The organism is Jatrophihabitans sp. sgz311053, from assembly GCF_056135305.1.
In genome coordinates, this window is record NZ_JBWAXP010000002.1 from 223211 (window position 1) to 280107 (window position 56897).

At 67.7% G+C, this 56897-nt stretch carries 52 protein-coding genes, 1 tRNA gene, 1 other RNA gene and 2 pseudogenes (2 of these 56 running past the window's edge); 31 read left to right on the forward strand and 25 right to left on the reverse strand.

The genetic code is table 11. From position 1 onward, the window contains the following. Positions 1-347, forward strand: partial view of an amidohydrolase family protein gene (locus AC0NZQ_RS10050; RefSeq protein WP_474529682.1) — the 3' portion only. 517 nt of this gene lie to the left of the window's left edge; only the last 347 of its 864 coding nucleotides appear in the window; the start codon falls outside the window, past its left edge; its stop codon occupies positions 345-347. On the opposite strand, the gene AC0NZQ_RS10055 is transcribed toward AC0NZQ_RS10050, so the two are convergent. Further along, positions 333-758, reverse strand: coding sequence for a VOC family protein (locus tag AC0NZQ_RS10055; protein WP_474529683.1), 426 nt, complete (start codon positions 756-758; stop codon positions 333-335). The two genes, AC0NZQ_RS10050 and AC0NZQ_RS10055, sit on opposite strands and share 15 nt — an antisense overlap. Before the next feature lie 49 nt (positions 759-807). On the opposite strand from AC0NZQ_RS10055, the gene ssrA reads away from it, so the two are divergent. Beyond that, positions 808-1182: a transfer-messenger RNA gene (gene ssrA / locus AC0NZQ_RS10060) on the forward strand. A 104-nt stretch (positions 1183-1286) separates the two neighbouring features. Continuing rightward, entirely contained in the window at positions 1287-1955 is a 669-nt protein-coding gene (locus AC0NZQ_RS10065; RefSeq protein ID WP_474529684.1) for an ABC transporter, read from the forward strand. Between the two features lie 55 nt (positions 1956-2010). Here AC0NZQ_RS10065 and AC0NZQ_RS10070 read toward each other — a convergent pair whose 3' ends face one another. The 3 genes from AC0NZQ_RS10070 to AC0NZQ_RS10080 form a co-directional block, all read right to left on the reverse strand. Beyond that, positions 2011-2499 (reverse strand): YflT domain-containing protein, encoded by a 489-nt coding sequence (locus AC0NZQ_RS10070; protein WP_474529685.1) that lies wholly within the window; start codon positions 2497-2499, stop codon positions 2011-2013. A gap of 109 nt (positions 2500-2608) precedes the next feature. Next, a complete protein-coding gene (locus AC0NZQ_RS10075) occupies positions 2609-3160 on the reverse strand; it encodes a TetR/AcrR family transcriptional regulator (RefSeq protein ID WP_474529686.1) in 552 nt (183 codons plus the stop codon). Between the two features lie 8 nt (positions 3161-3168). Further along, positions 3169-4551: an aldehyde dehydrogenase family protein gene (locus AC0NZQ_RS10080; RefSeq protein ID WP_474529687.1), complete on the reverse strand. Its 1383-nt coding sequence runs from the start codon at positions 4549-4551 to the stop codon at positions 3169-3171. Positions 4552-4656: 105 nt separating this feature from the next. On the opposite strand from AC0NZQ_RS10080, the gene AC0NZQ_RS10085 reads away from it, so the two are divergent. Genes AC0NZQ_RS10085 through AC0NZQ_RS10100 form a run of 4 tightly spaced genes read left to right on the forward strand, consistent with a single transcriptional unit; the run spans position 4657 to position 8299 of the window. Next, a complete protein-coding gene (locus tag AC0NZQ_RS10085; RefSeq protein ID WP_474529688.1) occupies positions 4657-5871 on the forward strand; it encodes an NAD(P)/FAD-dependent oxidoreductase in 1215 nt (404 codons plus the stop codon). A gap of 2 nt (positions 5872-5873) precedes the next feature. Further along, complete coding sequence (locus tag AC0NZQ_RS10090) at positions 5874-7121, forward strand: cytochrome P450 (protein ID WP_474531363.1); 1248 nt, start codon at positions 5874-5876, stop codon at positions 7119-7121. A 3-nt stretch (positions 7122-7124) separates the two neighbouring features. Next, positions 7125-7535 (forward strand): SCP2 sterol-binding domain-containing protein, encoded by a 411-nt coding sequence (locus AC0NZQ_RS10095; protein WP_474529689.1) that lies wholly within the window; start codon positions 7125-7127, stop codon positions 7533-7535. Beyond that, the gene (locus tag AC0NZQ_RS10100; protein WP_474529690.1) at positions 7532-8299 is read left to right on the forward strand and encodes an enoyl-CoA hydratase/isomerase family protein; all 768 of its coding nucleotides are present in this window, start codon (positions 7532-7534) and stop codon (positions 8297-8299) included. Before AC0NZQ_RS10095 ends, AC0NZQ_RS10100 begins: the two co-directional genes overlap by 4 nt. Here AC0NZQ_RS10100 and mptB read toward each other — a convergent pair. Beyond that, positions 8197-9669 (reverse strand): polyprenol phosphomannose-dependent alpha 1,6 mannosyltransferase MptB, encoded by a 1473-nt coding sequence (mptB, locus tag AC0NZQ_RS10105; protein ID WP_474529691.1) that lies wholly within the window; start codon positions 9667-9669, stop codon positions 8197-8199. The two genes, AC0NZQ_RS10100 and mptB, sit on opposite strands and share 103 nt — an antisense overlap. An 84-nt stretch (positions 9670-9753) precedes the next feature. Here mptB and AC0NZQ_RS10110 point away from each other — a divergent pair, with 84 nt between their 5' ends. Then, positions 9754-10062 carry a helix-turn-helix domain-containing protein gene (locus tag AC0NZQ_RS10110; protein WP_474529692.1) on the forward strand — a complete coding sequence of 103 codons (309 nt, stop codon included), beginning with the start codon at positions 9754-9756 and terminating at the stop codon, positions 10060-10062. Here AC0NZQ_RS10110 and AC0NZQ_RS10115 read toward each other — a convergent pair. Both AC0NZQ_RS10115 and AC0NZQ_RS10120 read right to left on the reverse strand, forming a co-directional pair. Then, positions 10043-10654: a ClpP family protease gene (locus AC0NZQ_RS10115; RefSeq protein WP_474529693.1), complete on the reverse strand. Its 612-nt coding sequence runs from the start codon at positions 10652-10654 to the stop codon at positions 10043-10045. The two genes, AC0NZQ_RS10110 and AC0NZQ_RS10115, sit on opposite strands and share 20 nt — an antisense overlap. A 2-nt stretch (positions 10655-10656) precedes the next feature. Then, positions 10657-11268, reverse strand: coding sequence for a ClpP family protease (locus AC0NZQ_RS10120; protein WP_474529694.1), 612 nt, complete (start codon positions 11266-11268; stop codon positions 10657-10659). A 156-nt stretch (positions 11269-11424) separates the two neighbouring features. On the opposite strand from AC0NZQ_RS10120, the gene AC0NZQ_RS10125 reads away from it, so the two are divergent. Next, positions 11425-11907 (forward strand): SRPBCC family protein, encoded by a 483-nt coding sequence (locus tag AC0NZQ_RS10125; RefSeq protein ID WP_474529695.1) that lies wholly within the window; start codon positions 11425-11427, stop codon positions 11905-11907. Further along, a complete protein-coding gene (locus tag AC0NZQ_RS10130; RefSeq protein ID WP_474529696.1) occupies positions 11904-13067 on the forward strand; it encodes a CaiB/BaiF CoA transferase family protein in 1164 nt (387 codons plus the stop codon). The genes AC0NZQ_RS10125 and AC0NZQ_RS10130 overlap by 4 nt, the downstream gene beginning before the upstream one ends. Here the strand turns inward: AC0NZQ_RS10130 and AC0NZQ_RS10135 are convergent. Next, entirely contained in the window at positions 13064-13690 is a 627-nt protein-coding gene (locus AC0NZQ_RS10135; protein WP_474529697.1) for an alpha-ketoglutarate-dependent dioxygenase AlkB, read from the reverse strand. The two genes, AC0NZQ_RS10130 and AC0NZQ_RS10135, sit on opposite strands and share 4 nt — an antisense overlap. 82 nt (positions 13691-13772) lie before the next feature. Between AC0NZQ_RS10135 and AC0NZQ_RS10140 the strand changes: the two genes are divergently transcribed. Continuing rightward, positions 13773-14162: a hypothetical protein gene (locus AC0NZQ_RS10140; RefSeq protein ID WP_474529698.1), complete on the forward strand. Its 390-nt coding sequence runs from the start codon at positions 13773-13775 to the stop codon at positions 14160-14162. Then, entirely contained in the window at positions 14159-14560 is a 402-nt protein-coding gene (locus AC0NZQ_RS10145; protein WP_474529699.1) for a DUF3817 domain-containing protein, read from the forward strand. The genes AC0NZQ_RS10140 and AC0NZQ_RS10145 overlap by 4 nt, the downstream gene beginning before the upstream one ends. Here the strand turns inward: AC0NZQ_RS10145 and AC0NZQ_RS10150 are convergent. After that, the gene (locus AC0NZQ_RS10150) at positions 14548-15075 is read right to left on the reverse strand and encodes a sigma-70 family RNA polymerase sigma factor (protein WP_474529700.1); all 528 of its coding nucleotides are present in this window, start codon (positions 15073-15075) and stop codon (positions 14548-14550) included. The two genes, AC0NZQ_RS10145 and AC0NZQ_RS10150, sit on opposite strands and share 13 nt — an antisense overlap. Before the next feature lie 68 nt (positions 15076-15143). Here AC0NZQ_RS10150 and AC0NZQ_RS10155 point away from each other — a divergent pair. The 7 genes and pseudogenes from AC0NZQ_RS10155 to AC0NZQ_RS10185 all read left to right on the forward strand — a co-directional run. Next, a pseudogene (locus tag AC0NZQ_RS10155) lies at positions 15144-15206 on the forward strand (hypothetical protein); the annotation flags it as partial. Positions 15207-15287: 81 nt separating this feature from the next. Further along, positions 15288-15800, forward strand: coding sequence for a hypothetical protein (locus AC0NZQ_RS10160; RefSeq protein WP_474531448.1), 513 nt, complete (start codon positions 15288-15290; stop codon positions 15798-15800). Then, the gene (locus AC0NZQ_RS10165; protein ID WP_474529701.1) at positions 15800-17485 is read left to right on the forward strand and encodes a copper resistance CopC/CopD family protein; all 1686 of its coding nucleotides are present in this window, start codon (positions 15800-15802) and stop codon (positions 17483-17485) included. The genes AC0NZQ_RS10160 and AC0NZQ_RS10165 overlap by 1 nt, the downstream gene beginning before the upstream one ends. Before the next feature lie 55 nt (positions 17486-17540). Continuing rightward, positions 17541-18236, forward strand: a complete 696-nt coding sequence (locus AC0NZQ_RS10170) for a YcnI family copper-binding membrane protein (protein WP_474529702.1) — start codon at positions 17541-17543, stop codon at positions 18234-18236. Then, positions 18233-18733, forward strand: a complete 501-nt coding sequence (locus tag AC0NZQ_RS10175) for a copper chaperone PCu(A)C (RefSeq protein ID WP_474529703.1) — start codon at positions 18233-18235, stop codon at positions 18731-18733. Before AC0NZQ_RS10170 ends, AC0NZQ_RS10175 begins: the two co-directional genes overlap by 4 nt. Then, complete coding sequence (locus AC0NZQ_RS10180) at positions 18730-19380, forward strand: SCO family protein (RefSeq protein WP_474529704.1); 651 nt, start codon at positions 18730-18732, stop codon at positions 19378-19380. Before AC0NZQ_RS10175 ends, AC0NZQ_RS10180 begins: the two co-directional genes overlap by 4 nt. A 22-nt stretch (positions 19381-19402) precedes the next feature. Then, positions 19403-20731, forward strand: a complete 1329-nt coding sequence (locus AC0NZQ_RS10185; RefSeq protein WP_474529705.1) for a MauE/DoxX family redox-associated membrane protein — start codon at positions 19403-19405, stop codon at positions 20729-20731. Between the two features lie 82 nt (positions 20732-20813). On the opposite strand, the gene AC0NZQ_RS10190 is transcribed toward AC0NZQ_RS10185, so the two are convergent. After that, a complete protein-coding gene (locus AC0NZQ_RS10190; RefSeq protein ID WP_474529706.1) occupies positions 20814-21089 on the reverse strand; it encodes an HU family DNA-binding protein in 276 nt (91 codons plus the stop codon). Between the two features lie 184 nt (positions 21090-21273). On the opposite strand from AC0NZQ_RS10190, the gene AC0NZQ_RS10195 reads away from it, so the two are divergent. Continuing rightward, a tRNA-Ala gene (locus AC0NZQ_RS10195) sits at positions 21274-21349 on the forward strand. A gap of 661 nt (positions 21350-22010) precedes the next feature. Here the strand turns inward: AC0NZQ_RS10195 and AC0NZQ_RS10200 are convergent. Beyond that, a pseudogene (locus AC0NZQ_RS10200) lies at positions 22011-22517 on the reverse strand (recombinase family protein); the annotation flags it as partial. Position 22518: 1 nt separating this feature from the next. Here AC0NZQ_RS10200 and AC0NZQ_RS10205 point away from each other — a divergent pair. Beyond that, positions 22519-23679 (forward strand): IS3 family transposase, encoded by a 1161-nt coding sequence (locus AC0NZQ_RS10205; protein ID WP_474529707.1) that lies wholly within the window; start codon positions 22519-22521, stop codon positions 23677-23679. Positions 23680-24017: 338 nt separating this feature from the next. On the opposite strand, the gene AC0NZQ_RS10210 is transcribed toward AC0NZQ_RS10205, so the two are convergent. The 3 genes from AC0NZQ_RS10210 to AC0NZQ_RS10220 all read right to left on the reverse strand — a co-directional run bounded on the left by AC0NZQ_RS10210 (position 24018) and on the right by AC0NZQ_RS10220 (position 28505). Next, positions 24018-24587 carry a PIN domain-containing protein gene (locus AC0NZQ_RS10210; RefSeq protein WP_474529708.1) on the reverse strand — a complete coding sequence of 190 codons (570 nt, stop codon included), beginning with the start codon at positions 24585-24587 and terminating at the stop codon, positions 24018-24020. Positions 24588-24701: 114 nt separating this feature from the next. Further along, positions 24702-24833: a hypothetical protein gene (locus tag AC0NZQ_RS10215; protein ID WP_474529709.1), complete on the reverse strand. Its 132-nt coding sequence runs from the start codon at positions 24831-24833 to the stop codon at positions 24702-24704. Positions 24834-25370: 537 nt separating this feature from the next. Next, positions 25371-28505, reverse strand: coding sequence for a hypothetical protein (locus tag AC0NZQ_RS10220; RefSeq protein WP_474529710.1), 3135 nt, complete (start codon positions 28503-28505; stop codon positions 25371-25373). A 1265-nt stretch (positions 28506-29770) separates the two neighbouring features. Between AC0NZQ_RS10220 and AC0NZQ_RS10225 the strand changes: the two genes are divergently transcribed. Beyond that, positions 29771-35578 (forward strand): RHS repeat domain-containing protein, encoded by a 5808-nt coding sequence (locus tag AC0NZQ_RS10225; protein ID WP_474529711.1) that lies wholly within the window; start codon positions 29771-29773, stop codon positions 35576-35578. An 808-nt stretch (positions 35579-36386) separates the two neighbouring features. On the opposite strand, the gene AC0NZQ_RS10230 is transcribed toward AC0NZQ_RS10225, so the two are convergent. Both AC0NZQ_RS10230 and AC0NZQ_RS10235 read right to left on the reverse strand, forming a co-directional pair. Further along, on the reverse strand, positions 36387-36524 hold the full coding sequence (locus tag AC0NZQ_RS10230; RefSeq protein WP_474531364.1) for a hypothetical protein: 138 nt from the start codon (positions 36522-36524) through the stop codon (positions 36387-36389). Positions 36525-36530: 6 nt separating this feature from the next. Continuing rightward, a complete protein-coding gene (locus AC0NZQ_RS10235; protein ID WP_474529712.1) occupies positions 36531-37529 on the reverse strand; it encodes an IS481 family transposase in 999 nt (332 codons plus the stop codon). A 164-nt stretch (positions 37530-37693) separates the two neighbouring features. On the opposite strand from AC0NZQ_RS10235, the gene AC0NZQ_RS10240 reads away from it, so the two are divergent. Next, positions 37694-37834: a hypothetical protein gene (locus AC0NZQ_RS10240; RefSeq protein WP_474529713.1), complete on the forward strand. Its 141-nt coding sequence runs from the start codon at positions 37694-37696 to the stop codon at positions 37832-37834. Between the two features lie 214 nt (positions 37835-38048). Here AC0NZQ_RS10240 and AC0NZQ_RS10245 read toward each other — a convergent pair whose 3' ends face one another. From AC0NZQ_RS10245 to purU, 4 genes are all read right to left on the reverse strand, one after another. Then, on the reverse strand, positions 38049-38753 hold the full coding sequence (locus tag AC0NZQ_RS10245) for a DUF3800 domain-containing protein (protein WP_474529714.1): 705 nt from the start codon (positions 38751-38753) through the stop codon (positions 38049-38051). Positions 38754-39515: 762 nt separating this feature from the next. Then, positions 39516-39815 (reverse strand): hypothetical protein, encoded by a 300-nt coding sequence (locus AC0NZQ_RS10250; protein WP_474529715.1) that lies wholly within the window; start codon positions 39813-39815, stop codon positions 39516-39518. A 395-nt stretch (positions 39816-40210) separates the two neighbouring features. Beyond that, positions 40211-42169, reverse strand: coding sequence for a S53 family peptidase (locus AC0NZQ_RS10255; RefSeq protein WP_474529716.1), 1959 nt, complete (start codon positions 42167-42169; stop codon positions 40211-40213). 143 nt (positions 42170-42312) lie between these two features. Then, positions 42313-43188, reverse strand: a complete 876-nt coding sequence (gene purU / locus AC0NZQ_RS10260; protein WP_474529717.1) for a formyltetrahydrofolate deformylase — start codon at positions 43186-43188, stop codon at positions 42313-42315. Positions 43189-43323: 135 nt separating this feature from the next. Between purU and AC0NZQ_RS10265 the strand changes: the two genes are divergently transcribed. The 5 genes from AC0NZQ_RS10265 (at position 43324) to AC0NZQ_RS10285 (ending at position 49273) form a co-directional block, all read left to right on the forward strand. Next, positions 43324-44349, forward strand: coding sequence for a LacI family DNA-binding transcriptional regulator (locus AC0NZQ_RS10265; RefSeq protein WP_474529718.1), 1026 nt, complete (start codon positions 43324-43326; stop codon positions 44347-44349). Positions 44350-44499: 150 nt separating this feature from the next. Further along, entirely contained in the window at positions 44500-45798 is a 1299-nt protein-coding gene (locus AC0NZQ_RS10270) for an ABC transporter substrate-binding protein (protein ID WP_474529719.1), read from the forward strand. A gap of 78 nt (positions 45799-45876) precedes the next feature. Next, entirely contained in the window at positions 45877-46944 is a 1068-nt protein-coding gene (locus AC0NZQ_RS10275; protein WP_474529720.1) for a carbohydrate ABC transporter permease, read from the forward strand. Then, entirely contained in the window at positions 46941-47924 is a 984-nt protein-coding gene (locus AC0NZQ_RS10280) for a carbohydrate ABC transporter permease (RefSeq protein WP_474529721.1), read from the forward strand. The genes AC0NZQ_RS10275 and AC0NZQ_RS10280 overlap by 4 nt, the downstream gene beginning before the upstream one ends. Then, positions 47921-49273 (forward strand): GH1 family beta-glucosidase, encoded by a 1353-nt coding sequence (locus AC0NZQ_RS10285; protein ID WP_474529722.1) that lies wholly within the window; start codon positions 47921-47923, stop codon positions 49271-49273. The genes AC0NZQ_RS10280 and AC0NZQ_RS10285 overlap by 4 nt, the downstream gene beginning before the upstream one ends. Before the next feature lie 11 nt (positions 49274-49284). Here the strand turns inward: AC0NZQ_RS10285 and ggt are convergent, their stop codons facing one another. Continuing rightward, positions 49285-51102, reverse strand: a complete 1818-nt coding sequence (ggt, locus tag AC0NZQ_RS10290) for a gamma-glutamyltransferase (RefSeq protein ID WP_474531365.1) — start codon at positions 51100-51102, stop codon at positions 49285-49287. A gap of 149 nt (positions 51103-51251) precedes the next feature. Between ggt and AC0NZQ_RS10295 the strand changes: the two genes are divergently transcribed. Together AC0NZQ_RS10295 and AC0NZQ_RS10300 are read left to right on the forward strand one after the other, a co-directional pair. Next, positions 51252-52349 carry a nuclease-related domain-containing protein gene (locus AC0NZQ_RS10295; RefSeq protein ID WP_474529723.1) on the forward strand — a complete coding sequence of 366 codons (1098 nt, stop codon included), beginning with the start codon at positions 51252-51254 and terminating at the stop codon, positions 52347-52349. Positions 52350-52498: 149 nt separating this feature from the next. Beyond that, on the forward strand, positions 52499-53155 hold the full coding sequence (locus AC0NZQ_RS10300; protein ID WP_474529724.1) for a DUF4232 domain-containing protein: 657 nt from the start codon (positions 52499-52501) through the stop codon (positions 53153-53155). A 60-nt stretch (positions 53156-53215) separates the two neighbouring features. Here AC0NZQ_RS10300 and AC0NZQ_RS10305 read toward each other — a convergent pair whose 3' ends face one another. After that, positions 53216-54196 (reverse strand): aldo/keto reductase, encoded by a 981-nt coding sequence (locus AC0NZQ_RS10305; protein ID WP_474529725.1) that lies wholly within the window; start codon positions 54194-54196, stop codon positions 53216-53218. A gap of 47 nt (positions 54197-54243) precedes the next feature. Between AC0NZQ_RS10305 and AC0NZQ_RS10310 the strand changes: the two genes are divergently transcribed. Continuing rightward, positions 54244-55194 carry a DNA polymerase domain-containing protein gene (locus tag AC0NZQ_RS10310; protein WP_474529726.1) on the forward strand — a complete coding sequence of 317 codons (951 nt, stop codon included), beginning with the start codon at positions 54244-54246 and terminating at the stop codon, positions 55192-55194. On the opposite strand, the gene AC0NZQ_RS10315 is transcribed toward AC0NZQ_RS10310, so the two are convergent. The 3 genes in view from AC0NZQ_RS10315 to AC0NZQ_RS10325 are tightly spaced (at most 46 nt apart) and all read right to left on the reverse strand, a layout consistent with a single transcriptional unit that may run on beyond the window. Next, positions 55187-55936 carry a putative protein N(5)-glutamine methyltransferase gene (locus tag AC0NZQ_RS10315; RefSeq protein ID WP_474529727.1) on the reverse strand — a complete coding sequence of 250 codons (750 nt, stop codon included), beginning with the start codon at positions 55934-55936 and terminating at the stop codon, positions 55187-55189. The two genes, AC0NZQ_RS10310 and AC0NZQ_RS10315, sit on opposite strands and share 8 nt — an antisense overlap. Positions 55937-55982: 46 nt before the next feature. Beyond that, a complete protein-coding gene (locus AC0NZQ_RS10320; protein ID WP_474529728.1) occupies positions 55983-56240 on the reverse strand; it encodes a hypothetical protein in 258 nt (85 codons plus the stop codon). Next, positions 56237-56897, reverse strand: the 3' portion of a protein-coding gene (locus AC0NZQ_RS10325; protein ID WP_474529729.1) for an EndoU domain-containing protein. It continues 227 nt past the right edge of the window; only the last 661 of its 888 coding nucleotides appear in the window; its start codon lies beyond the right edge, outside the window — the gene reads right to left on this strand; the stop codon is at positions 56237-56239. Before AC0NZQ_RS10325 ends, AC0NZQ_RS10320 begins: the two co-directional genes overlap by 4 nt.

Consider the following 56897-nt stretch of genomic DNA (forward strand, 5'->3'; position numbering starts at 1 on the left):
GTCCCTTCGGCGACGTCCTTGCCCGCCACCCTCGGCTCACCGCGGTGATCGCCCACTGCGGGGCGCCGGAGTACGCCGAGCACCTGGACCTCGTCGAGCGGTACCCGAACGTGCACGTCGACACCACCATGGTGGGGACGGCGTACCTCGACGACATCGCCCCGCTGGACGCTCGTTCCGTCGCGCGGTTGGGCGAGATGGGGGACCGGGTGGTGCTCGGCAGCGACTTCCCGAACATCCCGTACGCCTACGGCGAGCAGTTGGCCGCGCTGGAGTCGTGGGGTCACGGCGACGACTGGCTGCGAGCCGTCTGCCGGACGAACGGCGCCCGGCTACTCGGTCTCTGACTCCTCCGACGGGCCGATGTTGACGAGCCAGCTCGTGCCGAACCTGTCGGTGCAGGCGCCGAAGTGGTCGCCCCACGGTGCCGGGCTGAGTTCCTCGTGGACGGTGGCGCCGACCTTGAGCTTCTCCCAGTAGCCGCGCAGCGCGTCCCCGGCGCGGCCGGAGAGCGAGAGGGAGACGTCCTCGCCATGCGTCGTCTCGTGGCCGGGCGGGCTGTCGGAGACCATGATGACGAAGCCGGCGTCGGTGGTGAGCTGCGCGTGCATGACCTTGTCACCGAATCCTTCGATGGGCATCCCGCCCTGGTCGAAGGTCATCAGGTCCACCGACCCGCCGAAGACGTCCCGGTAGAAGTCCACGACCTCGCGGGCGTCGCCGGGACGGTGCAGGTACGGGTTGAGCTGCTGCGTCACGAGATGTCTCCCTTGCCGTCGCCGGGTAGGCTTGCAGGGTTCCACACGAGGGGGTGAATGGTCTCGACTCCGGTCGTCGAGACAGGGGAAGCGGGCCGAGGACCGCATTGCTGACCTCGTTAAAAAAGCGATGCACAACAAAATAAGCGCCGATTCTCATCGCGCTGACTTCGCTCTCGCTGCCTAAGTAGCCGAGCAAGTCTGTCAGCCCGGGTTCGTCACCGACCCGGATCCTGGCATCAGCTAGGTGACTCACCGTCCGCCCCGGTCGCGGGGACGGACGGGAAAACTCACAGCGACTGGGCCTGTCACGACGTCTCGTGTGCGTGATCGTCGGGGCCGAGTAGAGGCAGAGCACACTGCGCCCGGAGAAGCCCTGTTGAAGCGGCGGAGGACGCGGGTTCGATTCCCGCCACCTCCACCTCGAGACACGTCGGCCCCGCTGCCTCGCAGCGGGGCCGACGTCGTGGGAGGCGATGGTCGCCGTCGGCGGTAACGTCACCATTCCACGACCTTCGGGGAGCCCGCATGCGCAGCCGTACGGATCTGTTCAACCTGCCCGCTCGCATTGCCGGGGCCGGGGCGGACGTCACGCTCGCGCTGGCCAACCTGCTCGGCCCGGACGGTCTCATCGGCAAGCTCGAGAAGATGGCGCGGGATCCCGAGAGTCCGCTGGGGCGCCTCAACGCGCTGGCCAAGGCGGCGGCGCCGAACCGGCCGCTGGGCCGCGCCATCGCCCCCGGCGGCATGCTCGACCGCGTCCTGGACGAGAACGGCCCGCTGGAGCGGATCATGCGCGAGGGCGGTCCGCTGGAGCGGCTGCTCGCCCCGGACGGCCCCTTCGAGCAGCTCGTCTCGCCCGAGGGTCCGCTGGAGCGTTTGGTCGCGCCGGGCGGCGCGCTGGACCGGATCACCCAACCCGGCGGGCTGCTGGACCGGCTGCTCGACGACGGCGGCGTCGTCGACCGCCTGCTCGAAGAGGGCGGCTTCGTCGACAAGCTCGTCGCACCCGGCGGGACGCTCGACCAGCTCGTGGCGCTCGGCCCGAAGATCGAGGCTCTCATCCCGCGGCTGGATCAGGTCACCGAGGCGGTGCCGCAGCTCAGCGCCTCCATCGACGTCATGGCCGACTCGGTGGGGCCGCTCGCCGACCTGGCCAATCGGTTCCCCGGCCGCCGCAAGAACTCCACCTCTTAAGCGTTTTTGGCGCCCGGCTTGGTATCCCAAGCCAGGGCGCCAAAACCGGAAGAAGCTACAGCGAGACGGCCTCGGTGCGACGCAGCGCCTCGCGAGCCTGCTCGGCGAAGCCGTCGCGGGCCACGATGTCGTAGCGACCGGCGACGAAGGTCCGGGTGGAGGCGAAGCTGCGCTTGCCCTTGAGTGCCGACTGGGTGGCGAAGGCAAGGCCCGCGCCCACCGCGGCACCGATGAGCATGGTCGACAGGATGGTGGCCGACGCCGCCGCCCCGGTACCGAAGAGGGAGAAGAGCAGGCCCACGAACAGGCCCATCCAGACACCCTGCGACGCGCCGGCCAGCGCGGCCCGCCCTCGGGTCAGCTTGCCGGCGACGCGCTCGACGATGCGGACGTCGGAGCCCACGATGTCCAGGTGCTCGACGGGGAAGCCGTTGCCGGCGAGCTTGGTGATGGTGGCCTGCGCCTGCTCGTAGTCGTCGTAGCCGGCCACCGTGTTCCACGCGAGGAACGCGGAGTCGTAACGGGGTGCCATCGGGCCGGTCATGATGATCGTCTCCTTGGGAGGTCGTCGTCGGCGTCCTGCCGACATCTCCTTTATCCCGGAGCGCACTGAGCTCGGCCTGTGTTCGACCCTGGCGAAAGCTGTGAAGAGGTCAACCGGCGACGGTGGCGTCCACGTGTCCCAGGACGATGGCCTCGTAGTCGTCCAGCAAACGGGAGAGATCCTTGAGGTCCAGCGGTGCCTGCAGCTGCTGCCAGCCGACCAGCATGCTGAGCCCCATCAGGGCCAGCCGGTCGGCCCGTCGGCCACGGCCGAGCAAGGGAGCGACGACGGCCCGGATGGCGGCGAGCCGGTCGGCGTCCACCCGGCTCTGGACCGCCGCGACCGCCTCGTTGACATGCGCCCAGGCGCGGATCGCCCGCTCGGCGTCGTGCGGCAGGTCCAGGGCCATCTTCTTGATCGTCCGCACCCGCGTCACGGGGTCGGACTCGGCCTCGACGGTCGTGGCGAGGCGCTGCGTCTTCTCGTGCTCCCAGTGCCGCAGCAGCTCGTCGACGAAGGCGTCCCAGTTGCCGAAGTAGTGGTAGAACGACCCGGTCGTGACCCCGATGCTGCGGCAGAGCAGACCGATCTTGAGCTCGCCGTGGCCGCGCGCGGCCAGCAGGTCGAGCGCGGCGCCGAAGTAGTCGTCGCGCGTGACCACGAGCCGCACTAGAACACCCGGCGCATCAGCGCTTCCTTGATCTTGGTGAACGGCGGGTACGCCAGCGACGGGTCGGGGCGGGTCGACTTGCGGAGCACGGCCTTGCGGTGGCTGAAGGTCTGGAAGCCCCAGGAGCCGTGGTACGCGCCGGTGCCGCTGACGCCGACGCCGCCGAAGGGCAGCTCGGGGACGAGCAGGTGGTACATCAGCTGGTTGATGACCATGCCGCCGCTGCTGATCTCGTTCAGCACGCGCTCCTCGTCCTCGCGCTTCTCGCTGAACAGGTAGCAGGCCAGCGGCTTGCTGCCCTGCTGCACGTGCGCGATCGCGTCGTCGAGGGAGTCGACCGTGACGATGGGCAGCACCGGGCCGAAGATCTCCTGCCGCATCACCTCGGAGTTGCCGTCGGGGTCGACGACGACGGTGAGCTCGGCCCGCTTGCCGGCGGCGTCGATGGTGCCGCCGCGGACGGTGGTCCCGCCCGCGCCCTCGACCAGGCCGGCGAGCCGGGCCGCGTGCCGCTCGCTCACCACGGGAAGGGTGCTGTCGTAGGACTGTGCGTCGATGGCCTTCGTCAGCTCGGCGACGAAGCGGTCCCGTACCGAGCGGTGGACGAGGACGTAGTCCGGGGCGATGCAGGTCTGGCCCGAGTTCAGCAGCTTGCCGAAGGCGACGCGGCGGGCCGCCACCGGGATGTTCGCGTCCGCGGTGATGATCGCGGGGCTCTTGCCGCCGAGCTCCAGCGTCACCGGGGTGAGGTGCTTGGCCGCGGCGGCCATGACGATCTTGCCGACCTCCGGGCTGCCGGTGAAGAGACAGTGGTCGAAGCCCTGGTCCAGCAGCTCGTGCGTCTCGTCGACGGCGCCCTCGACGACGGCGACGGCGTCGGTGTCCAGGTACTGCGGCAGCAGCCGGGCCATCGCCGCCGAGGACGCCGGTGCCAGCTCCGACGGCTTGACGACGACACAGTTGCCGGCGGCGAGCGCCGACAGCACGGGCACCAGGCCGAGGTAGAGGGGGTAGTTCCACGGCACGATCACCAGCACGACGCCGAGTGGTTCGTACTGGTACCAGGCCTTGCCCGGCTGCACGCCGAGCGGCACCGGCACGCGCGTCGGGCGCATCCAGCTGCGCAGGTGCTTGATGGCGTGCTTGGCCTCGGCGGTGACCGGGGCCAGGTCGGCCAGCCACGCCTCGACCCGCGGGCGGCCGAGGTCCATGCGCAGCGCCTCGACCAGCTCGGACTCCCGCTCGGCGATGAGGCGCTGCATGGCCTCGAGCTGCTTGATGCGCCATTCGATCGGCTTGGTGCGGCCGCTGCGGAAGGTGGCGCGCAGGTGCGCGACGGTGTCCGGGATACCGCGGGCGGCGACGCGTGACGTGGTGGTCATGGCGGTCACCGTACGCCCTACGGGCGAGGAACACAGGGCTTCAAACGTAGCGTGCTCTATGTTACGTTCCGGCCGCAGGTCGCCGTCCGTCGGAAGGAGGTGCAGGTGCCAGCCCACGTGGTCGTCGTCGGCGCCTCCCTGGCCGGTCTGCGCGCGGTCGAGGCGGCGCGGCGTGCCGATCCGTCGCTGCGCATCACCCTCGTCGGGGCCGAGCCGCACCTGCCCTACGACCGGCCGCCGCTGTCGAAGGAGCTGCTGGCGCCGGCGGCCCAGCGGGAGCAGACCACCTTCCGCACCGAGTCCGAGCTCGTTGACGATCTCGGCGTGGAGCTGCGCCTCGGCACGCCTGCGACGGCGCTGGACACCGCCGACCGCGTCGTCACGGTCGGCGACGAGCCAATCGGCTACGACCGCCTCGTCATCGCCACCGGGTCCCGGCCCCGCACCCTGCCGGGGACCGAGGGCCTGGCCGGTGTCCACACGCTGCGACGGATCGAGGACGCCCACGCGATCCGCGCCGCCCTGGACGCCGGCGCGCGGACCGTCGTCCTCGGCGGCGGCTTCATCGGCGCGGAGGTGGCCTCCGCCGCGCGGGCCCGCGGTATGGACGTCACCGTTGTCGAAGCCCAGCCGACGCCGCTGGTCCGGGCGGTGGGGGAGGCCGCCGGTGGCGTGCTGGCCGGACTGCATGCGCAACACGGCACCACCCTGCTGACGTCGGTGAGCGTCGCTGCCGTCGAGGGGGACGGCCGGGTCGAGCAGGTACGCCTCACCGACGGCACCCTGCTGCCCGCCGATCTCGTCGTGGTGGGCGTCGGGGCCGACCCCGTCACCGAGTGGCTCGGCGACAGCGGACTCACCATCGACGACGGGGTGGTCTGCGACGAGACGCTGCGTGCCGGCGCGGCGGAGTGGGCAGCCGGTGACGTCGCCCGCTGGTCGCATCCGACGCTCGGTACCGAGCTGCGGGTCGAGCACTGGACCAACGCCGCCGAACAGGGGACGCGGGCCGGACGCCACGCGGCCGACCCCGACGCGGCCGAGCCGTACGCGTCGGTGCCCTACTTCTGGTCGGACTGGTACAGCTCGCGCATCCAGTTCGCGGGGCAGCCGTCCGACGAGCTGCACCTGGTGTGGGGCGACCTCGCCGGCGATCACTGGCTCGCGCTCTACCGGCGCGGCGACCGCCTCGGCGGCGTCCTCGCCCGGAACGGACAGCGGGTCGTCATGCGCCTGCGTCGGCTCGTCGGCGGCGCCTGGCAGGACGCGCTCGATGCCGCTGCCGCTCTCCCGCCGCGAACCCCGGAACAGGAGTCGTGATCATGGACCGCGCCTACTCCGAGACCGACGTCTCGTCCACCGCCTTCTGGTCGAAGAGCGCAGCCGAGCGGGAACAACATTTTGCGCAGCTCCGCGCGAACGAGCCCATCAGCTGGCAGCGTCCCGCCGACGGCGGTCTCATGCCCGCCGAGGACGACGACGGCTTCTGGGCGGTCACCCGGCATGCCGACATCACCGAGGTGAGCCATCACCCCGAGCTCTTCTGCTCCGGGCAGGGCGTGCAGCTGGAGAACATCCCCGAGATGTTCCTGGAGGCCACCCAGTCGTTCCTGGCGATGGACGCGCCGCGGCACACCTCGCTGCGCAAGCTGGTGAGCTCGGCCTTCACGCCCAAGCGGGTCCGCACCATCGAGGAGCAGATCCGAAGCCAGGCGACGCGGATCGTCGACGACCTGCTCGCCACGGGTGACTGCGACTTCGTCCACGAGGTGTCGATGCGGCTGCCGATGTGGACGATCTACGAGATGGTGGGCCTGCCCGCCGAGGAGCAGGAGCCGGTGGCGCGAGCGGCGGATCTGCTGGTGTCGAGCAACGACGACACGGTCCGGGGCGAGCTGGACCCGCTCGAACTCGTCAACGACGCCACGCAGACCCTCATCGTTGCCGGACTGGATCTCGCGGAGAGCCGCCGCGTCGCGCCGCGGGACGACCTGATGACCGCACTCGTGCAGGCCGAGGTGGACGGCGAGACGCTCACCGACGAGGAGATCAGCGCCTTCTTCGTGCTGCTGTCGGTGGCCGGCAACGACACCACCCGCAACACCATCAGCCACACCATGCTGGCGCTGCAGCAGCACCCGGAGCAGCGGTCCTGGCTGCTGGAGGACTTCGACGGCCGTATCGGCACCGCCACCGACGAGTTCGTCCGTTGGGCCAGTCCGGTCCTCACCTTCAAGCGGGTGGCGGTCGCCGACACCGTCCTCGCCGGACAGCCGGTGGCGGCCGGTGAGAAGGTCGTCATGATGTACGCCTCCGGCAACCGGGACGAGACGGTCTTCGAGCGGCCCTGCGCCTTCGATCTGTCCCGCAAGCCGAACCGGCACGTCGGTTTCGGTGGTGGTGGTCCGCACTTCTGCATGGGCGCGAACCTGGCCAAGGCGCAGCTGCGCGCCATCGTCGGCGAGCTGCTGCAGCGGGTGCCCGGTCTGGAACTTGGCGAACCCAAGTACCTCGTCAGCAACTTCGTCCACGGCGTGAAGTCCATGCCGTGCCGCGTCAAGGGAGCCTGAGCCATGCCGTCGTTCACCACGCCGGACGACCTGCGCCGCTACGTCGGTGGCATCTTCGAGCGGGCACTGGCCGACGCCACGCTCGGGCCGAAGCTCGTCGCCACCGGCACCGTGCTGAAGGTGGTGACGACCGAGCCCGACGCGGTGCTGCTGCTGGACCTGCCGAACAGGACGGTGTCGCTCGGCAGCAACGACGACCCGGCCGACGCCACGATGCGGATGACCTCCGATGTCGCCAACCGCTTCTGGCAGGGCAAGATCAACATGCCGGTCGCCATGGCGCGCAAACAGGTCAGGGTCGACGGGAAGGTGGGCTCCCTGCTCAAACTGGTGCCCTCGACCAAGCAGCTCTTCCCCGCCTACGTCGAGCTGCTGCGGCAGGACGGTCGCGACGACCTGCTGGTGAGCTCGTGAGCGTGACCGCCGAGGTCCGGGACGGCGTCGCCGTCCTGCGGCTGGACAACGGCACGCGCCGCAACCCCATCGACCTGGCGATGGCCACCGCACTCGGCGACGCCGTCGAGGCGCTCGCCGACGACGTCGGCGCGGTGGTGCTGCTCGCCGCGGGTGACCACTTCTGCGTCGGCGGCGACGTCCGCGCCATGCACGCCGCCGCGAACCCCGGTGCCGCGGTACGGCAGCTCGCCGACGAGTTCCACCGCACGGTACGACGGCTGCCCGAGCTGCCGCCGGTGGTCGTCGGCGTCCGTGGCTGGGCCGCCGGGGCCGGGATGAGCCTGGTGCTGGCCTGCGACATCGTCGTCGCGGGCACCGGCGCCACGTTCCGTCCCGCCTACCCGGGCATCGGCGCGACACCGGACGGCGGGATGTCCTGGACCCTGCCCCGCATCGTCGGCGAGCGCCGGGCCCGCTCACTGCTGCTGCGCAACGCCGCCCTCACCGCTGACGAGGCGCTCGCCGTCGGCATCGTGGACGAGGTCGTCGCCGACGCCGAGGCGGACCAGCGTGCCCTCGACCTCGCCCGCACGCTCGCCGCCGGACCCCGCGACGCGCTGCGGCGGGGCAAGCGCCTCGTCGCCGCCGGCGCTACCCGGACGCTCGCCGAGCAGCTGGACTACGAGGCGGAGTCGATCTCCGAGTGCATCGCGGCGCCGGACGGGCGTGAGGGCGTCGCGGCCTTCGTCGAACGCCGATCGCCGTCCTTCGGCGGGGGCTGACCGACCCGCCGCCAGCCGATCACCACGCCGGCCAGGCTCAGCAGCAGGACACCGTAGGTGAGCGGGGCCGTCGCGCTCGCCGGGGCACCGGGGATCGACAGTCCCGCCTCGACCACGCTCAACCCGACCAGGATCACCAGCGCCCGGCCGCGGACGAACGGCAGCAGGCAGACCATCCCCCACAGCGCGTACCAGGGGTAGGTCACCGGCGCGAGGAACGCCACCGCCAGCAGTCCCCAGCCGAGCGAGACAGCGGGGTGGCGCCGCCGGAAGGTCAGCAGCAGGACGATCAGCACCGCCACCGCGGCCAGGGCGCCGAGGGCGGTGACCACCGTCTTCGCCGTGGGGGAGACGGCATTGGCGAGCGCGGCGAGGTGGCCCGTCACCGAGGAGGTCGGGTCCCCCTTGCCGGGCGTGCTCAGATTCCGCAGCCAGCCCCAGCCGTCCGGGACGGCCAGGCTCACCGCCACCACCGTCACGGCGGCGACGGCGGCGTCGAGCGGGATCGTCCGGCGGCCGCGGCCGGAGCGGGCATGCCAGCAGGCGATCGCGACCACCCCGAGGAAGGCCGGCGCCTTCACCAGGCCGGCCAGGCAGGCCAGGACCACCGCGAGCCACCAGCGGCTCCGCTGCCCGGCGAGCAGCGCGGCGACGAGCAGCGCGCACATCAGTGCCTCGACGTGTGCGCCGGAGAGCGCGTGCACCAGCACCACCGGATTGAGTCCGACCAGCACGAGCACCTGAGCTCGCCGGTCCCCGGCCAGCTGGACCGCGCACCAGGCCAGCGCCACCGTCGCCAGCACCGCCACCACCCGGAAGACGAGGATGGCCGTGACCGGAGTGCCTGCCGCCCCTGCCAGCCACTGGACCGCCGCGGTGAACGGACCGTACGGGCTGGGGGAGTCGCGCCAGCGCGGGTCGACGGCGGCGAGGGCGCGTGCCGCGTCGGCCCCCGGCACGCCGGCCAGCGACGACGGTCCGTCGCGATAGAGACTGCCGCCGTGGTGAGCCACCAGGCTCTGCGCGGCGTAGGCATAGACGTCCTTGCTCACCGCCGGCGGTCCGAGTGCCAGCGGCAGCGCCCACGACCCGCCGAGGAGCCAACCCTGCCGCTCACCCAGCACCCCGCGACGGACCAGCAACAACGCCGCCAACCACGAGACCGACAGCCCGGTGATCCCGACCCAGAGCAGCACGCCCCACAGCGAGGTGCGGCCGTCGACCCAGCCGCGGTCTGCGACCAGGCCGAACCACCGGGTGGGCGGGACGGAGGTCCCGGTGTACGCCCGTCCCGCCGCCACCGCGGTGAGCGCTGCCGCGACGAACCCGGCGACGCCGAGCAGCGGCACGGCGCGGCGGGACGTCGTCACGCTCGCCGATGCTACGGCCGCCGGCTGTTACGCCCTCGGCAGAACAGCGGCCCGGCGTCGCCGATCCGCGCCTAGGCTCCGGACATGAGCGCCACCGTGCTGCCACTGCCCCGCCGCCGCCCGTCGCGCGAGCCGCTGTGGCGCGAGGTCGTCGGGGACGTCCTGCGTACCGAGCGTCTCGCGCAGCGGCGCACCCTCAAGGACGTCGCGGAGTCCGCGCGTGTCTCGCTGGCCTACCTCTCCGAGATCGAGCGCGGCCGTAAGGAGGCCTCCTCGGAGGTTCTCGCCGCCACCACCGGCGCGCTCGGCATCGGTCTGGCCGATCTCGTCGACGCCGCCCGCACCCGGCTGGATCCGGCCTCGCCCGGCGAGGTCACGAACCTGGCCGCGTGAGCGAGCGGCTGGTCAGGACCTCGTCGGCCAAGCCGTAGGCCACCGTCTCGGCCGCGGTGAAGACGCGGTCCCGGTCGGTGTCGGCGCGCAGCGTGGCGGCGTCGTGCCCGGTGTGCCGGGCCAGCACCTCCTCGATCTGCTCGCGGATGCGCAGGATCTCCTTGGCCTGCAGGCTGAGGTCCGCGACGACGCCGCGGGTGCCACCCGTCGCGGGCTGGCCGAGCAGGATGCGGGAGTGCTCCAGCACGAAGCGGCGGCCGGGCGCCCCGGCGGCGAGCAGGACCGCCGCGGTCGAGGCGGCCTGACCGACGCACCAGGTCGAGACCGGCGCGCGGACGAAGGACATCGTGTCGTAGATGGCCATCAGCGAGGTGTACGAGCCGCCGGGGGAGTTGAGGTAGATCGAGATCTCGGCGTCCGGATTGGCCGACTCCAGGAAGAGCAGCTGCGCGATGACGACGTTGGCGACGCCGTCGTCGATCTCGGTGCCGAGGAAGATGATCCGATCCGAGAGCAGCCGGCTGTAGATGTCGGAGACGCGCTCGCCGGTGGTCGTCCGCTCGACGACGCTGGGGATCGTGTACTGGGCCATGGTCACAGCCCCATCGGGCGGCGCCGGCCCGCCGGGCGCACGTCGTCCAGCGCGGTGACGACCCGGTCGACCATGCCGTAGTCGCGAGCCTGCTCGGCGGTGAACCAGCGGTCCCGGTCGCCGTCGCGGGCGATGGTCTCCTCGCTCTGGCCGGTGTGCTCGGCGACGATCCGCTCGATGGTCCGCTTGGTGAACTCCAGGCTCTCGGCCTGGATGGCGACGTCGGCGGCGCTGCCGCCGATGCCGGCCGAGGGCTGGTGCATCATCACCCGCGCGTTCGGCAGCGCGAAGCGCTTGCCCTTCGTCCCGACCGTGAGCAGGAACTGGCCCATCGACGCGGCGAAGCCGGTGGCGATGGTGGCGACGTCGTTGGGGATGAGCGTCATCGTGTCGAAGATGGCCAGCCCGGCGTGGACCGAGCCGCCGGGGGAGTTGATGTAGAGGCTGATGTCGCTGCGGGCGTCCTCGGCCGAGAGCAGCAGCAGCTGCGCGCAGACCCGGTTGGCCGAGACCTCGTCCACCTGGGTGCCGAGGTAGACGATGCGCTGCAGCAGCAACCGTTCGGCCAAGGCGTCGTCGAAGGGTGTGGTGGCGGTGTCGGGTGGGGCGGTCATGCTCTCCTCCTCTGGTCGGTGATGAGCCCAGCCTGGGACGAGACCGTCCGGTGTGGGGACGATTGCGCCGAGGGCGGATCCGCCAGGGGCGTAAGCCGGCGCCCGCACCGGTAGCGTCCCGGCCGAACCCAGGGGGTCTGCATGCCACGTCGTCCGATGACGGTCTCCGAAGCCGTCGACATCGCCGTCGATCCGGCGACGGTCTACGCCCACGTCAGCGACCCCAGCCAGACCGGACGCTGGAGTCCGGAGAACACCGGCGCCACCCTCGAAGACGGCCCCGCCTCGCTGCCGGCCGGGACCCGCTTCGTCGGCCACAACAAGCGCTTCGGCGTGACGTGGTCGACCCGCTGCCGGGTCACCGTCGCCGAGCCCGAGCGGCGATTCCAGTTCGTCGTCGAGGCGATCGGGGTGCAGCGGCCGTGGCTGCGGGCGCACATCGCCACCTGGACCTACGACCTCGTCCCCGTCGACGGGGGTACCCGCGTCATCGAGACCTGGGACGACGACCGCAAGCGCTGGCCCGATCCGCTCGCCGCCGTCTTCGACCGCATCGTGACGCGGTCCAGCTTCCCGGACCACAACCGCCGCAACATCCGCACCACCCTGGACAACCTCAAGGCCGAGCTGGAGTCGTGACGCGCCCGCTCGACGGTGTCCTGGTCGCGGACTTCAGCCGAGTGCTGGCCGGACCGCTCGCCACCATGACCCTGGCCGACCTCGGTGCGACCGTGGTCAAGGTCGAGCGCCCCGGCACCGGGGACGAGACCCGCACGTGGGGTCCGCCCTGGACCCCGGAGGGAGCCTCGGCGTACTTCGAGTCGCTAAACCGGGGGAAGTACAGCCTGGCCCTGGACCTCACCGACGACGCCGACCTCGGCCTGGCCCGCGAGCTCGCCCGGCGGGCTGACGTGATCGTCCAGAACCACAGACCCGGTGGTCTGACGCGGTTCGGGCTGGACTACGAGCAGGTGGCCCGCACGAACCCGCGCGCCGTCTACTGCTCGATCAGCGGCTTCGGCGACGGACCCGGCCGCGACCGCCCGGGTTACGACTTCCTGGTGCAGGCCGTCGGCGGCCTGATGAGCGTCACCGGGCCGACCGACGGCGAGCCGCACAAGGTCGGCGCGCCGCTGGTCGACGTCCTCACCGGCAAGGACGCCGTCATCGGCATCCTCGCCGCCCTCGCCGTCCGTGAGCGGACCGGAACCGGGCAGCACCTGCGGGTGGAGCTTCTCTCCAGCCTGCTCGGCGGCCTGGTCAACCAGGCCGCGGGCTACCTCGCGACCGGGACCTCGCCCGGTCGCCTCGGCAACGCCCACCCGTCGATCGCCCCCTACCAGACGCTGCGCTGCGCGGACGTCCCGCTTGCCGTCGCCTGCGGCAACGACGGCCAGTTCACCCGGCTCGCCGCGGTGGTCGGTCGTCCCGAGCTGGCCGCCGACCCCCGCTTCGCCGGCAACGCCGACCGGGTCGCGCACCGGGTCGAGCTGGCGCGCGAACTCGAGGCCGCTCTCGCTGTCGACACCGCGGCGCAGTGGGAGCGGCGGCTCGCCGAGGTCGGTGTCCCCGCCGGTCTCGTCGGGACGGTCGGTGAGGCGGTCGAGCGGGCCCACGCCTACGACCTCGATCCGCTCGTGGAGTTCGGGCCGGGACGGGTGCCGCAGGTCCGGCACCCGGTGCGGTACTCGGCCACCGCCGCGACGACCTCCGCGCCGCCGCCGAGCGTGGGTGAGCACGACGGGGTCGTCCGTCGCTGGCTCGACGCCCCGGACGGCACCGACCTGCCGCCGCGCTAACGGACGCCGCGCGTCCGGAACTGGACGCTGATCCGCGGGCCGACCGGTCGGCTGGTCTTGGGGACGCAGTGCTCGGAGGTGCGCTGGCAGGACCCGCCCATGACGACCAGGTCGCCGTGGCCGAACTCGAAGCGGCGCGATGCCCCGCCGCCGGTGGGTCGGACGGCGAAGGCCCGGGGCGCGCCGAGCACGACGATCGCGACCATGGTGTCGTGGGTGCCGCCGCGGCCGATGCGATCACCGTGCCAGGCGACACTGTCCCGACCGTCGCGGTAGAGGCAGAGCCCGGCGGTGACGAAGCGCTCGCCAAGCTCCGGCTCGTAGTGACGGTCCAGCGCCGCCCTGGCCGTCACCAGGGCAGGGTCGGGGAGCTGCTCGTCCTCGGCGACGAAGTGCAGCAGCCTCGGCACGTCCACCACCCGGTCGTACATCGGTCGCCGCTCGGCGTGCCAGGCGACGCCGTCGCGGAGCCGATCGAAGAGGGTGTCGGCGCCGTCGACCCATCGGGGACGCAGATCCAGCCACGCGCCCTCACCGAGCTCGACCCGCTTCACGGTGTGACCGAGGCGGCCGAAGCCGACGTCCTCGCCGACGTCGAGCAGGGAGGCCTGGAACGCGGTCACCCCTGCGACGGTAGCAAACGTGCGTTCGAAAAACAGAGTGATGTCCGGGTCCGCGCACAGCCGGCTGTCGTACCGTGGAGGCGTGCATCGGTACCGCTTCGCCTTCCGGCCGGGCTGGCTGCTGCTGCACGTCGTCACCGTCGCGCTCGTCGTCACCATGGTCCTGCTCGGCCGGTGGCAGCTGGTGGTCTCGGAGTCGCGTCACTTCAACATCCGCAACTTCGGCTACGCGCTGCAGTGGTGGGCCTTCAGCCTCTTCACGCTGATCATGTGGATCAAGATCATGCGGGACCGGCTGCGGCACGACGGCGAGCTGCCCGAGGTGCCCGGCGCCACCGCGCCATCGACCGCCGAGGAGCCCGTCGCCTACCGGCGCTACGTTCCCCCCACGCCGGCGCCTGCCGAGGACGAGACGCTGGCGGAGTACAACGACTACCTGGCGCGGCTCAACGCGCGGAACGGACAGGCGTGAGCGACGCAGGCATTCTCGGGGTCAAGCAGCCGCGGGTCAGCGAGCGGACCGTGGCCGACGCGGCGGGAGCGCTGACCCGCTACCGGGTGATGGCCTTCGTCACCGGTGTGGTGCTGCTCGCCGGCACCATCGAGCTCATCGTGAAGTACGCCTTCGACGTCGACCCGCCGCTCTACGGCCTGCTCTGGATCGGTCACGGCTGGCTGTTCATGATCTACGTGATCATCACGGCGCTGCTCGGCTTCAAGCTGCGCTGGCCGCTGCTGCGCTACGCCCTCGTCATGCTCGCCGGCACCATCCCGACGCTCTCGTTCGTCGCCGAGCACTTCGTCACCCGGCAGACCCGGCGGGCGGCCACCACGCAGCCCGCGGCCCCCTCGGACGCTCAGCCGTTCTGAGTCTGCCGACCGTCGCCCAGGGCGGTCACCAGGTCGTCGCGCGCCCGCGCGACTCGCGAGCGGATCGTCCCCACCGGGCAGTCGCAGACGTCGGCCGCCTCGGCGTAGGAGAGTCCCAGCACCTGGGTAAGGACGAAGGCCTCGCGCCGCTGCGGCTCCAGCCCGCTGACCAGCGCCCGGACGGCCACCGACTCGGCCGGGTCGCTGCCGAGGCGTTCGGCGGGCTCGGGCAGCCGCCGCCGTCGCTGGGCCGAGCGGACGTGGTCCGCGCAGACGCGCCGGGCGATGGCGAGCAGCCAGGTCCGCGCCGAGGACCGACCGAGGAAGCGGTGCAGCGAGGCGAAGGCGCGGGCGTAGGTGTCCTGGGTGAGGTCGTCGGCGTGCTGCCGGTCGCCGAGGTGCGCGCAGAGCCGCCAGACGTCGGCCTGCGTCGCGCGGACGAGCTCGGCCGCTGCCGCGGCGTCACCGCGGCGGGCGCGCAGCGCCACCTCGGTGATCTCGTCGAACTCGTCCATGCGCTTCCACTTCGTGTGACCCGGGTCTCGCCGGGAACTTCGAGGACCGTCCGAGCGACTAGAGCCGCGTGAAGTGCGAACGGTTCCGCGAGGCGGCATCCGCGCGGCTGGACGGCGAGCCGCTCGGGATGTCGCCGTCCGCGCTGGACACGCACCTCGCATCCTGCGCCGATTGTGCCCGATGGAATGAAGTGGCCGGCCGGGCCACCCGGATGGCTCGGCTCGACCCCGCCCCGGTACCGGATCTGGCCGCCGCCATCACCAGCTCCGTCGCGCTGCCGGCGCGGCGCGTGCTGCACCACCGCCGGATGCTCCGGGCCGCGCTGCTCGTGGTCGGCGTGGTGCAGCTGGGGATCGGCATGCCGGCGCTGGTGGGCGACTCGCTGGGCATGGCGATGTCCGACCACGGGGCCCACGAGGGCGCGGCCTGGAACCTGGCCATCGGTGTCGCCTTCCTCGCCGCCGCCTCGGTGCCGCGCCGCGCCGCCGGACTCATCCCGCTGCTGGCCACCTTCACCCTCGTGCTCTCCGCGCTGTCGATCCACGACCTCGCCGCCGGGACGGTGACGCTCGCCCGGCTGGTCACCCATCTCGCCGTCCTGGTGGGACTGGCGCTGCTGCTCGGACTGGACCGCAACGAGCGCGCTCGGCCGCCGGGTCGCCGCAGCAGCTACGCCGACAGCGACGACGAGGACGGTCCCACCTCGTTGCGCACGGTGGCCTGATGCGGCGGCTCGTCGCCCTGCTCGGCCTGCTCGCCGCGCTCCTCGGCGCGACCCTGCTGCTGGCCGGCCCGGCGTCCGCGCACGCCACCGTCGTCTCGTCCGACCCCGCCGACGGCAGCCGGCTGAAGCAGGCGCCGCAGACGGTGAGCATCACCTTCGACGAGGGGGTGACCGTCGGCAGCGTCGGCTACCTGCACGTCACCGACCAGTCCGGTGCCCGCGTCGACACCGGCGGCACCACCCAACCCGGCGGCGACCAGAGCAAGATCCGGGTGCGGCTGCGCAGCGGACTGGGCGACAACACCTACACCGCGAGCTTCCGGGTCACCTCGGCCGACTCGCACCCGGTCGCCGGCACGGTCCGCTTCGTCGTCGGCAACGGCGCGCTGGTCCGGGGCAGTGTCGCCGCCTCCGGTGGCAACACCGCCAGCGAGTCGGCGCTGGACGTGGTGCGCTGGTTCTCCTACGCCGGGTTGGCGCTGCTGGGCGGCGTCTGGCTCATCCTCACCGTCTGGCCGGAGGGCCGCGACGACCGACGTGCCCGTCGGCTGGTCTGGGCGGGGTGGACCACCGTCGGCGTCGCGGGGGTGCTGGAGCTGCTGCTGCAGGGCCCCTACACCGCGGGCAGGGGACCGTTCGACCTCTTCGACCCCACGCTGATCGACAACACCCTGCACACCGACTTCGGACAGCTGCACAGCGCGCGGTTGCTGCTGCTCGGCCTGCTCGGCCTGCTCTTCGCACTCTCGCTCCGAGTGGACGCGCGCCCGGCGCCGTGGGAGGGCATCGCCGGGCTCGCCGGCATCGGCGTGGCGGCGACCTTCTCCGCCGCGGGTCATGCGGGGACGACCAGCCCTGTCACCGTCTCGATCCTCGTCGACATGCTGCACCTGCTGGCCATGTCGGCCTGGCTCGGCGCGCTCGTCATGCTGGTGGGCGCAATCCTGCCGCGGCGCGAGCCGGCCGAGCTGCGGCGCGTGCTGCCGACGGTCTCCCTGGTGTCCTTCACCAGCGTCGTGCTGCTGGCGCTCACCGGGACGTACAACGCCTGGCGCGGCATCGGCACCGTCGACGCCGTCTTCACCACCACCTACGGCCTGCTCGTGCTGGGCAAGATCGTGCTCTTCGGTGGCATCCTCGCGGTCGCGGCCGTCTCGCGTCGGGCCGTCCGGAGCCGCTGGACGGCGCCGCGGGTGGCGTACGCGAACACCGACACCGAGCTGGCCGGACCACCACCCGCCGACGATGTGGAGACCGAACGGCTGCGCCGGGGCGTGCTGGTCGAGGTCGTCATCGCGCTGGTGGTCCTGGGTCTCACCTCCGTGCTGGTCTCCAGCCCTCGTGGCAAGGAGGACCTCGCCGCGCAGTACCGCGAGCCGATCACGGTGTCGGCGCCGCTGGGCAGCGGCCGCACGGTGAGCGTCACCTCCGACCCCGGCACGCACGGCGACGTCAACCTCACCGTCGAGGTCTCCGGCGGCGCGCGGCTCTCCTCGGTGACGGCCGCCGCCACCCAGACCGCCAAGCGCATCGGGCCCGTCCCGGTGAAGCTCACCCGCGCCAGCTCGCTGGTCTACGACGGCACCGCCGCGCTGACCGTCGCCGGCCCCTGGCGCCTCGATCTCGTCGTCTCGACCTCCGAGTTCGACGCGGTGACCACCAGCGTCACCATCACCCTGCACTGAGAGGAACCTCGGAATGAACCGCACTCGCACAGCCGCACTTGCCACAGTGGTTGGCGTGTCAGCCGCCATGGTCGCCTTCGCCGGGCCGGCCAGTGCGCACGTTCGTGTCACCTCCGACGACGCCACGCAGGGTGGCTACGCCGTGATCACCTTCCGGGTGCCCAACGAAGAGGCGAACGCGAGCACGACGAAGCTGCAGGTGCAGCTGCCGACGGCGACGCCGCTGACCTTCGCCGCGACGCAGCCCATGCCGGGCTGGACCGCCGTCGAGACCAAGACCAAGCTCGCCAAGCCGGTGACGACCGACGACGGCGAGGTCACCGAGGCCGTCTCGCAGATCACCTGGACCGCCACCAGCTCCGCGGCGATCAAGCCCGGCGAGTTCCAGCTCTTCAACGTCCAGGTCGGGCCGCTGCCCAAGCAGGACAGCATCGCCTTCCCGGCCATCCAGACCTACAGCAACGGTGAGGTCGTGCGCTGGGTGGAGCAGCAGGCGCCGGGTTCGTCGGAGGAGCCGGACAAGCCCGCCCCGGTGCTGGAGCTCGCCGCCGCCGGCTCCGGCACCGATCACCACGGCGCGTCCAGCGGGTCGGCCTCCGACGGTCCGTCCGCCTCGGCGGTCGCCGCCAGCGACGACGACCACGACAGCGGGTCGAGCACCACCCCGACGATCCTGTCGATCATCGCGCTGGTGGTGGCGGTGGGTGCCCTCGGGCTGGCCGTCGTCGGACGGGCCCGGCGCGCGTCATGAGGCTGTCCTGGCCGGCCGTCGCCGGGGGGAGCCTCGTGCTCGCCCTCGGCGCGGCGGGGCTCGTCCGAGGGGCGATGCCGCAGCAGGCGGCGGCCGACCCGTCCGGCGGCGCCAACCCCATCACGGTGACCGGTGCGTACGTCCGGCCACCGCTGCCGCCGACCAAGGTGGCCGGCGCCTACTTCACGATCCGCAACAACACCGGCACCGCGGACCGGCTCGTGGACGTCGAGACCGGTGCCGGCGCCGAGGCCGTGCTGCACAAGACGGACGCCTCCGGCGCCATGTCGGCGACGAACTCGGCCACCATCCCGGCGCGTGGCACGCTGAAGCTGGACGTCGGCAAGGCCCACATCATGATCAGCCAGCTCTACGGCACGCTGCGTGCCGGCTCGCAGGTCAACATCTCGCTGCAGTTCGAGAACGCCGGACCCATCGACGTCGTCGCACCGGTCGTCCCGTACGGCCAGAACCCACCCACCGGAGCATCGAAGTGACCCGTCGTCCCCTGCTGCTGTTCGCCGTCCTCGCCGCCGCGCTGGGGCTCGTCCTCACCGGCTGCTCCTCCGGCGGTGGCTCGGCCACGCCGTCCGCCTCCGACCTCGGCGGTGCCAGCGGGAGCGGGGAGTTCCGGGGGCTCGGTCTGACGCCGCCGCAGCCGCGGCCCAGCTTCACCCTCACCGACACCGCCGGCAAGCCCTTCGCCTTCGGCACCGACACCGCGAAGAAGCCGACGCTGCTCTTCTTCGGCTACACCAACTGTCCGGACGTCTGCCCCACCACGATGAAGGACGTCCAGCTCGCGCTGCAGAAGGTGCCGGCCACGGTGGCCAAGCAGACCCGCGTCGTCTTCGTCACCACCGACGTCAAGCGGGACACCCCCGCCGTCCTCAAGCGCTGGCTGCAGAACTTCAGCTCCGGCATCAAGGGCGCGCAGGTCATCGGGCTCACCGGCACCCAGGCGCAGATCGACGCCGCGCAGGCCGCCGCCCATGTCACCGTCGCCGAGGACAACGGCCAGACGCACTCGTCGAAACTGCTGCTCTACGGCCCGGACGACTACGCCCGCGTCGCCTTCCTGCAGAGCACCGGGCTCGGTGCCCAGGTGCAGCACGATCTGCCGATAGTCGCCAAGGAGGGCTGAGCCGGTGGCACAATCTGCGTCCGTGAGATGGCAGATCGCGCGCCCCTGGCTCGGCACCGTCCTTCGACTCGGTCTCGGAGCCGTCTGGATCTGGGCCTCCCTGGACAAGCTGCAGTCCCCGCGGACGTTCGTCCAGGCCGTTCGCGCCTACGACGTCACGCCGGAGTGGCTGAGCAAGGCGATCGGGTACGGCCTGCCCGTCCTCGAGCTCTGCATCGGCGTGGCGCTGATCCTGGGCATCGCCACCCGGGCGGTCGCCATCGCGTCGGCCGCGCTCTTCCTGGTCTTCCTCATCGGCATCGTCCAGGCGGGGGCGCGCGGCATCCAGCTCGAATGCGGCTGCTTCGGCGGCGGCGGGACGACGGCGGGCGACACCACCTACCTGCTCGACATCCTGCGCGACCTCGGGTTGCTGGCCGTTGCTGTCTTCCTCGTGCTGTGGCCGCTGACGCGGCTGTCGCTGGACGAGTACATCTCCCGCAACGACCGGGTCGAGCCGCCGTCGGCCAAGCGGCTGCGGACCGAGCAGGGGCGCCGCAAGTACAACGCGCTGCTCGAGGCCCGCCGGCGCGAGGCGCGTAGCCGCGACCGCTGGATCGGCGCCTCGCTGGCCGGTGTCGTCGTCCTGGTCGCGCTGATCGGCATCGGGGTGCAGTCCGGTCGCGCCAAGGTCGAGGGCTCGCTCGTTGCCACCAACGCCTCCGTCGCCAACGGGATCGTCTACGGCAAGAAGGCCGCCGCCACAGTGGACGTCTACGAGGACTTTCAGTGTCCGATCTGCGCGCAGTACGAGCGCACCGTCGGCCCCACCATGCGCAAGCTGGTCCAGGAGAACAAGGCCCAGGTCAAGTACCACATGATCTCGCTGGCGAGCCTGAACACCGCCGACAACGGGCTCTACTCCTCGCGGGGCGCCAACGCCGGCTACTGCGCCTCGGATGTCTCCGTCGACTACTTCGTGAAGTACCACTCGTACTTCTACCGATCCGACGTCCAGCCGGCCGAAGGTGCGGGCGGCCTGACGGACAAGCAGATCGAGACCTTCGCCGGGAAGGTCGGTCAGAAGCTGACCTCCACGCAGCAGACGGACTTCGACTCCTGCGTGGAGACGCAGCGGCATAAGGCGCTCGTCGAGGCCATCACCGACCGGGCCAGCCAGGACGGCATCAACGGCACCCCGACCATCAAGGTCAACGGCAAGACCATCGACAACGACGCGGCCGCCCTGGTCAAGGCGGTCGAGGCCGCTGGCAAGAACGGTCCCGCGCCGAGCCCGTCGCCCTCATCGGGGACTCCTGCCGCGTCGTCCTCGCCGTCGGCGAAGCCCTCAGGCTCCGCCACGGCGCCGTAGCCGGCTCGCCCGCACTCGAAGGTCCAGAGCGCGACGAAGGCCCGCCCCCGCAAGGGGACGGGCCTTCGTGGCGTCGAGACGCTTACTTGTTGGCGGCGTCCTTGAGGGCGCTGCCCGCGGTGAGCTTGACCGTCTTGGCGGCGGGGATCTGGATGGTCTCCCCGGTGGACGGGTTGCGGCCCTCGCGAGCGGCGCGGTCGCCGACCGACAGCGCGAAGAAGCCAGGCACGCTGACCTTCTCGCCCTTGGCGGCGGCGCTCTCGAGCGTGGACTGGAGCGAGCGCAGAACGGCGTCGACCGTCTTCTGCTCCAGGTCGGCACCGTCGGCGACAGCTGCCACCAGTTCCTTGCGGTTCACGAGGTCTCCTCTGATTGTCGGTTGCGTTGCTGCCCCCAGTATCTACAACCCTCGAAAAATCCCCGTAATTGGGGGGTTCCGAGGGTTCGGCGTGTCGTTCATGGTGGTCCCCGCGTGCGGGGCCGCTGGACCGGTCGTGTAGCGTTGGCTCTCGTTCGCCGGACGGTGTCCAGCGGGCAGGCAAGGGGCTGTGGCGCAGCTGGTAGCGCACCACACTGGCAGTGTGGGGGTCAGGGGTTCGAGTCCCCTCAGCTCCACCAAAGTATCCGTATAAGAACTCTCGCCCTCGGCACTGCCGGGGGCGTTTTCATTGCCGCCCGCCGAGGTTTCCTGGCGGGCGGGGCCCATTTCTCGGGCCTTCTGAGCCCGTAGCCGGTGGTGAACGTGCGCGGGCACGACGCGGCCGAGCAGGTCGTCGAAGGGCGCGTTGTAGTCGACGCGGACGCTGCGTTCGCGGCTCTCGTCGTCTTCGTCGATGTAGATCTTGTCGAAGAACGCCTGGTTGAAGAGCCGTCTCGTGGCCTCGTCGGCTTCGAGGTAGGCAGCGTGCCAGTCGCGGGTGAGGTCGAGGGTGTCGGCGAGAAGTTGCTTGGCTTCGTCGTAGTTCGCTTCGGCGGTGGTCAGCTGGTGTTGGACGTGGCCGAGCTGGGCGGCGATGCGGTCCTGCTCGCTCTTGAGAAGATCCAGAGGGATGGCGCCGGCGTAGTGGGCGTCGAGCAGCTTCTGGCGTTGGGCGGTGAGCTCAGTGCGCTTGGCGTCCAGGTCGGCGCGTTCGCGGGCGCTGGCGGCTTGGAGGGCGTCGAAATTCTCGAGCACCAGCTCCTGGATGTTGTCGCGCAGTTCCTGGCTGAGGGCGATGGTGCGGTACTCGTCCTCGATGAGTTCCTCAATGGTCTCGACGTGCATGGCTTGGCGGTCGCAGCCGCTGACGCGGCGGGTGCGGCCGGAACAGACGAGGTAGTGGTAGACGGTGCCCCACTTGTTGGTGGCTTTGTTGAGCATGAGGCGGTGGCCGCAGCTGCCGCAGAACACCGAGCCGCGCAGGTAGTGCAGGTTGGTGCGCTGATGCGTGCCCGCGGTGTTGTTGGCGGCGAGGAGGTCCTGGACCTTCTGCCACGTAGCGGGGTCGACGAGCGGTTCGTGGATGCCGGGGTAGATGACGCCGCGGTAGTGGACCTCGCCTTTGTAATAGGGGTTCTTGAGGATCTTGTGGACCGTGGTGGTGCTCAACGGTTTGCTAGGCCACTTCGGCGTCGCGCGGGTGGTGAGGCCGCGGGCGGTGGCCTGCTCGAGCAGGATCGAGAGCGAGCAGTCGCCTTCGGCGTAGCGGTAGGGTCTGCTGCACCGAATTGTGACAGTTTGACCTGACCCACCAGAAACGTTCCAGTTCTGCTGGCTAAGTGGCTGCCTCATCGAGAGGCTGAACATCGTGCCCCGTGCCTATCCCGCTGAGTTCCGTGCCCGGGCTGTTGCCCTGGTCCGGGCCGGCAAGGAACAGAAGCAGACCGCGACCGAGCTGGGCATCCATCCGGTCACGCTGTCGACGTGGGTCAAGCAAGATCGCGTTGACCGCGGCGAGATCCCCGGTCTCAGCTCCACCGAGTCCGCGGAGCTGCGCGCGGCGCGGCGACGTATCCGAGAGCTTGAGACCGAACTGGTGATCATCAGGCAGGCGGCGAAGTTCCTCGGGGAGGACCGGCCCCGCCCAAAAGGCTCTTCGGAGGTGATCGAGCGTCTCGCTGACGCCGGGATTCCCGTCGACCGTGCCTGCCGGGTGCTCGGGGTCAACCGGCAGAACTACTACCTCGCCAAACGCGCACCGACCACGAAGACGCAGCTGCGGCGGCAGTGGTTGACCGGGCTGATCCGCGAGGTGCACGTCGCCTCGCGTGGCACCTACGGCTACCGCCGCGTCCATGCCGAGCTGACGATGGGCATGGGCGTCACCGTCTGCGAACGCACGGTGTCGGTGCTCATGACCGAGGCCGGGTTGTACGGGCTGCCCGGCCCAACGCGAGTCAAGCGGCTCCGAGGCGTCGTCACCGCCGACGATCTGGTCAACCGCAAGTTCCATCGACTACGACCCAACGAGCTATGGGTCACCGACATTACGCAACACAGAACGAGAGAAGGATGGCTCTACTGCGCGGCAGTGCTGGATGCGTTCAGCCGCCGCATCGTCGGTTGGTCGATCGACTCGAAACAAGACGCGACCCTCGTGGTCAACGCCCTCGACATGGCCATCCGCAACCGGCGGCCAGAGCCTGGCGGAATAGTCCACGCGGACCACGGCAGTCAATTCACGTCGTGGGTGTTCGGGGAGAAGATCCGCTCCGCTGGCCTGCTCCCTAGCTTCGGGACCGTCGGCGACGGCCTGGACAACGCCGTGATGGAAAGCTTCTGGTCCTCGATGCAGATCGAGCTGCTCAACCGGCGTCGATGGAAGACCAGAGTCGAACTCGCCAACGCGATCTTCGAGTACATCGAGATCTTCCACAACCGCCAACGACGCCACTCCGCGCTCGGCTACCGCACCCCGATCGAGCACGAACTACTGTCCGAAACGACCACCGTCGCCGCAGTCAGTTAGCCAGACGAGCTGGAACAGAAATCGTGGGTCAGGTCAAGGTGTCACAGTTCGGTGCAGCAGACCCAAATTCGCGTCGAGGTTCTAGGGCAGGATCATGCTTGGGCCGACACGCACGGCGAAGAACCGGGTCCCCTGATGGGCGAGAAGTCATTTCGCGTCGTCATGAAGGGGACCCGAAGCGACAGTGCGCTCGTCAAAAGTGATGCTTTCGGACAGAGTCAGGTCCTGCTGCCGCTCACTGCTAACGGTCTCGTCCGGTGGCCGGCGGGCCTCGCAGCGATCATGACGTCGCTCCGTACCCGCTAGATACACCCGCTGCGTACGACCCGTCCGCCCTTCTACGGCGCGTCGATGGCGGTTGCGACAAACGTGGAGGTCTGGCCTACGGCCCGACCGCGAAACGTTTGCCCGAGGTCGCGCGACACCACCACAGAAGGTCGCTGGGCGATTTGCGACAGCCGTTTGGCTGTCTCGACGATCGTCATGTCGGCGTCCAAGTCGTACCCACCGCACGATACCGTCAGCTGAAGGGTCACGTGGGCCGCGGTACTCGGGAGGGACAGCTTGCTGCGTTCGGTCGGATCGTCTGCCAGTTGGCCGTCGAGCCACTTAATCATTGAGCGAGCTTTTCGCTTTTGGCCATCTGATCCGCGATCTTTGAGTCGGTCGAGCTCGTCGATCACCTTGATTGGAAGCACCATGCGGAGCCATGTACGCGATTTGGTGATCGCACACCAGTCGAAGTCGGCGAACTCTGGACGCGTGCTCATCAGCATCGAGGTATCGGGGACCACGATCAGGTAGGATTCGTCGTGCTCCCACCGGGTCACCTCGGCCAAGATCTCGCTTGCGAGCTCTTGGAGTGTCTTGGATCGTTGGACGAGCTCGTCGACGATCGCTGGGATCACGCGGACGTTCCGGTCTGTCGCAGTTCGGAGAAACCAATAGTGGTCTGACCCTACTAGGTGCCGAACAGTCCTGCTCGTGAACGCCGACCGTAACCCTTGCCGTGCGCTCTCCGTTCAACCGAGGTAGCTCTGCAGCAGGTAAACTGCGGAAACGCCGCTGGTGCTAATCTTGCTGATGGCACTGGTCTGGGCGGCGAGCTCTTCAAGTGCCAGCTGCGGGCCGATCTCTTCGCGTAAACCGAACATCTGCTCAGAGTGTCAGAGAAAGTCGAATCTATCCACCTTCCCTGGTGAAGGTCGAGCCTGCCGGTTGGTGTGCGCAGGCACTGCCACGTTGCCCAGGCCGGGCGTACTCCACATATCTGCGGCATCTTGGCCCTCCACCAGTTTGCTTTCAACATCAGCTCACGAACTGGTTGCGGCGACGGTGATCGTTTCCGACAGGAGTTCGTGCTCGATTGTGAGAGCAGCACGCGACGGCGGAACGGCGCTGTTTTCAGTTGTGGCGGATCTCGATCCATCGAAGCTCGCCTTCGCCAGTTCGACATCGAGCTCCCATTGCGGAGGTTGGGCAGCCCGACTGCATCGATGACCAGAAGTCCCCATCATGGCGCTATCCAGGCGGTCGCCGACGCTGCCGAAGCTCGGGACTGGGCCTGGCAGACTGTGGATCCCGTGATTGGCGGGAACGATGCCGGGCAATTATCGACCCAAACCAGGGCTGCCCGGTGACGACACAACTGGTCGTCACCGGGCAGCTGAATTCACGTTACTGTTCTGATGCTAGGCCATTGCGGTATAAGCGGACCAATCGATATCGGAGCCGTCGTTTTCAACGGTAGTTCCAGAAAGCGCAGGACCGTTGGGAGTCCGCTGCGTGCCGAAGTTCGCCCATAGCTGCTGGCCGGTTCCCGAAATTCCGACAGTGAACAGGTCCGGCTTACCGCCGGCATCGCGGTCAGCGTTGCCGGGACTTGCGGCGAGGCGCCGCTTGCTCATCCCCCAGCCTGTCGTGGGCGGACTCCCTTGACTCAGGGCCACCGATTCCGTGTCAATGTGGCGAGTCGGTTCGTTGGCGTCAGTTCCGCAGCCGTAGCCTGTGACGGCGAGGTTGTATTGGCGGATGCCGCCATCTGAAGCGTTACTGAGGGCCCAGATGTCCGGAAGCTCTGGCGACGTGTTGGCTGAGCAAGCGTTCGGGCTGGAGCTGGGACCCGATGCGTTCCCGGGAGAGACGATGCGCCAAGCATTCCAGCCGCTTGCACCGATTCGCCGAGGATCGGTGAGGTGACCTGGCGTAGCGGTGCCGTGGAAGAACCACAGCGAGTCGTTGTCAACCGCTATGAGGTCTCCAAAGGTGTCTCCATCAGCGTCTCCAGTAGCGATGATCTGAGTCGTGGTGGACCAGTCAGTGTTGTAGGTAGCGCAGATGGTCTCGTCATAGGTACATGCGGGGCGGCCGACACTCGCGCGATGATTAGCCGAATAGTAGACGCCCTTGTTGTCTGTGCCGGTGAGGCCACCGTTGTTGAGGTTGTTCGTATAGGTGAAGAAGGCGTGGTCGCTACCCCTTTTTAGTGCCCAGAGGTCGTCGACGCGGGCGCCGCTGGTACTTCCGTTGACGGAGGACCTGTGGGCGATCAGCGTGTCGTTCCAGCTGGAGTTGTCTGGAGCCTCTGATCCGATGGATGCCGTCACGCGGTCGGCTGCGGTAATGGTGGGCTTACTCGGGTAAAGATCGAGCTGGCCGCTAGTGCTTTCAGCGAGCAGGTCGGGGTGCGCATCGTTGTCGATATCACCGGGGTTGACCCTCGCGTTTGGGTCGTCTTTGACGTAATACTTGTATGTCAATGGCGTCGCTACTTGGTTGCCTGCGGCATCGACCGCGCTGACATACAGGTAGTTGGTGCCCCAGGTGGTGGGCGTGATCGGGATGGCGGCCGTGGCCTTCGATCCGCTGAAGGTGATGCCACTGCTGATTGTGGTGCCGCCGTCGTTGTCCAGGCTGTCAGCGGAGGTGACTGAGTAGTTGAAGTGGTCGATGCCGCTGTACTTGCCTGTGGAGGGGTCCGGATCGGTCGACGTCACGGTAATCTTCCCCGATTGTCCGACGTACTTGGTTCCGCTGAAGTCGTTCGCGACAACCGTTACGGGTCCCGGCGCGGATTTGTCGACCCAGAAGTAGCAGTGGTCGCTCGCGTCGAGGCTGTGCATGTAGCCGTCCCATGCCCAGGCGTCCCAGCCGTACATGTGTCCGTCTTTGAAGGTGCTGGCGGGTACTGCTCGGGTCACGGTGCCGCCGCTCGGCGGGACTGCGTTCGAGTGGGCGATCGCATCGTCGGTGGTGATGACATCGACGGGATCGCTTACTCCGTCACCGCCTCGGTCCCACACGTGCAGGTCTGCGCGAACCGTCTGGCTATATGCCGTGTCCGGATCAGAGACTCGCATTGCGAACGTAACGTTGGTGGTCGACTTGCCGATCCAGCCGGCGGGCGTTTGTCGACAGTCGCTGGAGGCCCCATTCAACGGTCGGGGTGACGTGGACAAAGAGGACGGCGTGTTCGGTGCGTGGTCGTAGGTGACGGTGAGGGTGGTGTCTGTACCTTCGAATCGTTTGTAGTAGTTCTTGTTGTTCTCCTGGCCTGGCGAAAGTCGGTACGTCACCACACCGTCACCGTCGTTCTTGACCGAGTTTGTCACGTCAAAATTGGCCGCTCGATGAGGACAACCGTTCTCGTCTGATGAACCTGCGACGTTCTGCGTGTCGTACTTTGTGCCGCCGCTCGGCTGATTGTTCCAGTTGGTCGACGAGTCGATATGTCCCACGTTCCAGATATTGAATGCGTAGGAGTCACTGCAATCAAAGGGACCGGAATCGGTTGACACCGCGTGCACGTATGCTTTGGTGACGACAACGTTGCTCGCGTCGGTAAGTGACTTTACGTCGTACTGCCAGTAGCTGTTGTTGTTGCCGTAGGAGCCCGCGGTCCAGCCCTGGTAGCCCACGGCAGGTTTGCCCTGCGACGTACTTTTCCAGTGACTGGTCGACGGGAACGCCTGCTGCGCCCAGTCCCATCCAGTCGGCGTCTTTGTCGTGGATGGTACTACGTCGGGGTCGATAAAGACCGGATAAGTTGTGCGCGGGTCGGAAAGAAGGTTCTGATCGGGCGTTAGTGTGATGCTTCCGGGACTTAACGTGACGTCGACTGGTGCCTGTTTCGAGTCGACTGCGGGCGCAATCGAGCCCTCTGGTCCTGCGCTGTCGCCGGAGTCCCACATTGTCGGTGCCGCGGCGTGAAAGACCTCCTCGCCCTGGCTGTCGACCACCGCAACGTTATTGGCAGCGTCGTCACGAAGCGTCGTGCCGGCGCTCAATTTCGTCCCAAGTCGCAACGAGCCCAAAGCCGGGTTCTCGGCAGCCGCAGCGCTCTTGACCACGAGCAGCTCCGACACCGCACCTTGAACGTCCACAGTCACAGTCAGATCGACATCGGGAAGCACGCCCGGGTAGGTCGCGGTAGGTCCCGAAATGCTTGGCTTCGGAAGTGCCGTCGGCCAGTCCAGTGCGATCTGGTGGCCGCCGCTGTGCACCACAGCCAGCGGCCCATCCCCGCCATCGGATAGTTCTACGGGATTCTGTGTGGCCAGTGGCGTGAGCGCGCCACCCTTTACTTGAAGTGTCGCATTGGCATCAACCCACTGGCCGTCCTGCTTTACGTGAGTAGGTGAGGCACTAAAGGTAGTTTGAAAGGAGCCGTCAGGAAGTGCTTCTGTGGAAGAGTATTCAGTTGTCGCGTCTTCGACCGGGACTACATCGCCCGCTTCCTGCGCACGAATAGACGCAGCGGAAAATGCTACCTCGCTCCGCGATTGAAGTATCGGCGTGCCGTGCGCTGAAATGCTGCCGGCGGTCATAGCGCACAGGGTTGCGCTGCCCGCAACCAACACAACCGCAAGCCGTAATGGCGATATGCCGCGTTCTTTTGAATACAGCAAAGTCAGTCAACCTCATCTCGACGAGCGTCTACGAGGGGCGAACCATAGGCCAATGAGCCGTGGAAGTCCACGTCAAGTATCTTAACGGGCACGTATCTGAAGCATAGCTAACAATTAAGTCCGGATTGTCCCTCTTTGGGCGGGGCGAGTTTCCATTCTGTCGATAGTCGTCTATGGTCCGTCTACCCGTTAGGGTTGTCTCGCCGGGAGGGCAAGTAGTGAACAAGACTTTGTGCGGCCTGCGCACGCTCCGAAGCCTAATGGCTGCTTCTGTTCTGTTGGGAGCAAGCGCTGTCGTGCTCCCCGGGTTCACTGCGGCGGCCAGCGAGACTAACCCCCACGCACGGGTCTATCCGTCCTGGTCGCCGTTCGCTGAGCCGACCACGAGGTCCGTTGCAGTAAAAGACGTCTCCGGCGAGGATGTGGCCAAGCCGCGCCGCAGGGCGTCGGTCGGTCTCGTTGCTCCTCGCTGGCCGAGCCCCGGTACACACGACGTGACCTTGGCCCAGGCCAAAACGCGGGTGATGCCTGAAAAACCCGCGGCGGGTGTCGTGGACGTAAACACGCCCGGCGCATTCACATCTGGTCGTCTCCTGGACGTGTCCGCCCGCCGAGCGGCAATACGCCTTCGGCAGCGCGGCGGCCGTGGCGACGTACTCGTCGAGACCAGGACTCATGAGGCAGCGTTGCGCGCGGGTGTGAACGGAGTGCTGATCGGCCTAACTCCGCGAGCCGGCTCCACCTCAGTGGCAGCTGTCTCGGTAAGGCTCAGCTACCGGTCCTTCGGCCAAGCCTACGGAGGGAACTACGGGGCGCGCCTCCACCTAGTGGCGCTCCCCAGTTGCGCTCTGACAACGCCGTCTCGCGCTGCCTGTCGCAGCCAGACGCCTCTGCCCGCCTCGACTAACGATGTATCGAAGCAAGAGCTGGTTGCCGATGTGCCGCTCCGAGGCAACGCCAATGCCGACACCGGCAAACCGAAGCAGCGAGCTGCGGCGACGCCCATGACCCAACCGGCATCTGCAACGGTGCTCGCGGCGACGTCCGGCTCGAGTGGGACTGGTGGCGACTATAGGGCGACATCACTCGCGGCGGAGGGCTCGTGGTCTGTCGGAAACGGCGGTTCCTACAGCTACACCTATCCAATCGCCACGCCGCCGTCGCTCGGCGACTCCGCCCCTCCGGTGGCACTGTCCTACGACTCCGCGAGCGTTGACGGACGCACTTCGGCCTCTAACGCTCAAGCTTCATGGGTCGGCGACGGATGGGACTACTCGCCCGGCTTCATCGAGCGCGCCTACAAGAGTTGCCTGGAAGATGGCCATACCAAGTCCGCAGACCTTTGCTGGGCGGGAGATAACGGCACCGTCTCGCTGGGCGGCCACTCGGGCGTCCTGGTGCCGACCAGCGCAGGCAGCACGCAGTTCCGCCTGAAGACCGACGACGGTTCAAAGATCGACGAGATCTCGGTGAGCGACACGAGCGCATACTTCAACGGTCTGCACGCCGGCACATACTGGCGACTGACCGCAAACGATGGCACCCAGTACTTCTTTGGCGCGAACCATCTCCCCGCGAGTGTCGGAGGCGACGGCAAGGACACCAGCACCAACGCAGCTTGGGGCGAACCGGTCTACGGCGACAACACCAACGAACCCTGCAACACCACCACCTTCGAAGCGTCGCGCTGCACGCAGGGCTGGCGCTGGAATCTCGACTTCGAGGTTGACCCGCACAAGAACATCACGGTGTACCACTACGCCACGGAAACAAACTATTACTCGGCGGGAGAAAGCAGCACGCTCACGGCCAGGCCCCGCCTCGCCTACGTCCGCGGCGGCTACCCCACCAGCATCACCTACGGACAGCTTGCAAGCGACTACGTCGCGAAGAGCAACCCGGGCGCCGAAATTGACTTCTCGGTAACGGGGCGCTGCGACGGAAAGAGTGGCTTCAGTTGCGGAACTCCGATTTCGGATAGCAACAAGGGCCACTTTCCCGACGTCCCTTGGGATCAGAACTGCGTTGCCGACACCAAGACAACATGCGCTGTATTCTCCCCAAGTTTTTGGACCACGAAGGCGCTTTCGAAGATCACAACGAAGATTTTCGATGAGTCGCTGTCGACTCCCAGCTGGAGCGCGGTCGACAGTTACACCATGTCGGCGCCAAGCTTCCCTTCGCCCGGCGATGCCGACCCCAGCGGCGGTGTGGCCGACGGCGCCCTTTGGCTCAACAGCATCACGCATACCGGACTGGACACCCGCGGAGGTGGGAACGCGGTCACCCTGAGCCCAACGATCTTCGCCGGAACACCGCTGCCCAACCGCGTCGAAGGCCTCGCTGCCCAGGGTGTTCCTCCGATCAATCGCAGTCGGCTCACCACGATCACGACGGAGACCGGCGCCACGACCAACATCACGTATAGCAGCGCCAACAGCTGCACCAGCGCCCCGGACGAGGATGACAACAACACTCGCTGCTTCCCGGTCAAGTGGACCCCCTACGGATACACCGACCCCGTGCGCGACTGGTTCTACTCCTACCCCGTCACAGAAGTAGACGAAAACGACAACGGCACAGTCTGGGGAGCTGACGCATCACCCAGCCGAGTCACGAAATACAGCTACGCCGCGCCGGGATGGCACCGAGACGACAGCCGATTCACGACCGACAAGACCCGGACCTGGGGACAGTTCCGCGGCTACGCACAAGTTACGACGACCAGCGGAGCGACGCCGGACCCCGTCACGCAGACCATCACGAAGTATATGCAGGGGATGGATGGTGACTTTCTCAAGGACGGGAAAACGCAGCGAAGCGTTAGTGCGACAACTGTAACCGGTGAAAAGATTCCCGATGTCGACTACTTCGCTGGTCAGGACTACCAGACCGCGATCTATAGCGGCGGAGGCGGTGCCGTGCAGGACGTCGTCATCAAACACCCGTGGGCATCGTCGCCAACAGCCTTGCAAACGGTTAGCGGCCTGCCGGACGTGAGTTCCCGCTTCATTGGAACAGATCGCACTGACCACCGACAGCTTCTCAGTGATGGGACCTGGCGAACCGGTCGTGTTATTTCAACCTTCAGTACGGCAACAGGCCTGACGCAGAGCGTCGATGATCTTGGACAAATCGACAGCGCGGGCGACTCCACAGGCGGCAGTACGCCTGAGCGCTGCACTACTAATACCTATGCCACTGATAGCGCTCGGAATATGCTGAATTTGCCTGCGCAGGTCGTGACTACGGCAGGCGGCTGCGCCACTTCGGTGGGTACACACACAATTTCGGCGGCGCAAATGTTTTACGGTTCAACCACCCTCGGAGCCATTGCCGCCTCGAACAACGGAGACGTCACCTCACACAAAGAGCTTAAACTGGCGAGCACGACCCCGGTGTGGACGACGTCGGCGAGCTCAAGCTACGACGCCTACGGACGGGTTACATCAGAGACAGACGCTGCGGGTAGAACAACCACCACGACCTATGGCTCTGACGCAGCGCACAAAAAGTACCTTCCCACGCAGCTAGTTGCCACAAACCCGTTGCAGTGGACGACGTCAGTGACGCTTGATCCCGCTCGACAGCTGCCTATTACCGCAACCGACGTCAATGGTCGCATCACGACGAAAACCTATGACGGACTTGGCCGCGTCACGCAGGCGTGGGCACCCAACCGGGCGCAGTCAACACACGATTCATCGCCTAGTTTCAAGTTCGCATACGCCGTCGCCGCGAACACGTTCGTGAGCACAACGAGTGCCACGCTTACCGACGCTGGCACTTACAACACCGCCATTGACATCTATGACGCCCTACTTCAAAAGCGCCAAACACAGGCGTCGACGCCAGACGCCGGCACCGGAGTCCGTCTCATCAGCAATACAAAGTACGACAGCCACGGGTGGGTTACCGTCTCTGACCCCGCCTTCTACAACGACCAATCGGCTCCGACTACCACGCCCAACCGTGCTGCAACAAGCGGCAACATCCCGTCTGAGACAGTCACTGCCTACGACGGCCGGGGCCGCCAGACTAGAGCAGCGCTATACGCCAACGGAACCTACCAATGGCAAAGCACTACGTCCTATCCGGGCGAGGAACTCACCAACAGCGTCCCGCCAGCCGGCGGCATAGACACGACCAGCACTACCGACGTTCGTGCGCAACAAACTCGGCTGGCGCAGGACGCCAACGGCGCAAACGCCAACTCGACCTATTACAGCTACGACGCGGGTGGCCATCAGACGTCGATCGTCGGACCAATCGCGGGTCTATCGGCGACCGAGCCCGCTACGTCTGCGTTCACGTGGACCCGGTCTTATGACGCACTCGGAAACGTTGTTCGCGCCACGGACCCCGACGCAGGCGTAACGACGACAACTTATAACGACGTCTCTGAACCTGTACAAGCGACGTCCAAGGGCGCCGAAAGCGGATCAGTCAGCCGTACTGTGAGCTATGACCGCGACGCGCTAGGCCGCGTTACAAATCAGTACAATGGTACGACTACGGCCGGCGCAAAAGTCGCTTCGTGGACATTTGACACGGCAACCAAGGGCAAGGGACTCCTCGCTTCGCGGTCAGAGTACGACGCACTGGGTAAAGCAGTCACATATACCAACACCATTGCGGGCTACACCGCGGGCTACCATCCGACAGCAACAAAGATCACCATTCCCGCTGGGTCGTACGGCAATAGCGTTGACATCAGCTATCAAGACTCGTACACCTACACCCCTGTTCTCGAGAATGTCTATGACGATGTCATTGCAGAGGTCGGCGCTTCCAACCTAATGCCTAACGAGGACTTCTCGTTTAGCTACAACGACTATGGCCTGCCGGTTGCTTCGGGTGGCGCCTCGACTTACGAATCGAACACAGTGTACGACCCGCACGGCCGAGTGATACGCGCGGTCACCGGTATCATGCCGTTGCAGACAGCTGTCACCAACAGTTGGGACACGGCGACCGGACGTCTCAAAAACACGACATTTAGTCGCGAAAATGGCAGCAGTGCCGTCGACGACATCGACTACACATACACGGCCTCCGGCGAAATTACGTCTGCCCTGGACGCGCAGGGCGGAGACACGACTACTTTTACTACTGATCTGCAGTGTTATCAATACGACTCGCTGAACCGCCTGGATAATGCATGGACGGACACCGGTACGACTACAGGTGGCTTGCAGGCGGTCGGCGGACTCGGTGGCTGCACCCACACCGCAGCGGATAAAGCGAGCATTGGCGGCCCGGCCCCTTACTGGCAGTCGTACTCATACGACATCGTCGGTCGTCGGACCGAACGCGTCGACCACGCCGCCACCGCCGGACAGAGCGATGTCACGACGTCCGAGCAGTACAACGACTCCACCGAAGCGCACGCACTGCACGCGGTAACGACGGGCAGCGGTGACTCGGCAGTCGTCAAGACGTATACCTATGACGGCGGCCGACCAATCAGCACCACGACGACGCTCCCTGGTACTAGCCAGAGTGACGCCGCAAGGACCCAGGCTTTCACCTGGTCGCCGCAAGGGAACGTGGCAACAATTCGGACGGGTCCGGACAGCTCACCCGTCCACGACACGCGGTACGGTTACGACCCAGACGGCAATCAGATAGCCACTGTCGTAGACGGCGTCACCCATCTGTTCCTAGGACAAGACGCCATCGTATTGAGTGGGGGGAGTGCCACCCAGGTCATTCGCCGCTACCAGTTCCCTGGTGGGGCGACAGCCGTTCGTACCGCCACTCCCGACGCCAGCGCCACAAGTCCCAACACGCTGCACTACCAAATGCAAGATTCCCAGGGCACCGCGTACACGGACGTCTCGGCATCCACGCTCACTACGTCGCGGAGAGCGTTCACGCCCTTCGGTGAAGCGCGACGAAATCAGCCGTCGGACGAAGGGACATTTGCCGGTCGGTCACTTCGCGGCTTCTTGAACGCGCCTTCGGACGAGGTAGACCAGATTGAAACCCTTGGCGCGAGGCAGTATGACCCAGTCCTTGGGGCTTTTCTTTCGGTTGATCCAGTAATAGATGCAACCGACCCACAATCGCTAAATCAGTTCGCATACTCTGACAATGATCCGGTCAATAAGATGGATCCGCAAGGGACTCACCTGTGCAAGGCCGGGGCAGTTGGAAGCCAGTGCGATGGATACGAGCCGGACAAAAATGGAAACCCCGGCGGGCCTGGGAAGGGCGCGGGACAGAACTGCTGGGGCTATGGGTGCGGCAACTCCAATTCCTCATCCTCGGGATCAAGCAGCGGGGGCGGATCCGCTGGCTCTTCGCCCAAAATCGACCCGAACAAGATCTATATCGACGTACCGAACAAATCCGGCGACTACAACCCTAATATGTGCCGGGGCATGAACCAAACCTCGGTTGGCGGCGATGCCAACGTTTGTCAATCGCACGGGCGTGTTCTCCTGTCTCTCTATCTCGCAACTAAACACTACGAGAAAGAGTGCGGGGGACAAATTGTTATTTGCTCCCAGTCGCTGACGAGTTGCGTGGGTAAGCACTCAGCTGTCGACTGCGTGAAGTTTGCTTTCGACCTGGGAATGCTAGTCTGCACGGCAGCATCCGACGGCGTATGCGGCTTGGCAAGATTCGTCAAAACCGCTGACGCTGCCGAGGCCGGGTCAGGTGCGAGCAATGTGGTGAACGGCTTAAGACTAGGCGAACAACTTGCCAGGGAGTCGTCGACTAAGGCCTTTCTGCCCTCTGGTGAGCTTGAGCCTGAGGTCGTTGCTGGGTCTCAACAAATCGTGGCCGGGTCGAAGTTGGGCAATCCTGACGTGGTTTCAGCACTTACGTCAGACGGTAGTAAGATAGCCGACTGGGGCAAGTACACGACGCGGACATTGCAAAGCCAGTATGGGAACTTTCAGGTGCACTTCTACATGAACAACGTGACCGGTGCTGTGAATTATGTCTATGATTACAAGGTAGTCTTCGCCGGGGGTGGATGACGATGAAGGTGCGTTGTCGGAAGTTGCTGAACCCGACCGATAGGTCGGTCGCGAGCAATAGCCCGTGGGTTCGTTTCGGCGAGGAGTATCACGTTCTTACTGTTTTATGTGATTCGGCCGGTCTCAAGCTGCAGATTCTCTCGGATGCAGGAGTACCCGGTTATTGGCCAGCGGAGATGTTCGAGACCTCCGACGAATCAGTCCCCTCGAATTGGGTTGTGCACGTGGGCTTGGACGGTTTGCTAGAATTTGGCCCAAAAGCCTGGCTTCGCGTAGGCTTTTGGGAGGATTTTCACAACATGGAGCCTGAGGCGCGTGCGCAGTACAACAGAGAGTTGCCCGTCGTACTGGGTAATTAGGTTCTAAGTTCAACCTCTTTTGGATATTTTTGGTTTGGTCGCGCTTTTGAGCCGCGCCGCCTCATTATTGGTCTTGTCGCTAAGCGTTCTCGCCACTGGATCGTTTGAATTGATTGGAACGGGAAGGTCCGCGAGGCAAGCAATACGCCACCCAGCACCGTATCGGCCAGCGGTCATGGCCCAAAACACGTCACTGGACAAGAAGACGAGTCCTTAACCAATTATCGTGTCGTCATGATCGTGTCGCGAGCAGCCTCTCGAGTAGTGGCATCTAAGAGATGACACGTCGCCGATGTCGATGTCTATGAAGCAACGCCTGACGGCCGATGAGCGGATGCAGCCACGAGTATCGCAACGCGGGAATTGGGACCAAGCTTGGCTCGGGCATTGCTGAATCTGGCCATGGGGAAAGCGCGGAGGCAGAACTGCGATTTGCCTAGTCAGGAAGATCAGGACGAGCGCACGCGTCCGTGAGTGTCCCGGCGCTGTACCCCTGCCCGCTCGAGGGCGTTGCGGATGACAGTGTGGTCGCGACCCAGGCGTTCGCCGATGCGGGCTAGCGACCAGCCTTGAACGTAGAGGTCGATGGCGGTTTAGGTGTGATGCCCAGGCAGGTTGGTCAGGCGGCTGAGTGGCGGTCGGCCTCCGATGGCGCTGTGGGCTCGGTGGTGATTGTAGAAGTGGAGCCATGCCGGCAGTGCTTGCCGGCGGGCGGTCTCTGAGTCGTAGAAGCGGGCGTAGGCCCAGCCGTCGGCCAGTGTTCGGTGGAAGCGTTCGATCTTGCCGTTCGTCTGGGGCCGATAGGGGCGGGTTCGTTGGTGGATGATGTTGAGCTCGCTGCAGGTGTCGCGCCAGGCGAAGGATCGGTAGGCGCTGCCGTTGTCTGACAGGACGCGTTCGACGGTGACGCCGCGCTCGGCGAACCAGGCCACGGCGTTGTGTAGGACGGCAGTGGCGGTGTCGGCTTTCTCGTCGGCGCGGATCTCGGCGTAGGCGACGCGCGAATGATCGTCGATCACGGTATGCAGGAATGCGGTGCCGACCTTCGGGTAGTACTTGCGTGATCGCTCGCCGGTGCGGTCGCGGGTGGTGTTGCGGTTGCGGTGTCCTTGCTGTTTGCCGACGTAGCGCCAGCCGCCCCCGTCGGGGATGTTGCCGAACTTGGTGACGTCAACGTGGATCAGTGAGCCGGGGTGAGGGTGTTCGTAGCGGCGGATCGGTTCGCCGGTGACGCGGTCGATGTGGCTGAGCCGATTGATGCGGCAGCGCACCAGCACGGCGTGCACGGTCGAGGCCGGCACCCCGAGTTGGCCGGCGATCTGCACCGGTCCGAGCCGCTTGCGCCACCGGAGCGCCACGATCGTGCGGACGATCTGCGGCGACGTCTTGGTCGGGCTGCGGCGTGGACGCGAGCTGCGATCGACCATGCCGGCCGAGCCTTCGAGGCGGTAACGCTCGGCCCACTTCGCGGCCGTGCGCGGCGAGCACATGAACATCTTCGCCGCCGCCGAACGGGTCCAGCCTTGATCGATGATCAGGCGCGCCATCTTCAGTCGAGCGCGCGGGGTCAGGGCAGCGTTAGCGTGGGACACGAAGGCCTCCGGTCAGTGAAGCGGTTCCTTAGACAGCTCCACTTCACAACCGGGGGCCTTCGCCTGTCTCAACGACAGGCCGAAGTCAGCTCAACCTGAAACAACGTCCCTGGGCATCACATTTAGGCGTCTACTTCGCTGAACCGGTTAACCGTCTGTACACCATGGTCGTGCAGATGTTTGGTGATGGTATGGCGGTGGACGCCGAACTCGGCGGCAAGCTCGCGAGCAGTAGTACCGGCGGCATAGCGGGCCAGAAGCTGGCCAATCTGGTTCGTGCTCAGCTGGACGGCACGACCGGGTGAAGCTTTGTAGGCGCGTGACTGGGTGACGCACTCCAGCTCAAGCCGCCTGTAGGCCCGCACTGCCCTGACCAACAGGGGTGGGGCAGAGTTCGACAACCATCCCGAGAGGACCACCCATTTCCGACGGCTTGCGGACGCACACTCGGTCCCTGCGTGGTGCTCATGAGGTCAGTGTCGCGTGAGTGATCGTGCGTATGTCTGGACCGGGGCCGCCTCAGACCACAAAGCGCTTCTTCTCTAGCGGTTTGAGGTAGGTCTTCTTCAAGGCCCGTTCGGCACTCACCTTGGATGTGGAGAAGAAGTCCGACTCGGACTTTGACAGTCCGCCAGCCTGCAGCTTCGTGCGCAGCAGCTCCATCGTGCAGCACAGGTCCGCTGCCTGGAACAGGCTGTAGTCGGCCGGTAGCACGCGCCGCACGTCAACGTTGGACAGATGCGCGTTGAACGCGCTGTTGACCAGATTGGTGACTTCCTTCTGTCCGTTGTCGTAGTAGATGACGACTCGGTCCCACTGCTGGAAGTACGAGTAGTTATCCCGGATCATGGCACCCAGCGCTCGCGACATCTCGGCCACGAGCTCGTCGCCGTCGGCGATCCGGCGCTTGTGGAACGTCCACGACTGGAGTTGCACATCGCAGCCGCGCACGAAGTCGAACAGGACACGGAACAACGAGCGCCGGTCCTCGATCCGCATGTGCTCGTAGTCCTGTTCGCGGCGTATCAGTGGACCAGTGTGGATCGCGTGCCGCGTGTCAAACTGCCGGTCGCGCAGCGCCTGGTGGATGCGCTCGAGGTGGGGCGCGATGTCGTCGCCTTGATCGTGCAGTACCAGGCCGAGGACGTAGTAAGGCGAGTGCGGTTGGAAGCGGCCGAAATCTCCAGATTCGTCGACGAAGATGCTCAGTTCGCGCGCAGCCACACCGACTCCGAAAAGCAACTTAGGCGGGGAAAGCTCCCCGCCTAAGTGTGGCGGGGGATATCCCCGCCTAAGGGTGGACCAGGGCCTCGCGGCCAGCCCAGGTCTCTTACTGTACCGGGTACTCGTAGCCGGTGCCACGCGGTTACCGGTCAGGCCTTGAGCGTGGGCCGACGCGCGGACCGGGCTCAGCGGCCTCCGCCTTGGTCAGGCAGGCGGCGCGCCGGGCTTGTCGAAGCTGGCCCGGTCGACGCTGAGGTCGGCGGTTACCGGCTCGTCGGTACGAAGGTAATCCCGTGGCCGCTCGCATACCCGAGCGTCTCGCTCCTGGCCCCGTGCCGCCGCGTTCGTGGCTTCGGCGCCGCGGCCGGCACGTCCAATCGGGGTCAGAGTCGGGGGTTCGAGTCTCTTCATCTCGACCCGACCGCCGTCGAGAGCTGTGCGCTTCGCCGCTGTCGATTCGGGATGCGGCCCTGGCCGTGTTCGAGTATGCGGCCATCCGGCGCGCCACTCGCGTTTCGCGCAGCCGCCGATCGCTAGGGAATTTCCCAATGTGGATGCCCATTGCCGTTGCTGTCGCGGCAGACGTACGAGCGCCCGTTGGCGTCGTAACCGGTCTCACCCTCCGACGCGCCGGGACAGAATTGGCCGCCCTGGATGCAATTACCGCTGGAGGTGGTCGTGCACGAGGGTTGCTGTGCAGCGGCTGATCTGCGTGCTGCGGCGCGGCTGGCCTCCGCCGCGCGACTGGCGGCGGCGGCACGTTCAGCTCGAACCTTCGCCCGGTGCCGGGCTTTGGCCACAGCCTTGGCGTGGGCAGCCGCGGAGGCCTTCGCCGCAGCCGACGCCTTCGCCGCTCGGGAAGCGGACGCGGATTCGGCGGATGCTGCCGACCGAGACGCAGCGGCGGCGAGTGCCGCTTCCGCTGCGCTCTCCGACGCTGCGGCTGCCGGCGTGGACGATGTCGTTACCGCGGTGCTCTGCGGAGTCGGCGCATTCGATGTCGAAATGCTGCTCGGCCCGCTTGTACAGCCGCCCAGGAACAGCATCGTGGCGGTAATCCATGCGGCCGAGATTGCCGAGACCGAACGCTTCATAGGTGAACCCTCCAAGGTCGCCGGAACGATCTCTCGGTGGGGTGCGTGCAAAGAAGGGACGAACGGCCCGCGGAAATTAAGGCTCGCCTCTTCACCCCGGATTACCGCTCGGGACGGGCAAGGCCGTCGTGACGACATTTCGTGCAATGGACATGCGCTTCCGTGCGGGCCCCTCACCCACACCCGTGATCAACAGGTACCTCCGGTCGCCAGAACGGCCAGAAGTACCTGTTGATCACGGAGGCGGCCGAGCTGTGGCACGCCAGCAAAGTGCGAACCTGGCAGAGGCGAGAAAGAGGCGGCAGGGACACCAACGGCCCGCCCACCTCACGGTGGACGGGCCGTCGGATGTCGAGCTGGTAGCTACCGCCGCACGATCCGGGACAGCTGCCCCAGGGTGGGCGAGCCGAGGCCGGTGACCTCGTCGTAGCCGCGCCGCGTGACGAGCGAAGAGTCCTGGTCGTTGGTGACCAGGAACGAGTGCTTCGAGACCGTCGAGGTGTAGGCGAACGTCGAGCCCGAGACGGGCAGCGCGTCACGGACCGCGGCGGAGCTCTTGCGGTACTTCGCGTACAGCGTCGGGTTCAGGAACCCGACCCGCTGGCCGGTCGCCTGCTGGGCGAGGGCGACGGTGGCGGCGAAGAGCGGCGAGGCGAGCGAGGTGCCGCCGTAGGTCTCCTCGGTGTAGGCACCGACCTTGGGGTAGTTGGCGTCGTCGATCGGCGAGATGCCGATGACCTCGCCGGTGTACGGGTCGGCGTCGGCGGAGACGTCCGGCGCAGTGCGGTAGCCGCCCGCGAGCGACGCCGGGACCACACCCCTCTGGTACCAGGGCTCGGTGAAGAGGCTGCTGCGGCCACCGCCGGCACCGGAGCGGAACGTCCCCGGCAGGGCGGCGCCGTAGCTCAGCTCCTTGGTGGTCGTGTCCTGCAGGATCGGCGTGAGGGACGAACCCCAGCCGGTCAGCAGTGCGGCCGAGCCGTTCTTGGCGATGCCGAGCGTGTTGCCGCCGACGCCGGTGACCCACGGGGACGTCGCGAAGTAGTCCGGCTGCGCGGGCAGGCCGTTGATGGTCTCGTCGCCGTCGTCACCGGAGCTGTAGTAGAGCCCGATGCCCTCGGCCACGGCCTGCAGGTGCTGGTTCTCCTCGGCCTTGACTGAGTAGAGCGGCGGCTCGCCGGCGTTGCCGTAGCTGTTGCTGATGATGTTCGCGCGCTGGTTGTCGAGGATGTCCGACATGGCGACGTCGATGCCGGCGTCGCAGTTGAAGCCACCCTCGTAGAAGATGTTGGCCTTGGGCGCGATGTTGTGAATGGCCTGCACGTCGAGGGTCTGCTCGCCCTGCCAGCCGCTCGCGTAACCGCACGCCTTCTCGTCGTAGAACGTGGACGGCACCTTCTGCGAGTACGTGGTGAGCGGACGCTCGCCCCGGCTCACCGAGAGCCGGTTCACGTCCGAGACGATGGACGGCGAGGCGTAGGCGTCGATGATGGCGACGGTCTGCCCGGCGCCGTCCGCGCCCTGCGGGACGCCGGTGGCCTCACGCAGCTGCTGGCCGTTGTAGCCGCAGATGTTGGTCTGGATGGACGTCTTGCCGTACGCGGGCGGCAGCTCGACCTGGTTCTGCCCGTAGTAGTCCGAGCAGGCGATCGGCAGCGAGGCCTGCTGCGTGTCAGCCGGAGCGGCCTTCGCCACGGCGCCGGAGGTGCCCGCGTTCGGAGAGACGATGTTCGGCCGGGTCAAGGTGCTGCCCTGGTCGAGGACGAGGCCACCGACGGCGTCGCCGAACTTCGCCGGAACGGACGGAGCCTTCGACGGCGCGACGAGCACGTGACCGCGGTAGTGGTAGCGGTGCAGCGCAGCGCGGAAGGTGGTGTTCATCGTCTCGGCGGGTGCGCGGAAGACGACGAAGAGCCGGCTCTTGGGGGTGGCGATCACCGTGATGCCCGAGGCCTTCAACGACTTCACGACCTGCGCGTAGTCGGCGGCGGTGGGGGAGAAGTGGTCGATCCAGCTCTTCGCGGAGACGTACTTGCGGTACGACTTGCTGGCCGGGTCGGAGACGGCCTTGGCCAGCGCGGTCGCGCCGGCGGCGTTGCGCAGATCGAGCTGGATCTCGCCCTCGACGGTGGTGTCGGCCGGCGCGGCACCGGCGTCCGCGGACGTCTTGGCCCACCCCGGCTTGGCGCCGGGGAAGGACTGCGGCGTCGCAGCGTGCGCCGCGCTCGCCCCGGTGACGGAGAACGCGGCGACGGTGGCGAGGCCGACCGAGGCGGAGAGGAGACGGCGGCCGGTTCCGGGCCGCTGCTGGGTGGGAGTCACGGGTTTCCTGACTGGTAGGCGACGGTGGCGCGGATGGCGCCGTTGCGAAACCTAAGTCCGTCTCCGGGGTCGCGCCAGGTGTTGCCCTATGTCGTGCAAACAGCAGTTTCTTACCTTGCTGGGCCTTGGGGCGGCGTCGCTGCTCAGAAGACGATCGTGCTGCCGCCGTGCCGGGCGACACGGTCCTCCAGGTGCCACCGGACCGCGCGGGAGAGCACCGCGCGTTCGACGTCCGCGCCGAGGCGGGCGAGATCGCTCGCGGTGTGCCGATGGTCGACCCGGACGACGTCCTGCTCGATGATCGGACCCTCGTCGAGGTCGGCCGTGACGTAGTGCGCCGTCGCGCCGATGAGCTTGACGCCCCGCTCCTTGGCCTTCGCGTACGGGCTCGCGCCGATGAAGGCCGGCAGGAACGAGTGGTGGATGTTGATCAGCGGGCAGCCCACCCGATCCAGGAATGCCGGCGTGATGATCTGCATGTAGCGGGCGAGGACGACCAGGTCGACGTTGCCGACGAGCAGGTCGAGCATCCGCTGTTCGGCCTGCTCGCGGATGTCGCGGGTCGCCGGGACGTGGAAGAACGGCACCCCGAAGGTGCGGACCTGGTCGGCGAGATCGGGGTGGTTGCTGATTACCATCGCGACGTCCATGTCGAGTTCGCCGCGCCGATGCCGCCAGAGCAGGTCCAGTACGCAGTGATCGGTCTTGGAGACCAGGATCGCCACCCGCTTGGGCTTGGCCGCCTCGGTCAGCCGGAACGTCATCTCGAACGGCTCGCCCACGCGGGCGGCAAAAGACTGCTCGAGCTCCGCGCGCGCCGCGGCGAGGCCGCTGAGATGGAACTCCAGCCGCTGGAAGAAGACGCCGCCCTCGGGCGCGCTGGAGTACTGGTCCAGCGTGACGATGTTGGCGCCGGCCTCGGCCAGGAACGCGCTCACCGCAGCCACCACACCGTGCCGGTCGGGGCAGGAGATGAGCAGCCGTCCATGGTCGGCACTCGGCGTCGACAGCGAGGTCATGGCGTCTACTGTCTCGCACCCCCGACCGTGACCAGATCGGTGGGAGCGGTCGAGCCCCTCGCACGCGGCGACGGTTTCGTGATAGACGATCAGCGTGCCAGCGCCCGAGACGGACGACGAACGAGACGACGGTTCGTGGCGGACCTGACCATTCGGGACATCGCGCGCGCGGCCGGGGTCTCGACGGCGACGGTGTCACGGGCACTGCGCGGCATGGACAACGTCGACCGGAAGACACGCGACCACGTGCTGGCCGTGGCGCGGTCGCTGGACTACGCGATCTCGCCGGCGGCGTCGCGGCTGGCGACGGGACGATCGGGGACGATCGGCATCGTCACGCCCTTCGTCGGGCGCTGGTACTTCACCGAGCTCTTCGCCGGCATCGAGGCAGCCCTGGCACCGCACGACCTCGACCTCCTGCTGCACACCACCGACGAACCGGCCGGGACGGTGCCGGCGACCGAGGCGCACGTCCGGCTGCGCCGGCGGGTGGACGGTGCCATCGTCATCGGCCTCGGGGGCGAGAGCCGCGAGCTGGCCGGCATCGCGTCACTCGGCATCCCGCTCGTCCTGGTGGGGGCGCAGGTCGAGGGCATCACCAGTGTCGCCATCGACGATCGGCAGGCGTCGGCCGACGCGGTGCGCCACCTCGTCGACATCGGACACGAGCGCATCGGTCTCATCACCGGCCGGCCGCTGCCGACTGCCTTCGTCCCGGAGAACGACCGGTTGGCCGGGTACCTGGACGTGCTGCGGGCACGGCGGTTGCCGCACCCGCGAACGCTGCGACGGGTCGGGGAGTTCACCGTCGCCGGCGGCACGCGCGCCATGACCCAGCTCCTCGGCTGCGACCCGCTGCCGACGGCGGTCTTCTCGATGTCGGACGAGATGGCCTACGGCGCACTGCATGCGATGCGCCGCGCCGGGGTCCGGGCTGGTTCCGACCGGGGGGCCGGCGAGATCGCCGTCGTCGGCTTCGACGGGCACGATCTGGCCGAGATCTTCGAGCTCACCACCATGGAGCAGCCGGTCCGCCGGCTCGGCAGCCTCGCCGTCGAACTGCTCATGAGCCAGATGCGGGGCTCGACGGCAGACGCCGTGGTCGTCCCGACAACGCTGCGCGTCCGCGGATCAACCGTCACGAACATTTCGAACCGGTAACAAACCCTTCCCCCTGCGGCGTGACCCATGCCACAGTCTCGCGCAGCGACGATGTAACCGGTTACATCGCGGGAGACGGGAGTCCGAATGGCAAGTCGTCGAAGGGGTGTCGCGAGCACGATCGTCGCGACGGCAAGCGCGGTCGCACTGGTGGCGGCATGTTCCAGCAGCGGCGGGGACGACGAGTCGTCGAAGCCCGCCAAGCTCACCGGCTCGTGCTCGCAGTTCCAGGACTACGCGGGGCACAAGGGCAAGACGGTGACCATGTTCGGCTCGATCCTGAGCCCGGAGTCCGACTCACTGAACAAGTCCTGGGCCGCGTTCCAGCGCTGCACCGGCATCACTATCAAGTACACCGGTTCGAACACCTTCGAGTCCGACCTGCCGGTCAAGGTCAACGGCGGCAACGCCCCCGACCTGGCCGTCATCCCGCAGCCCGGCCTCCTGACGCAGATGGTGCTGACCGGCAAGGTCAAGAAGCCGCCGTCGCAGACCGTGAAGAACGAGGACAACTGGCCCGCCGTCTGGAAGACCTACGGCAGCGTCGGCGGCCAGTTCTACGCCGCACCCATGAGCGCGAACATGAAGTCGCTGGTCTGGTACTCGCCGAAGTACTTCAAGGCACACAGCTACACGGTGCCGAAGACCTGGGCCGAGCTGATGTCGCTCTCGGCCAAGATCGCCAAGGACAACAACGGGGCCAAGCCCTGGTGCGGCGGGATCAACTCCGGGACGGCGAGCGGCTGGCCGGCCACCGACTGGCTCGAGGAGGCCGTCCTCGGTTCCCACGGTGGCGACGTCTACGACCAGTGGATCAGCCACAAGATCACATTCAGTGACCCGCAGATCATCCAGGCGCTGAACGTGGTGAAGAGCTACATGCAGAACTCGAAGTGGGTCAACGGCGGGTACGGCGGCGTGCAGTCCATCGCGACCACCACGTTCCAGAACGCGGGCCTGCCGATCCTGAAGGACAAGTGCGCGATGCTGCAGCAGGCGTCCTTCTACAAGGCACAGTGGCCCAAGGGCACGACCGTCTCCGCCGACGGTGACGCCTTCGCCTTCTACCTGCCGCCGGTGAACCCGTCGGTCAAGACGCCGGTCGAGGGTGGCGGCGAGTTCGTCACCGCCTTCTCCGACGACGGTGCGACGCAGGCCGTCCAGAATTACCTGTCGAGCCCGGAGTGGGCCAACAGCCGCATCAAGGTGGCCTCCGGCTGGGTCTCGGCCAACACGAAGGTCGATCAGAGCCTCTACTCCGACCCGGTGGACAAGCTCTCGGCGAAGTACCTGGCCGACCCGGACGCCACCTTCCGCTTCGACGCCTCGGACGCGATGCCCGCTGCCGTCGGTGCGGGTTCGGAGTGGAAGGCGATGGTTCAGTGGTTCTCGCAGGGGACTTCGGTGGCTGAGATCGCGCGGCAGATCGACGCGTCCTGGCCCAAGTAACGGCGACGGTGCGACCGGGTGCTCAGCGCCCGGTCGCACCACCGTCCGTTCCCTCCGAACACCGGGAGACACGGCACCATGCACGCCCACACCGTCATCCTCGCCAGCACGGCCTCGCAGGCCGGCGGCAAGCTCTTCGGCGTCGTCACCACCGTGGCGATCTTCGTCGCGATCCTGCTCGCGATCTTCGCTGTCGCCGGCAAGGTCACCGGACGTCTCGAGCGTCCGCTGGCCCTCGTGATCCTGGTCGCGCCCGCCGTGATCCTCTCGCTGGCGGGACTCGTCGTCCCCGCGATCCAGACGATCTACACCAGCTTCACCAACGAGCAGGCGGCCGGCCAGAAGTTCAAACTCGTCGACGGCAAGCTGGTGGAGTACAAGACGAAGTTCGTCGGTCTGGACAACTACACCTTCGACTTCACCGACTCCGAGACGCTCCACACCCTGCTGCGCACGGTGCTGTGGGTGGTGATCGTGCCGCTGGTGACCGTCGCGATCGGCCTGCTGCTGGCGCTGCTGATGGATCGCATGCGGCGGCCCGGTGTCGCCAAGACGATCATCTTCATGCCGACGGCCATCTCCTTCGTCGGCGCGTCGCTGATCTGGGCCCTGGTCTACGACGCTCCGGTCTTCGAGCAGGACGGGACACCCGGCCCGCAGACCGGACTTTTGAGCAAGATCGCGATTTCCCTCGGCTGGCAGCACCCGCCGAACTGGCTGCTGGACACCACGCTCAACACCTTCCTGCTCATGGTCATCCTGGTCTGGATCCAGGTCGGCTTCGCCGTGGTGGTCCTGGGCGCGGCGCTGAAGGCCATTCCGGACGAGGTCATCGAGGCGGCCCGGCTGGACGGCGCGCACGGTATGACACTCTTCCGCACGGTCCAGATCCCGATGATCCGCAACACCCTGATCGTGGTCGCCACCACGGTCACCATCGCGGCACTCAAGATCTTCGACATCGTCTTCACCGTCACCGGTGGCAACAACGACACCGACGTGCTGGCCAACAAGATGTACACCGACCTCTTCGTCACGAACCAGACCGGACGCGGCTCGTCGCTCGCCGTGATCCTCTTTCTCTGCGTCGTGCCGCTGGTCGCCTACAACGTGGTGCAGATGCGCCGGGAGAGGGCTCTGCGATGACCACGTCCAACCCGCCGATGATCATGTCGGACGCCGCCGGGCCGCAGCTGCCCGAGAGCGCCGGAGACGGGCGGCTCGCCGGGCCGGAGGCCACCCGCGCCGTCCGCCGCACCTTCAGCCACCCCTTCGCCTCGCTGATCATCTGCGTCATCACCCTGGTGTGGGCCGTTCCGCTGGTGGGCTTCTTCGTCAACTCGTTCCGCGACAAGGCCGACGTCGGCAGCAGCGGATGGTGGACGTGGTTCAGCGATCCCGGCAGCTCGACGCTGTCGAACTACGGCGCGGTGCTCACCGGCGAGGGTGGTCTGACGCTGCCGCTGGTGAACTCACTGGCCATCACGATCCCGGCCACGATCATCCCCATCATCCTGGCCTCGATGGCGGCCTACGCGCTGGCGTGGATCCGCTTCCGCGGCAGCGACGTCGTCTTCTTCACGATCTTCGCGCTGCAGGTCGTGCCGCTGCAGATGGCCCTGGTGCCGCTGCAGAAGTACTTCAACTCCGGCGTCGAGATCGGCGGCGTCACCGTCCTGCCCAGCTTCGGGCTGCAGGGGACGCTGGCCGAGATCTGGCTGACCCACACCATGTTCTCGATGCCGCTCGCCGTCTTCCTGCTGCACAACTTCATCGCGCAGCTGCCGGGGGAGCTGGTGGAGGCGGCTCGCGTCGACGGCGCCAGCCATCTGCGCATCTTCCGCTCGATAGTCCTGCCGCTCTCGCTGCCGGCCATCGCCTCCTTCGGCATCTTCCAGTTCCTCTGGGTCTGGAACGACCTGCTCGTCGCCAAGACCTTCGGCGGCTCGGACGCGTCGTCGCAGCCGGTGACCGCACGCATCCAGAACCTCGCCGGGAACTTCGGGTCGCACCAGGAGCTGCTCGCGCCCGCAGGCTTCCTCGCCATCGTCATTCCCCTGATCGTCTTCCTCTCGCTGCAGCGGTTCTTCGTCCGCGGCCTGCTCGCCGGCAGCGTGAAGGGATGAGGCGGCTGCCCGACGGGTTCCGGCTCGGCGCCGCCACCGCGGCCTACCAGATCGAGGGGGCAGTGGCCGAGGACGGCCGCGGCCCGTCCATCTGGGACACCTTCAGCGCGACGCCGGGCGCCGTCCTCGGTGGTGACACCGGCGCGACGGCCTGCGATCACTATCACCGCTACGCCGGGGACCTCGAGCTGGCCGCGTCGCTCGGGTTGCAGGACTACCGCTTCTCGATCGCCTGGTCGCGGGTGCAGCCGACCGGGGCCGGTGCCGTCAACCAGCCAGGGGTGGACTTCTACTCCCGACTGGTCGACGCCATCGTCGAGCGCGGCATCCGTCCGGTGGTGACGCTGTACCACTGGGACCTGCCGCAGGCGTTGCAGGACGGGGGCGGCTGGGCGAATCGGGACACGAGCGAGCGCTTCGCCGACTACGCCGCGATCGTCGCCGACGCGCTCGGCGACCGGGTCGAGGTCTTCACGACCCTCAACGAGCCCTGGTGCGCGGCCTTCCTCGGCCATGCCAGCGGGGTCCACGCGCCGGGCCTGCGCGACGACGTTCTCGCCTACCTCACCGCGCACCACCTGCTGCTGGCCCACGGCCGGGCCGTCCCCGCGCTGCGCGCGGCACTGCCGGCACAGCGCCAGGTCTCGATCACGCTGAACACCGTCAACACCCGGCCGGCCAGTGGCTCCGAGGCCGACCGCAGGGCGGCGCGGGATGCAGAGCTGGCGCAGAACCAGATCTTCCTCGACCCGGTGCTGCTGGCCGAGCTCAACCCCGAGCTCGTCGAGCGGACGAAGTCGATCACCGACTGGGGCTTCGTCCGGGACGGTGACCTGCGCGCGATCGGGGCTCCGATCGACTTCCTCGGCGTGAACTACTACAACCCCCACCTCGTGGCTGCCGCGCCGCGTCCGGGTGCTGACGCCTGGCCCGGCGTTCCGGGGGCCTGGGTTCTGCCCGAACCGGCTCCGGTGACGGGGATGGGGTGGCCGGTCCGTCCCGAGACCTTCACCGAGTTGCTGCGCACCCTGGACGCCGACTACCCGGGCACCGTCTTCGTCGTCACCGAGAACGGCGCGGCCTACCCCGACGTGGTCGGGCCGGACGGTGTCCACGACGTGGACCGGGCTCACTACCTGCGCTCACATCTGGCTGCCGTCCTCGACGCCGTCGACGCCGGGGTTGACGTCCGCGGCTACTTCGCCTGGTCGTTGCTGGACAACTTCGAGTGGGCGTGGGGATACAGCCAGCGGTTCGGTTTGATCCACGTCGACTACGCCACCCAGCAGCGCCGGCTGAAGCATTCGGCGGAGGTCTACGCGGGGATCATTGCGAGCCGCGAGCTCTAACGTCTCGGTGCTCAGCGTGGGTCGACGACCAGGGCACTGCCGCCGCCCTGCCGGACGGGTTCGGCAGCGGCGAGGTACCGGCCGTGGCCGAGAGCCTGCAGCGCGGTGGCGTTACCGATCCAGGACTTCAGCGGCAGCGGTGTGCCGGTGAGTTCGGTGAACTTCTCGCCGTACCTCGTCTGCAGGGTGGCGCGGACGGAGCTGTCGTAGAACGCCGGCTCCGCCTCCGTGGCGGCGGCATTGCGCTGCGAGGCGCGCGGCGCGGCGATCGCATCGGGCAGGGACATGCCGAGGTCCAGGTGGTTCACCAGGATCTGCAGCACCGTGGTGATGATCGTGGCGCCACCAGGGGAGCCGAGCGCGAAGTCGAGCCTGCCGTGGCGCAGCACGATGGTCGGCGACATCGACGAGCGCGGCCGCTTGCCGGCGGCCGGCAGGTTCGGGTCGTACGCACCCGGTGTCGACGGCGCGAAGGTCAAGTCGGTCAGCTCGTTGTTGAGGAAGAAGCCGCGGCCGGGGACGACCATCCCGCTGCCGCCGAGCTGCTCGATCGTGTTGGTGTAGCTGACGACGTTGCCCCACCGGTCGGCGGTGACGAGATGGTTGGTCTCTCGACCCTCGTTGTCCGGGGCGGGCGCGGCGGCCGTCGCTCCGCAACCGCCGTAGGGGCGGTACGGGTTGCCCGGCGCAGCCGGTGAAGCCAGGGCCGCGTCCTTGATGAGGCAGGACCGGGTGGCCGCGTACTTCGGGTCGAGCAGGGCCTGCTGTGGCACCCGCACGTAGCGGGAGTCACCGATGTAGGCGTTGCGGTCGGCAAAGGCGAGGCGGGACGCCTCCAGGTAGCGGAAGAGGACGTCGGCGGTGTCGCGCCGGGCAAGCGGGAAGCGCGAGAGAATGTTGAGCGCCTCGCCGACCGTGATACCGCCGGACGACGACGGGGCCATGCCGTAGATGTCGCGGCCGCGGTAGTTCACGTGCGTTGGCCGCTGCACCGGAACGCGGTACTTCGCGAGGTCGCGAAGCGTCATGTCGCCGGCGCGGATGGGGAACTCGCTCTGCCCGGCGGCGACGGGCGGGTTCCTCACGGTGCGGGCGATGTCGCGTCCCAGCGGACCGTCGTAGAGGTAGGACGGGCCGTACTCGGCCAGCCGCTCGTAGGTCCGCGCGAGGTCGGGGTTGCGCAGCCGGCTGCCGTCCGGCAGCGGATCGCCCGTCGCGGTGAGGAACAGCTTGCGGGTGCTGGTGAACGACCGCAGCGCGGGCAACGACGCCTCGGTCTGCTGCCGGAACTGGTTGTCGACGACGAAGCCGTCCCGCGCGAGTCGCGCGGCGGGTCGGAGGTTGGCGGCGAACGAGTGCCGTCCGTAGAGCGCGGTGGCCTTCGCCCAGGTGGCGACCATGCCGGGGACGCCGACGGACAACCCGGACCGGCGCGCCTGCTCGAAGGGGAGCGGGGTCCCGGTGGCGGGGTCGACGAAGCGGGTGGACGTGCAGCCGGCCGGGCAGGTCTCGCGGCCGTCCAGGGTCACCACGCGGTGCTGCTTGGCCAGGTAGATGACCATGTAGCCGCCCCCACCTGGCCCGGCGACGAAGGGTTCCGTGACGCCGAGCGCACTGGCGGTGGCCACGGCGGCGTCGATGGCATTGCCGCCGCTGCGCAGGACGGCGATGCCGGCGCGGCTGGCGTCCAGATCGGCTGATGCCACCGCGCCTCCGGAGCCGACGGCCACGGCCTGCTTCGCCTCCGGCGGTGGCGCCGCGACCGCGGGCGAGGCCGCAACGGAGATCACCATCAGTCCGGTGCCGCAGGCGGCCGCCCACCGTCGCATCACGCGCAACAACCTCACCCCTGTCCGTCGTGCTTGGCCAGAGTCTTGCCCGAATCAGCCGCATTCATCCCCGATCCATGGGTAAGGTCCGTGTTAGGTTGTTGTGGACAGTCCGGTCCGCGGGGGATCGTCGAACGAAGAGGTGCCCCGTGTCCGTTGAGCAGAGCGAGCTCGCCGCCGCCGTTGTCGTCGTGGCCCGGTGGCGGCGGTACGGACATGACCGCGCGTACGTGCGGCAGGGCGACCGCGCGCTGGGCTACTGCGACCTCAAGACCGGCGCCGTCCACTGCGACGATCCGTCGCACCGGCCGATCGTCACCGAGGCCACGGCAGAGCTGCTCGAGCAGGCGCGGGCGGCGGCCTACGTCCCGAAGCACAGCGCGCCGGAGGCCGATCGGTCGTCGCCGCAGCCCGCCGCGGCTGACGTGAGGTCGTCGCCGAAGCCCTGCGCGGCTGACGTGAGGTCGTCGCCGCAGCCCTGCGCGGCTGACGTGAGGCCGGCACCGCAGCCTTCCCCGGCTGACGTCAGGTTGTCGCCGCAGCCTGCCGCGGCTGTCATGAGGTCGTCGCCGCGGCCCGCCGCGGCTGACGTCAGGTTGGCCGACGTCGATCTGGCCGGCAACCGGCCGGGCCAGGCAGCGAGGGAGCAGGCGACCGAGCTGCGATATGCCGCGCCGGTGCGGACCTTCTTCTCCCGCATCGCCGGCCTGAAGACCGATGAGCGTGCCTGGCGTATCGGAGCCGACGGCGAGGCCGAGGTCGCACGAAGGCTTCGCGCGCTGGGGCCGGCATGGCGCATCCTCCACGCGGTCCCGGTGGGTGATCGGGGCAGCGACATCGACCACGTGGTGATCGGCCCCGGCGGCGTCTTCACGGTGAACGCCAAGAACCACCCGCAGGCGAAGGTGTGGGTCGCCGGCGACACCGTCACGGTCAACGGTTTTCACCAGCCCTACGTTCGCAACAGCCGACACGAGGCCAGGCGGGCGGCGGCGTTGCTCAGCGCGGCAGCGGGGTTCGATGTCCCGGTCCACGGTGTTGTCGCGATCGTCGGCGCGCACGGGGGCCTCACGATCAAGGAGCAACCGCGCGACGGAGCCGTCTCCGTCGTGGCGCGCAAGGCGATCGCAGCGCACCTCGGTGCCCGTCCCGTCCTGCTCGACGAGGCGGCAATCTCTGGTCTGTACGAGGTAGCCCGGCACCTGTCGACGTGGCAGCCCAAGCGTGTCCGGCGCGACGCATTCTGACGTTCCGCGATGGTCGAGCTGAGACGACCCTGGCACCCGGCAGGGTGAATGCAACAGGACTCGGCGGGACTGACGTCAACCTCTCGTGAGCGCGACATCGGCGCTCCGGCCGCCTACGTCGGCTGACGCACGACGAGAGGACTTCGATCATGAACCGCAGCCACACCATCGCCCTGGGCTTCGCCACGCTGGCCGCTGTCGGCAGCCTCGCTGCCTGCTCCAGCTCGACCGATCCGACCTCGTCGTCCGCGTCCTCGGCCAGCTCGTCGGGTACGACCGCGGCGAGTTCGCCCAAGACCATCACCTCGACGGTGACCCCGACGACGTCCGGCTCGTCCTCGCAGGGCGGGGAGACGGCGAGCGCGCCGCGCAGCGGTGGACCCTGCGCGGAATCGCAGCTGCGCGCGAGCGTGAAGGGGGTGAACGTCGGCCTCGACAAGTACCGCGTCGTGCGTGTGACCTTCGCCAACATCTCCAGCTCGACCTGCACCCTCACCGGATATCCGGGGGCTGCGATCGAGGACAGCTCCAACCACCAGATCCAGCAGGCCAAGCGGACGGTCGGTGGTCCGGTCGGCGGCACTATCGAGCGGGTCCGGACCGTGACGCTGCGTCCAGGCGGTTCGGCCTACGCCTACCTTGAAGGGAAGAGCACCCGCGAGGTCGGAGCGGCGCAGGCGGGCTGCGACGCTCCGAAGTACCCGCGCATCCTGGTCACCCCGCCGAACACCGACACCCCGGTGCCGTTCACGATCGGGTGGCCGCAGTGCCATCAGTTCAACGTGCACCCGGTACGCGTCGACTGACGCTCGCGCCGTCGCAGCCGGCTCCTCCCGCCGATCGCGGCGGGAGGAGAGGGGCGCGCATCACCAGCGGTGGTGCACCAGCGGTCGGATCGACTCGTCGTAGAGCGACCTGATCGCGCCGAGGGTGTCGCCGTCGAGGGGAGCGACCTCCGCTGCGGCTGCGTTGGACCGAGCCTGCGCCACGGAGCTGGCGCCGGGGATCACCGTGGTGACGCCGGGCTGGTCGATGATCCATCGGAGGGCCAGTTGCGCCGGGGTGATACCCACGCCCTCGGCGATGCCGGCGAATCGCTGTGCCGCATCGACGCCGACCTCGAAAGGCACGCCCGCGAAGGTTTCGCCGACATCGAAGGCCTCGCCGTTGCGGTTGTAGCTGCGGTGGTCGTTCTCGCCGAAGGTGGTCTCGCGGCTGAACCGGCCCGACAGCAGACCGGAGGCGAGCGGGACTCGCGCGATGATGGCAACGCCGGCGTTGGCGGCGGCGGGAAGCACCTCGTCCAGGGGCTTCATCCGGAAGGCATTGAGGATGATCTGCACGCTCGCCACGTTGGGGCGGGCGATCGCGGTGAGGGCTTGGGCGCAGGTCTCGACACTGACGCCGTAGCGCGCGATGCGTCCCTCGGTGACGAAGCCGTCGAGGACGTCGAAGACCTCGTCGCTGGCGAAGACCTCGTCCGGCGGACAGTGCAGCTGCACGAGATCCAGCGTGTCGACGCCGAGGTAGTCGCGGGACCGGTCGTTCCAGGCGCGGAAGTTGTCAGCTGAGTAGTTGGCCAGCGTCTGATCCTGCTGACGGCCCATCTTGGTGAAGACGGTGATGTCCTCGCGGTCGCGAGTGAAGGCGCCGATCAGCTTCTCGCTGCGGCCGTCGCCATAGACGTCGGCGGTGTCGAAGACGGTAACGCCGGAATCGGTGGCGGCCTGCAGGACGGCTGTCGCGTCGGCTTCGCTCACCTCGCCCCAGTCGGCGCCGAGCTGCCAGGTGCCGAGGCCGATGACCGACACGTCCCGGCCGAGTCGCGATGCGGTGCGCTGTTCCATGTGATCAACCCTAGGCGCGGGGTGCGACAACTTGCGACGATGGGGAGGTGGCCGCCGACGAGACGCGTGACGGCGTCGGGCTGACCCATCTCGACCAGCCGTTGGTCGACGGTCAGGCGTTCACCAAGCGCCAGCTGGTCGACTACCTGGACGCGATGTCGTCACGGCTGTTGCCGGTGCTCTCTTACCGCCCGCTGTCGGTGATCAGGGTGCGGCCGGGACAACCGGGGTTCATGCAGAAGAATCTGCCGAAGTACGCACCGGACTGGATTCGCAGTGCTTCCTACTGGGCCGAGCGCTCCCAGCGCACGGTGCGCTATCCGCTCTGCGACGACCGCCGGACGCTGCTGTGGCTGGCCAATCAGCGGGCGGTCGAGTTCCATCCGGCGCTGTTCACGACGGCTGACGAACAGCATGCGACCCACCTGGTGCTGGACATCGATCCGCCCGGCGACGCGGACTTCGGTGCCGTCGTGGCCGCCGCTCGCCTCGTCGAGCAGGCGCTGGCTGACGACGGTCTGCGGGGAGCGCTGAAGACGAGCGGCTCGAAGGGTGTGCACATCTTCGTGCCGATCTCGCCGGTACCCGGTGATGTCGCCGCTGCGGCGACGCGGGCGCTCGCCGCCCGGGCCGAACGGCTCGACCCGGAGCTCGCCACGACCGCCTTCGTCGTCGAGGAGCGCCAGGGCAAGGTGTTCCTCGACTCGACCCGTGCCGGCGGGGCGACGGTGGCGGCTGCCTACAGTCCGCGCCTGCGCCCCGGCCTGCCGGTGTCGTTCCCCCTCAGCTGGGACGACCTCGCCGACGCCGATCCGCAGCGCTACACGATCGACAGCGCGCCCTCGCTGCTCGGCGGGGGCGACCCCTGGGCGGAATCCATGCCCGGTCCGCAGCGGCTTCCCGACGAGCTCGTCGAGCACGGGCGGAGCATTCCGGTCGCGCGGGTCCAGGCGATGCACGCGGGGTTGCGGCGCAAGCGGGAGGAGCGATCTAGCTGACCGTGCCGACCGCGACCGTCGCGTCGTGCTCCTCGGACGTGACGATCTCAAGGTCGAGGCCGGCGTCGCGGAAGACCCGTCGTGCCGTCTCGATCTGCTCCGCGGCGATTTCAGTGAGGACGACCCCGCCGGGACGGATCCAGTCGGGAGCGTCGGCGAGCACCCGCCGGAGGATGTGGTGACCGTCGTTGCCGCCGTCATGCGAGGCGCGGGGTTCGTGCTCACGGGCCTCGACGGGCATGGCGTCCAGTTCGCGGGTCGGCACGTACGGGACGTTGGCCATGACGGCGTCGATGCGCCCTCGCAGCCGGTCGGGCAGGCCGTCGAAGAGGTCGGCGACGTAGACGTCGTCGAGATTGCTGCGGGCACAGGCCACCGCCACCGGGTCGATGTCGGCTGCATAGACCTCGGCGCCGGGTTTCCGACGTGCGACGACCGTGCCGAGTGCCCCGGACCCGCAGCAGAGGTCCACCACGACGGATCTCTCGCCTCTCTCGCGAAGGCGTTCCAGCGTCTCGATCGCAAGGGCCTCGGTACGCCGCCGCGGGATGAAGACGCCGGGGCTGAGCCGGATCCGCATACCGAGGAACTCGGCGAAGCCGACGATGTACTCCAAAGGCTCGCCCTGTTCGCGGCGGGTGATCAGTTGGTCGAGGTCGTCGGCCCCACGAGCCGCTTCGAGTAGGAGGGCGGCCTCGTCCTCGGCGAAGACGCATCCGGCGGCACGGAGGCGGGTGGTCAATGAACTGATCGATACTGTCACCAGAGTCTCTTGCTTCGCTTCGGACCTAACGGTCGACAAGCAGATAGGGGTACTTGTCGGCTGGTTCCCCTACTAAGGGCAAGAAACCGCGGAGCGTTCGCCGTTCCTCTCGGGAAAGTTGATCATCTGCTTCGAAGAGGGCATCGATCAGCAGGTCCACAACCAAGCTCCACTCGCCCTCGCGGACGTAGTCCTGCAGATCGTCATAGCGCTCGTCTGGCAGCAACGGGCGTACAGACTCGATGAACTCGACGATGGGCTTGGCCGATGCTCGCGTTGTCATGGAAGCACTGTCCCCTTCGGCAGAGCGTTGTCCGGAAATGCAGTGATGACCTTGCCAGTTGCGGGCTGCCACACAACCCTGATGCGAACGCCATCCCGAACCTCCCAGGCGCGCCACACGGCCGGGCTGCCGTTCGCCTGGTACAGGCCACCGTCACCCGACTGTATGCGCCACTGCGTGGCCTTCGACCGGACTATGTCGGCGACGTTGTCCAACACCTTGTCTGCGTCCCAATCCCTAGGGAAGAGGGTCTTGGAGGCGTCAGGGTGGTTCTCGCGCCACAGGTGGCCCCCCTCGCCGTCATCTCCGTGGAGGATGTGTCTCTGATCCTTGGGCTGGATGAGATCGCGGCCACGCTTGACGTCGCGAGCGACTCCCGCCGCCTGCGCCTCAAGCCGGGCGGTTGACCCAGTCTCGGCCGCGCCGACGTCCATTTGAAGGGCGCGCTGTGTGCGGTTCTCCGAGCTGATCAACCGACCCAAGCGATCCACGTCGGTCACGTCAGCAGGAACCAGCCGTGCTCTCGCGAGCTTGTTGAGCGCCTGCAGCATCGACTGCACCCGTTCCGTTGCAACCGGGATCGCAGCGTGGACAGCCCGGACGGCGGCCGTGAAGCGCTCGAGCAGGTCGCCGACGCGTGCAGCGATCCTGGCGACC

Excerpts from the sequence above, each read along its gene's own strand:
- AC0NZQ_RS10090 (WP_474531363.1), top strand. The coding sequence starts at position 5,874 with ATGGACCGCGCCTACTCCGAGACCGACGTCTCGTCCACCGCCTTCTGG.
- AC0NZQ_RS10080 (WP_474529687.1), bottom strand. The coding sequence starts at position 4,551 with ATGACCACCACGTCACGCGTCGCCGCCCGCGGTATCCCGGACACCGTC.
- AC0NZQ_RS10115 (WP_474529693.1), bottom strand. The coding sequence starts at position 10,654 with ATGGCCCAGTACACGATCCCCAGCGTCGTCGAGCGGACGACCACCGGC.
- AC0NZQ_RS10320 (WP_474529728.1), bottom strand. The coding sequence starts at position 56,240 with ATGACAACGCGAGCATCGGCCAAGCCCATCGTCGAGTTCATCGAGTCT.
- AC0NZQ_RS10215 (WP_474529709.1), bottom strand. The coding sequence starts at position 24,833 with ATGTTCGGTTTACGCGAAGAGATCGGCCCGCAGCTGGCACTTGAAGAG.
- AC0NZQ_RS10250 (WP_474529715.1), bottom strand. The coding sequence starts at position 39,815 with ATGGATTACCGCCACGATGCTGTTCCTGGGCGGCTGTACAAGCGGGCC.
- AC0NZQ_RS10275 (WP_474529720.1), top strand. The coding sequence starts at position 45,877 with ATGCACGCCCACACCGTCATCCTCGCCAGCACGGCCTCGCAGGCCGGC.
- AC0NZQ_RS10240 (WP_474529713.1), top strand. The coding sequence starts at position 37,694 with ATGGTCGTGCAGATGTTTGGTGATGGTATGGCGGTGGACGCCGAACTC.
- AC0NZQ_RS10305 (WP_474529725.1), bottom strand. The coding sequence starts at position 54,196 with ATGGAACAGCGCACCGCATCGCGACTCGGCCGGGACGTGTCGGTCATC.
- AC0NZQ_RS10150 (WP_474529700.1), bottom strand. The coding sequence starts at position 15,075 with ATGGACGAGTTCGACGAGATCACCGAGGTGGCGCTGCGCGCCCGCCGC.
- AC0NZQ_RS10175 (WP_474529703.1), top strand. The coding sequence starts at position 18,233 with ATGAGGCTGTCCTGGCCGGCCGTCGCCGGGGGGAGCCTCGTGCTCGCC.
- AC0NZQ_RS10095 (WP_474529689.1), top strand. The coding sequence starts at position 7,125 with ATGCCGTCGTTCACCACGCCGGACGACCTGCGCCGCTACGTCGGTGGC.
- AC0NZQ_RS10160 (WP_474531448.1), top strand. The coding sequence starts at position 15,288 with ATGGCTCGGCTCGACCCCGCCCCGGTACCGGATCTGGCCGCCGCCATC.
- AC0NZQ_RS10220 (WP_474529710.1), bottom strand. The coding sequence starts at position 28,505 with ATGACCGCCGGCAGCATTTCAGCGCACGGCACGCCGATACTTCAATCG.
- AC0NZQ_RS10300 (WP_474529724.1), top strand. The coding sequence starts at position 52,499 with ATGAACCGCAGCCACACCATCGCCCTGGGCTTCGCCACGCTGGCCGCT.
- AC0NZQ_RS10165 (WP_474529701.1), top strand. The coding sequence starts at position 15,800 with ATGCGGCGGCTCGTCGCCCTGCTCGGCCTGCTCGCCGCGCTCCTCGGC.
- AC0NZQ_RS10070 (WP_474529685.1), bottom strand. The coding sequence starts at position 2,499 with ATGACCGGCCCGATGGCACCCCGTTACGACTCCGCGTTCCTCGCGTGG.
- AC0NZQ_RS10125 (WP_474529695.1), top strand. The coding sequence starts at position 11,425 with ATGACGGTCTCCGAAGCCGTCGACATCGCCGTCGATCCGGCGACGGTC.
- AC0NZQ_RS10120 (WP_474529694.1), bottom strand. The coding sequence starts at position 11,268 with ATGACCGCCCCACCCGACACCGCCACCACACCCTTCGACGACGCCTTG.
- AC0NZQ_RS10065 (WP_474529684.1), top strand. The coding sequence starts at position 1,287 with ATGCGCAGCCGTACGGATCTGTTCAACCTGCCCGCTCGCATTGCCGGG.
- AC0NZQ_RS10285 (WP_474529722.1), top strand. The coding sequence starts at position 47,921 with ATGAGGCGGCTGCCCGACGGGTTCCGGCTCGGCGCCGCCACCGCGGCC.
- purU (WP_474529717.1), bottom strand. The coding sequence starts at position 43,188 with ATGACCTCGCTGTCGACGCCGAGTGCCGACCATGGACGGCTGCTCATC.
- AC0NZQ_RS10110 (WP_474529692.1), top strand. The coding sequence starts at position 9,754 with ATGAGCGCCACCGTGCTGCCACTGCCCCGCCGCCGCCCGTCGCGCGAG.
- AC0NZQ_RS10280 (WP_474529721.1), top strand. The coding sequence starts at position 46,941 with ATGACCACGTCCAACCCGCCGATGATCATGTCGGACGCCGCCGGGCCG.
- ggt (WP_474531365.1), bottom strand. The coding sequence starts at position 51,102 with ATGCGACGGTGGGCGGCCGCCTGCGGCACCGGACTGATGGTGATCTCC.